Below are 57,671 nucleotides of genomic sequence, written 5' to 3'. Positions count from 1 at the left end.
AACAGGCCGAGCAGCAGGACGCCGCTGAGGCTGATGTCGCGGCCGTCCGAGCAGGCGGCGCGCGCCTCGTGCGGGTCGCACGGCACGATCGCCAGGTAGAGGTGGATCAGCAGGTACGAGACCACCGACGCGAGGATGAAGACGATCCCGCCCATCTGCGGGGTGCCCTGCTTGGAGGCGTGTGACTGCGGCCCGTCCGTACGCACCTCCTGGCCGACCTTCAGCCGGCGCAGGTAGCGGATGGCGATCGGGGTCCCGGCCAGCGTCAGCAGGAACGCCAGCGCGGCGCCGACGAGCACCGACCTCACGCGGACGCCTCCGCTCCGCCGGCCGAAGGTCCGCTGGGAGGCGCCAGTAACGCCGCCGTGACGTGTTCCATATGAGCGACCTTCGATCCCTTCACCAACACGACATCCCCCGGTTCCAGCCGCGCCGACAGCAGCGCGACCGCCTCCCCGGTGTCGGCGACCTCCACGACCTCGGTGTCACCGCTCGCAACATTCTCGGCGCCGGCGACCACCGCGGACGCATGGGGTCCGGTGGCCACGATCCGGGTCACACCGAGCTCGACCGCATAGCGTCCGATCTGCTGGTGCTCGGCCTCGGCGGTGTCGCCGAGCTCGGCCATCTCCCCCAGCACCAGCCAGCGGCGCCGGTCGCCGGCGATGGCAGCCTGGTTGCGCAGCGCGACGCGCACCGAGTCGGGATTGGCGTTGAACGTGTCGTCGATGACCGTCACGCCGTCCGGCCTGGTGCTGACCTCCATCCGACGCCGGCTCACCACCGTCGCCTCGCTGAGGCCGGCGGCCGCGGCGGCCAGCGGCATGCCGAGCTCCAGCGCGACCGCGGCGGCGGCCAGCGCGTTGCCGACATGGTGCTCGCCGTACAACGCCATCTGCACCGGCGCCATCTGCCCGCCGACGTGGATGTCGAAGCCGGGCCGGCCGATCTCGTCGAGCTGCACCTTCTCGGCGCGTACGTCCGCGTCCTCGGCCCGGCCGGTGAGCACCACCTTCGCGGTGGTTTTCTCGGCCATGGCGCGCACCCGCGGGTCGTCGGCGTTGAGGACCGCGACGCCGCCCTGGTCGGCCGGTGGCAACGCCTGGACCAGCTCGGCCTTGGCAGTGGCGATCGCGTCCCGCGAGCCGAACTCGCCGACGTGCGCGACGCCGACGTTGAGCTCGACGCCGATCCGCGGCGGCGCGATCCGGGTCAGCTCGGCGATGTGGCCGATCTTGCGCGCGCTCTTCTCCAGCACGAGATAGCGGGTCGAGGTGGTCGCGCGCAGCACCGTGTACGGATGGCCGATCTCGTTGTTGAAGGACTCCGGCGGCGCGACCGTCTCACCCAGCCGTGAGAGCAGCTGCGCCAGCAGGTCCTTGGTCGAGGTCTTGCCGGACGATCCGGTGACACCGACGACCGTGATGTCCTTCAGGCGCGCCAAAACCCCGCGCGCGAGGTCGGCGAGCGCCTTCAGCGGGTCGTCGACGACGATCGCGGGCTCGTCCACCTCACGCGCGACGATCGAGGCGACCGCTCCGGCCTCGGTGGCATGTTTGGTGTAGTCGTGACCGTCGACGTGTTCGCCAGGCAGCGCCACGAAAAGACCGCCGCCGGTGACCTTGCGCGAGTCGAACTCGACCGTACCCGTGACGACGGCGGCGGCATCGGCGTTGCGCAACCGGCCGCCGGTCAGCTCGGCCACCTCGGCCAGCGTCAACTCGATCACGCGTGCACCTTCCCGTTGGTCGCGTGCAACGCGCGGTCGAGCTCTTCACGGTCGTCGAAGGCAAACACCTGGCCGCCGATCTCCTGGTAGGGCTCGTGGCCCTTGCCGAGGATCGCCACGGTGTCGCCCGGCTCGGCGAGCTGGACGGCCCTGGTGATCGCCTCGGCGCGGTCGCCGATCTCCAACACCTGCGCGCGCTGGTCGGCGGCCACCGTGGCGGCACCGGCCAGCGCGGCGGCGCGGATCGCGGCCGGGTCCTCCGAGCGGGGGTTGTCGTCAGTGATGATCAGTACGTCCGCGCCGAGCGCACCGGCGGCACCCATGAGCGGACGCTTGGCCGTGTCGCGGTCGCCGCCGCAACCGAGCACCGCGATGAGCTTGCCGCGAGTGACCGGCCGCAGCGCGGTCAGCACGGCGGCCACGGCGTCCGGCTTGTGCGCGTAGTCGACCACCGAGAGCAGGTCGGGCCGCGTGTCCGCGCCGATCCGCTGCAGCCGTCCCGGCACACCCTGGCAGCTCGCCACGCCGTCGACCGCGGTGGCCGGGTCGATGCCGGCGGCGACCAGCATCGCGATCGCCAGCATCGCGTTGTCGACATTGAACGGGCCAGGCAACTGCACCTGGCCCTGGTACGTCTTGTCACCGTGGACCGTGAACGTCTGCGGCACGGCGGAGGTGTCGACGTCGGTCGCGTACCAGCTCGCCGGCTGCGTCGTCGACACGGTGATCGTGTCGTCGCCGACGAGCCGGCGACCGTACGCGTCGTCGATGTTGACCACCTCGCGCCTGGCGCGGCCGTCGAACAGCAGCGCCTTGGCGGCGAAGTAGTCCTCCATGTCGGCGTGGTAGTCCAGATGGTCGGCGCTGAGGTTGGCGAAGCCACCGACCGCGAAGGCGATGCCGTCGGCCCGGCCCTGCGCCAGCGCGTGGCTGGAAACCTCGGCGGCGACCGCGGTGACGCCGTTTTCCAGCATCACCGCGAACAACGCCTGCAGATCCGGCGCCTCCGGGGTGGTGTGCGCACTCGGCAGCCGTATGTCGCCATAGCGCGTCTCCACGGTGCCGATCACTCCGGTGCGGTGGCCGGCCTGGACCAGACCCGCCTCCAGGAGATACGCCGTGGTGGTCTTGCCGCTCGTACCGGTCACCCCGAGCACCTTGAGCCGCTCGGTCGGATTGCCGTAGATCGCCGCCGCGACCTTGCCGAGCACTCGCCTCGGCCTGTCCACGACCAACACCGGCACGTCCGCGGTGACCATCGCCGCGCCCGCGTCGTCGGTCAGGATCGCCGTCGCACCGGCTCCTACCGCGGCATCGGCGAACTCCGCACCATGCCGGACCGACCCCGGCAACGCCGCGTAAAGATCCGCTGGCCGTACGGACCTGCTGTCATGCGTCACGCCGGTGACCCACCCGTCACCAACCGCTCCACGCACCGCCGCACCGACCATGTCGAGAACAGCCGCCACCGGAGTCGGCGACACCGATGTCGGCCGTGGGAGTAGCTGCCCTGGCACGAGTCCGAACCCTACCCGTACGCGAGATCCGACCGTGGACAGGCACACGGTGGCACGTCGAATTCTTTCTGAGTGGGGGCGGGGAGGGGTATTTGTCCGGTTGAGTGGGAGGGGGTTGCGGGTGGAGGGCTTTGGGGTGGTGCGCTGGGGTGGTGGTGGGGTGTCCGTTTGCTGCGTTTGGGGAGGGGCGGGGTGCCGGTTGGTGCGTTTGCGGAGGGGTGGGTTGGCCGTTTGGTGCGTTGGGTGGGGTGGTTGCGTTTTCTGATTGTTGCGTTGGGTGCGGTGGTTGGGTCTTCATGTTTGTTGCGTTGAGTGGGTGGTTGGGTTTTTCGCCTGCGCGGCGGGCGCTCCTGCGCGGAGGGCGACCTCAAGGGAGGGGGCGCGGGAACGCCAATCGGTGTGCGTGGGGGTGCGGGCGGCGGTTGCGTGCGGGGTCGGGTCTTCCGGGGTCACGTGCGGGAAGCAACCCGTCGGGCTGGACGGCATCACAGCGTCCGGGTGGTGCTGATGTGGCTACTGTGGCTGGCAATGCAGGTGAGGCGGCTCTGCTGCATAATACTTGTTTAACAAGACATCAAAACGGGCATTTGTTGCAGCCCGGCAGTCGCAACAGCATTATCAGCCTCAGTAGTCACACCCGTCACAGCCTCCGGAGATCACGGCGGCGTGAAAGCCCTGTTTCCTTGCGTCCAGCGCAAGTAACTCGACATTCATGCCGCCTGCGAACCTCTCAAGCCGGACATTTAGCGCTCCACACGCCTTCCCGTCCCACATACTGGACCCTCGCGCCACCCATCGAGACGCCACCGCAGGTCCGGCGCCCAGCCACACTCCTGGTCCGGTTTGTCCGTTCTCCCCCGTCGGCGAGCTTTGCTTGAGCACATGTCGACCGGGCCTGCCGCGTACGCAAACCAACCACCCACCCATGCTCGGCAGGCCCGGTCGACATGTGCTCATCCTCCGGACGCCGACGAGGGAGAACGGACAAACCGGACCACACCACCCACCCAACCGCACCCGCGGCACCCAACCCAACCAACAGCGAAACCCCGCGCACCCCTCCCCTTGAGGTCGCCCTCCGCGCAGGAGCGCCCGCCGCGCAGGCGCCACCACCCCCAAAACGCAACAAAAAGAAAACCCCACCCCCCAAAACGCGACAAAATGAAGAGCCGGTCCTCCCCCACGCACCAAACAGAAAACGCAACCGCTCCAAACTCCCCGTCACAAAGCCAAAATCATCACCCATGAATCTTCAGCGGCGGCCGGACGCTGCCTGTGGGCGGCACTGCTTCATGACGCAAGACGAAGCTCATCAGATCGTGGAAAGCCGGCCCAGCGATAGGTCCGCCTTCAGACCGGTCCGGCACCTTGACGAAAATCGCCACGACGTAACGTGGCGCGTCGGCGGGGGCCATTCCGATGAAGGAAGTGACGTTGCCTTTTTCGTAGTGGTTGCCGACGACCTGCATGCCGGTGCCGGTCTTGCCGGCGACACGGTAGCCCTTGATCGCGGCGGCGGGGGCGGTGCCTTCGTTGGTGGCGACGCCCTCCATCAGCCAGCGCATGGCGGCGGCGTTCTGCGGCGAGAGTACGCGCTGCGTTTTGGGTGTCGGTGCCGGCTTGTACGTGCCGTCCGGTGCGACCGTGCCGCTGATCAGGCTCGGCTCGACGCGTACGCCGTTGTTGGCGATCGTCTGGTAAACCGACGCCATCTGGAGCGGTGTCACCGCCACGCCGAGACCGATCGGGATGCTGCCGTAGGAAGTGGCGCTCCAGTTTTTCGGCGGCTGCACGATGCCGCTGCTCTCCGCCGGCAGGCCCACGTCGGACGCGGAACCGAGGCCGAAAGCCTTCTGGAAGTCGTAGAGCCGCTGGGCACCGACCTTGTCGGCGACCGTGATCGTGCCGATGTTGCTCGACTGGGTCAGCACGCCCTGCAGCGTCAGCTTGACCTGGCCGTGCGCGTGCGTGTCGGTGAAGCGTACGCCGCCCTTGGTGATCGAGCCCGGCAGATCGAGCACGGTGTCCGGCTGGATCACTCCGCTCTGCAGGCCGGCGCTGAGCGTGATCGCCTTGTGCACCGAACCCGGCTCGACCACGGTCTGCGTGGCGATGTCCTTCCACGAGCTGGAGTCCGAGTCGCCGGGGTTGGCCGCGTCGTACGTCGGATAGCTGGCGTCGGCGAGCAGCTGACCGGTCTTGACGTCCATCACCAGCGCCGTGCCGAAGGAGCCGCCGGCCTCGCGCGTGCGCTGCGCGATGATCTGCTGCGCCTGATACTGCACGTCGCTGTCGATGGTGAGCTTGAGACCGGACCCCGGCCGGGCCGCGACGGTCTGGTCGAGGCCGGACGGGATCTGCGTGCCGTCCTGCGAGACCTCGAACTTGTGCAGCCCGTCCACGCCGGCCAGCACCTTGTTGTACGACGACTCCAGACCGGCGGCGCCGACGCCTTCGTTGTTGGTGAAGCCGATGACGTTGGCGGCCAGGTCGTGTCCCGGCTGGTCGCGGCGCTTCTCGTCGTCGATGCCGATGCCCGGCAGGTTCATCGCCTTCACCACGGCGGCGACCTCCGGGTCGAGCCGGTGCGCGAGATAGACGAAGTGGCTGTCGCGGCCACTCTTGAGCTTGCGCGCGGTCAGCTTGGCGTAGAGCGTCTGCTGCGGCACGCCGAGCACACCGGCGAGCTTCGCGGCCACACCGGCCGGGTCCTTGACCAGCTCCTTGTCATTGGGATCGGCGAAGACGGCGTTGGCACGGACGCTGTTGGCCAGCACGATGCCGTTGCGGTCGGTGATCGTGCCGCGCGGGGCCATCAGGGGCCGCGTGACCGTACGGTCGTCCTTTGCCTCAGCCGCCCACGCGGCGGCGTCGGTGGTCTGGATGTAGACGAGCCGCGCGACGACGGCCACGAAGAGCACCAGCACGACGACCAGGCCGACCCGGAGCCGGCGGTAGGACGTGCCGGCCGAGATCGGATGGGCCCACGCGCTGAGCATCCGTCGCACGGCCGGACTCGGCCGTACGCGTGCCCGCGACCGGCTGGACCGCGGACGGCCGGCGGCCCGGTCGGCGCGCGACCGCTGCGGCAGCACCGTTGCTCCGCTGGTCGCGCGCCGGCCAGGCGGCCGGTGACCGGTCGGCCTGCTCATCGCGCACCTCCGTCCCCCGAGTTCGTGTTCGGCTGAGCCGTGTTCTGCTGACCAGCGTCCTGCTGACCAGCGTTCTGCTGACCAGCGTTCTGCTGGCCGGTGGTCTGCTGGCCGGTGGTCTGCTGGCCACCGGTGCCCTGGTTGGTGTTCGGCGGCACCAGCGACTGGCCGTTGTCCGACGACGAGGACGAGTCGCCGTCGTCGCTCTTCGCCGGCGTCGGTACGCCGAGGATCCGGCCGTCCGGCAGCCGGATGAAGGCCGGCTGTCCGGCCGGCACCAGGCCGAGCCGCCGGGCGGCCGCGGCGAGTGTGCCGGGTGCCTGGAGCTGGTTGACCTTCTGCCTCAGCTCCTGTTCCTTGATGTCCAGAGCCTTCTGGTTCTTCTGCAACACCCGCAGCCGAAACGAGTTTTCGTTGACTGAGGTGTTGAGCAGCAACAACGCGACCAGGCCGCCGGCCACCAGCCCGAGGATGAGGACGACGAAAGGCGTACGCGGCGCCGAGCTCGCGGCCGGTGGCGGCGCGAGCAGCAGCCGTACGCCTCGGCCGGCCTGCTGCGGGATCCGCTTGCGTGCCGGCGTACGCGGCGGCGCCGGCCGCCGTCGCGGCGGTGCGGCGGTCCGGGCGGTGGTCCGGCCGGTGGTCTTGCGCGGCGGCTCGGTCCGCGGGACGGTGGCGGTGGCTCGTACGGTCATGCCGCCTCCCGGATCCGCTCGACGGCGCGCAGCCGCACGGAGGCCGAGCGCGGATTGCTGGTCAGCTCGGCCTCGGTCGGTGTCTCGGCACCGCGGGTCAGCAGCCGCAGCACCGGCTCGGTGCCCGGCAGTTCCACCGGCAGGTCCGCCGGCGAGGTGCTGCTGGCCCCGGCCGCGAAGGCGCGTTTGACCATCCGATCCTCCAGGGAGTGGTACGACATCACGACCAGCCGGCCACCGAGCCGCAGGGCGTCGATGGCCGCCGGCAGTGCCGCACGCAGCGACTCAAGCTCTCCGTTCACCTCGATGCGCAGTGCCTGGAAGGCACGCTTCGCCGGATGGCCCCCGGTCTTCCTGGTGGCCGCCGGGATGGCGTCGCGTACCAGCTCGGCCAGTCGCGCCGTCGAGGTGAGCGGCGCGCGGCCGCGAGCGGCGACGATGGCCTTGGCGACCCGGTTGGCGAACCGCTCCTCGCCGTAGTCCCGCAGGATGCGGGTCAGGTCGCCGACCGAGTAGGTGTTGACGACTTCTTCCGCGGAGATCCCGGTGGTCGGGTCCATCCGCATGTCCAGCGGCGCGTCACGCGCGTACGAGAAGCCGCGGTCGACCACGTCGAGCTGCATCGACGAGACGCCGAGGTCGAACAGGATGCCCTCCACCGCGGCGATGCCGAGCTCGTCGAGCACGTCCGGCAGCTCGTGATAGACGGCGTGTACGCCGGTGAAGCGCGCACCGAACGGCGCGAGCCGCGCGGTCGCACGGCGCAACGCTTCCGGATCGCGGTCGAGGCCGACCAGTCGCAGCTCGGGATGTGCGGTGAGCATGCGTTCGGCATGCCCGCCCAGCCCGAGAGTGGCGTCGACCAGGACCGCCTGGCGAGCGGTGCCAGTCTGGCGAAGGGCCGGCGCGAGCAGCTCGGCCACCCGCTCCGCGAGCACCGGTGTGTGCTCTGGCTCGATGGTGTTGTCCACGCGCGTCGACCCTCCCCCCGAGTTTCGCTTGGCGCGCCGTGTTTGCGTGACACAGCTGGATCAGTGACGTTCCGTCAGGTCCCCATCCGCTCGCACGCCTGGCACCGGGGAAGGTGCGCCAGGTGATGGAGCGGCTGGAGGCCTGGCGGAACGGCCTCGATCGCCTCGATCAACGGGGTGCTCAGAACACCCCTGGCAGGACCTCCTCCTCCACGTCCGCGAATCCCGGCTCGGACTCGGTGAGATAGTCGTCCCAGGCCTGCTGGTCCCAGATCTCCACCCGGGTCGACGCGCCGATCACCACGCAGTCCTTCGACAGGCCCGCGTACTCACGAAGGCTGGCCGGAATCGTGACCCGGCCCTGCTTGTCGGGCACCTCGTCGTACGCGCTGGCGAAGAACACCCGGGTGTAGGCCCGAGCGGTCTTGTTGGTGACCGGAGCCGCCTGCAGCTGCTCGGCGAGCCGGGTGAACTCGGCCATCGGAAACACGAACAGGCAGCGCTCCTGCCCCTTCGTGATCACGAGCCCCTCCGCCAGTTCGTCCCGGAACTTCGCCGGCAGGAACAGCCGACCCTTGTCGTCCAGCCGCGGGGAATGAGTGCCGAGAAACATGCCGGCCTCCCTCCCCGAGCGGAGCTCCGTGGTTCCGGATCCTCCACTGCGCTCCACTGTACCCCACAAATCCCCACGCACAACGCGTCGGCGTGCCGACGATACTCCACCGATGGTCATATGCGCAGCTCAGAGCACACAGAGCCAAGTGGAGGAGGTTTCTCGGGCGCGCGCGACCAAGCGAACTGCCGACACATTTTGTGTCCGTTTTGCCCGATTAGATGGCTGGGGTGGCCAGGCCGGGGGTCGAGGTGGAGTGAAGTGGAGGAGCGTCGCGACCGTTATAGTGCTAGTGTCATTAGCACCATGTTGTTGACACTGGACCTGCATGATCCGCGGCCGCTGCACGAGCAGGTCGGCTCGGCGATCCGGCGGGCGATCGCCGACGGCGAGCTGGCGGTCGGCGAGCGGCTGCCTCCGGCGCGTGAGCTGGCGGCAGCGCTGGGGATCAACGCCAACACCGTCCTGCGCGCGCTGCGCGACCTGCGCGACGAAGGCGTCCTGGAGTTTCGCCGCGGTCGCGGCGTGTCCGTGCTGCGTCCGCCAGAGGGCCGCAGCGTGCTGGTGGAGAAAGCGCGCGAGCTGCTGGCCGAAGCCGACCGCTACGGGGTCGACCGGCCGGAGGTCATCGCCTTGATAGAGGAGCTGTCATGACCGTACGCGGCAGGTTTCTGCTGTATGCGACGAGTTGGGCCGTGGTCGTCGCCATCGCACAGGCGGCGATTCCATTGTCCGTACGCGACCGGCTGCCGGAGCCGATGGCGACCCACTGGAGCCTGCTCGGCGAGCCAAACCGCGCGATGCCGCTGGCCGGCGAGCTCGCGTTGATGGCCGGCGCCTGGGTCGTGATCGCCGGCCTGCTGGCGCTCGGTGCCGTACGCGGCCGGATCGAACGGCGGCGACGACGCGCGACCGTCTCTGCCGTCTACGGCGCCGCCGGTGTGCTCAGCGTCGGCCTCGCGTACGTGACGACCACGGCAAACCTGGACGTGACCGACTGGCGGCACGCGCAGCCACTGGCCTGGCCGGCGATGGCGGCCGTGCTGGTGATCGCCGTCGCGGCCGGTTTCGCCGGCTATCGGCTCGGTCGACTCGGCCCCGACACGCCGGCCGACCTGGCGACCGCACATCCGAAGGCCATGCGGCTCGACGCGAACGTACGCGCCGCCTGGGTCTCGTCGGCGACCAACCCGCTGCTCGGCGTGCCCGGCTCGGTGGCTCTGGGCCTGGCAGTGGTTTTCGCGGTGGCCGCCGCGATCGGCGCGGCCGGCCTGACCTGGCACGCCCCGCTGGTCGCCGCGGTCATCGGCCTCGCGCTCACCGCCTGCTCGTCCTTGCGCGTACGGGTCAACGACAGCGGGCTGGCCGTCGGTTTCGGTCCGTTTGGCTGGCCGGTGCGCCACATCGGCCTGGACCGGATCGACCGCGCATGGAGTGAGCCGCGACAGCCGGTGGAGGTCGGCGGCTGGGGCTGGCGGGGGTTGCCGGGCGGCAGCACGATCATGATCCGCGGCGGCGACTGCCTGGTCGTCCGCTATCGGTCCGGCGGTGAGCTGGGCATCAGCGTGGACGACGCCGAGCGCGGCGCCGCGCTGCTCACCGCCCTGGCGAACCGGACGCACGCGTCATGATCCGGCGTACGAACGACCTCGTCGTCTATCTCGTCGTCGCGTTTGGCCTGTCCTGGCTGATCGCCGCACCGGCGTGGTTCACCGGTGGACTGCGGTCACCGGTGTTCGTGGTGGTCGCGGCCTGCATGATGGCCACGCCGTCGATCGCCGTACTTGTCGTGTGGCGGCTGAAAAACCGCGAGGTGCGTTTCCGCGACTGGGCTCGGCGGACGGGTCTGACGCTCGGCCCGCGAAAGGGCCGTACGCTCTGGCTGGTGCTGGCCGCCTGGGTCGGCACGCCGGTCGTGGTGGGGGTGGCGATCGCGATCAGCGCCGCGCTCGGCCTGGTGTCGTTGGATCTCGCGCATCTGAGCCTGTACGCCAAAGAACTCGCCAGGACCGGCCGGCAGCTGCCGCCGGTGCAGACGGTCTTCAGCATCCAGCTCGCCTTCGCCGTCGTGCTGGCACCGCTGCTCAACGCGATCCCGGCACTCGGCGAGGAATGGGGCTGGCGTGGCTGGCTGCTCCCCCGGCTGACCACCTACGGCACCTTCCGCGGTTTGCTGCTCAGCGGGGTGATCTGGGGCTTGTGGCATTTCCCGGTGACGCTGCTCGGCTACAACTACCCCGATTTCGGCGGCTGGGCCGCGCCGTACTTCATCATCGCCTGCGTCTGCCTCGGATTCGTGATCGGTTGGCTGCGGCTGCGATCCGGCAGCGTGTGGCCGTCGGTCATCGCGCACGGCTCGTTCAACGCCACCGCGGGCCTGATCATCCTGGCCGGCGACGCGGCGCATCCGCCGCGCCCGGAAGTCGCCGGTGTGACCGGACCGGTCGGCTGGATTTTGTTGGCACTGCTGGCGGTCGTGCTGTTCTGGCGGTGGCCGGCGACGAATTCCGATTGCCCGGCCGCACCGGTTGGCGCAGACTCGGCGCGTGCTGATCAGACGCGAGACGCCGGCTGACGCGGAGGCCGTGCGGGCCGTCCACACAGCGGCCTTCCAGAACGATCCGCCGGTCGAGGCGCGGCTCGTCGACGAGCTGCGCCTGGACACCGGCTGGATCCCGGCGCTTTCGTTGGTGGCGATCGAAAACGACGAGGTCGTCGGTCATGTCGTCTGCACTCGCGGCCGGGTGAGTCCGCATCGCGCGCTCGGCCTCGGACCGCTCGGCGTACGGCCGGACCGGCAGCAGGCCGGCGTCGGATCGGCGTTGATGCACGCGGTGATCGGCGCGGCCGACGCGCTCGACGAGCCGGTCATCGTGTTGCTCGGCCATCCGGACTACTATCCGCGGTTCGGCTTCCGTCCGGCGGCGGAGCTTGGCATCACCCCACCGGATCCGGACTGGCTGCCGGCGTTCCAGGCCCGCACGCTCAGCGCGTACGACCCGTCGATACGCGGCGAGTTTCGTTACGCAGAGCCATTTCGGCGGTTGTGAATGGAGTTCACCTGGCGCTGGCGCCGGCTGACCGAGGCGGACTTTCCGCTTTTGGCGGCCTGGCTGGAGCAACCGCACGTCGCGCGCTGGTGGCATCACGAGACCTCGGCCGAGGCGGTCGCTCGCGACTTCGGTCCTGCCGCGCGCGGCGCGGAGCCGTCCGAGGACCTGCTGGTGTTCCTCGACGGCGAGCCGCTCGGCTTGGTGCAGCGCTCGCGCTATGCCGACTATCCGGCGTATCTGGCCGAACTCGGCGCCATCACCGAGGTGCCGGCCGGTGCGGTCTCGATCGACTATCTGATCGGCGACCTGAGCCGCACCGGCGTCGGCATCGGACCGCGGATGATCCGCGCGATCGTCGACGACACCTGGTCGAGTCATCCGGACACGAGCTGCGTGCTCGTACCGGTGTCGGCGGCCAACCGCGCATCCTGGCGAGCGCTGGAGAAGGCCGGCCTGCGCCGGGTCGCGGAAGGCGAGCTGGAGCCGGACAACCCGATCGACAACCGCGACCACGTGGTCTATCGGATCGACCGGCCACAGGACCTGGGGGTCTAGGGGCTGTATCGAAGTCCCACGCGGCGATAGCCGAGCCGCTGTCACATCTTTCTCGGACCGCCTGGATCTCGACTCTCATCCACGTGGGACTTCGAAACAGACCCTAGACGACCAGGGTGACGATCCGGCCCGGCACGACGATCGACTTACGCAACTGACGACCGTCCACATAGGACGAAACGGCCGGGTCGGCCAGCGCCGCGGCCAAAACCGCGTCGGAGTCGGCGTCTGCCGCCACCTTCACCCGGCCGCGCACCTTTCCGTTGACCTGCACCGGATAGGTGACCTCGTCGGCGACCAGCCATTTCTCGTCCGCGACGGGAAAGTCGACGAAGGTCAGCGTCTGGGCGTGACCCAGCCGCGACCACAGCTCCTCGGCGATGTGCGGCGCCAGCGGCGCGGTCATCAGCACCAGCGGCTCGACGGCCGCGCGCGGCGCCGCGCCTTCCCTGGCCGCCACCGCGGTCAGCCGGTTGGTCAGCTCGATCAGCTTGGCGGTCGCGGTGTTGGCCTTCAGGCCGGCGTAATCCTTGCGTACGCCGTCGATCGTGCGGTGCAGCAACCGCTGCGTCTCGTCGTCGACCGCGGCGTCGCTGATCTTCAGCCCACCGGTCTGCTCGTCCACCAGCAGCCGCCAGACCCGCTGCAGGAACCGATACGCGCCGACCACCGCGCGGGTCTCCCACGGACGCGAGGTCTCCAGCGGACCGGTGCTCATCTCGTACACGCGGAACGTGTCGGCACCGTAGGCCTGGCAGATCTCGTCCGGCGTGACGACGTTCTTCAGGCTCTTGCCGATCTTTCCGTACTCGCGCGCCACTTCCTCGCCGGCGTAGAAGAACTTTCCGTCCCGTTCCTCGACCTCGGCGGCCGGCACGTACTGGCCGCGGCTGTCCTTGAACGCGTACGCCTGGATGTAGCCCTGGTTGACCAGCCGGTGGAACGGCTCGGCGCTGGAGACGTGGCCCAGGTCGAACAGCACCTTGTGCCAGAACCGCGAGTACAGCAGGTGCAGCACGGCGTGCTCGACACCGCCGACATACAGGTCGGCACCGCCGACGTCACCGTCGTGGCGCGGCCCCATCCAATACTTTTCGACCTCCGGATCGACCATCGCGTCGTCGTTGGTCGGGTCCAGATAGCGCAGCTCATACCAGCAGGAGCCGGCCCACTGCGGCATCACGTTGGTCTCGCGCCGGTATTTGCGCGGACCGTCGCCCAGATCCAGCTCGACCTCGACCCAGTCGGTCGCCTTGCCCAGCGGTGGTTCCGGCATCGAGTTGGCGTCGTCGTCGGCGTATGTGCGCGGCGAGTAGTCGTCGACCTCCGGCAGCTCGACCGGCAGCATCGAGGCCGGCAGCGCGATCGGCAGACCGGTCTCGTCGTACACGATCGGGAACGGCTCGCCCCAGTAACGCTGGCGGCTGAACAGCCAGTCGCGCAGCTTGTACTGGACCGTGCCCTCGCCGGCGCCGCGCTGCTCCAGCCACTCGATGATCGCCGCCTTGGCCTCGGTGACCCCCAGGCCGTTCAGCGAGATGCTGTCGTTGGCCGAGTTGATCGCCGCGCCCTCGCCGACGTACGCCTCGCCGTCGAAGCCGGCCGGCGGCTGGACCGTGCGGATGATCGGCAGGTCGAAGACCTTGGTGAAGTCCCAGTCGCGCTGGTCCTGGCCCGGCACCGCCATGATCGCGCCGGTGCCGTAGCCCATCAGGACATAGTCGGAGGTGAAGATCGGGATCCGCGTGTCGTTGACCGGGTTGACCGCGTACGCGCCGGTGAAGACACCGGTCTTGACCTTGGCCTCGGTGCGGTCCAGCTCGGTCTTGCGCGAGGCCTCCGACTGGTAGGAGGTGACCGCGTCGCGTGGCGTCGCGTGGCCGCCGGTCCACGACTCCTTCGTGCCGTCCGGCCAGGCCGCCGGCACCAGCGTCTCCAGGATCGGATGCTCCGGCGAGACCACCATGTAGGTGGCGCCGAACAGCGTGTCGGGCCGCGTCGTGAAAACGGTCAGCGGACCCGCGTCATCCCGATCGGCAACAGCGAAATGGACCGAGGCGCCGGTCGAGCGGCCGATCCAGTTACGCTGCATGATCTTGACCGGCTCCGGCCAGTCCATCCGGTCCAGGTCGTCGATCAGCCGGTCCGCGTACGCGGTGATGCGCATCATCCACTGCGTCAGGTTGCGCTTGAAGACCGGGAAGTTGCCGCGCTCGCTGCGGCCGTCGGCGGTGACCTCCTCGTTGGCCAGCACCGTACCCAGGCCAGGACACCAGTTGACCGGCGCGTCCGACCGGTAGGCCAGCCGATAGCCGTCGACGATCTCGCGCCGCTCGACCTCGGTCAGCGCCGACCAGGCCCGGCCGTCCGGCACCAACCGCTCACCGGCCTCGAACTCGGCGACCAGCTCGGCGATCGGACGTGCCTTGTTTTGCTTCTTGTCGAACCAGGAGTTGAAAATCTGGACGAAAATCCACTGCGTCCAGCGATAGAACTCGACGTCGGTGGTCGCCACCGACCGGCGGTCGTCGTGACCCAGCCCCAGCCGGCGCAGCTGCCGGCGGAACGCCATCACGTTGTCCTCGGTGGTCTTGCGCGGATGCGTGCCGGTCTGCACCGCGTACTGCTCCGCCGGCAGGCCGAAGGCGTCGAAGCCCATCGTGTACAACACGTTGTGGCCGTTCATCCGCTGGAAGCGGGTCAGCACGTCGGTCGCGATGTAACCCAGCGGATGGCCCACATGCAGGCCGGCGCCGGACGGGTACGGAAACATGTCCAGCACGTACATCTTCGGCCGGCCGACCAGGTCGACCCCGCCGGGTCCCACCGTCGGCTCGGCCATCGGCCCGGTCGGGTTAGGCGCGTGGAAGGTGCCTTCTGACTGCCAGCGATCCTGCCAACGGCTCTCGATCTCACTGGCCAGCGCGGCGGTGTACCTGAACGGCGGCACGTCCTGCTCAGCCGTCTCGGCTGGCTCGACAGCGGGTTCGGTGCTCATCTCTACGCTCGTTCCTCTTGCTCGTTAGGGGGAACACTCCAGACACGAAAAAACCCCTCACGCATGAGGGGTCGCCGCACCGGGTCTGCCGGCGCGGCTAGGTAAGGAGCAGTCCGTATGCCGCCATATAGCCACTGTACTCCCCTGTTCCAGTGAGTTTTCGGTGAGGTCAAGGGGCGGGAGTGGTGTGGTGTAGAGGGGAGGTTGTTGAGGCTGTGAGTTTGCGGTGGGCAGGGGTTGCGGGGTGCCGCGAGTCGCGGCGGGGAGGTGCGTCTCCTGTTTGTTGCGGTGGGAGGTGGTTGCGTTTTCTGATTGTTGCGTTGGGTGGGTGGCGGGTTCGCCTGTTTGGTGCGTTGGGTGGGTGGTTGGGTTTTTCGCCTGCGCGGCGGGCGCACCTACGCGGCGAGCGACCTCAAGGGAGGGGCGCATGGACGCCAATCGGTGTGCATAGGGGGCAGCAACCCGTCGGCATGCACGCCAAACGATCGTGCTGTAGCGGCTGACTGCGTAATACTTGTTTAACAAGACATCAAAACGGACATCTGTTACAGCCAAGCGATCACAGCAGCATTACCAGCCTCAGTAGTCACACCCGCCACAGCTTCTGGTGATCGCTGCGGTGTGAAGGCCTTGTTTCTTGCGTCCAACGCTAGTAACTCGACATTCATGCCATCCGCGATCCTCGCAATCCAGGCATTTAGCGTTACACATACTCTCGAATCCCACATAGTGGACCTTGCTGCCACAGACCGGGACGCCATGGCACCTCCGGCGCCCTAGCCACACTCCTGGTCCGGTTTATCCGTTCTCCCCCGTCGGCGAGCTTTGCTTGAGCACATGTGCTCATCCTCCGGACGCCGGCGGGGGAGAACGGACAAACCGGACCACACCACAAACACAACCGCACCCGCGGCACCCAACCCAACCAACAGCGAAACCCCGCGCGCCCCTCCCCTTGAGGTCGCCCTCCGCGCAGGAGCGCCCGCCGCGAAGGCGCCACCACCCCCAAACGCAACAAAAATGAGAACCCAACCCTCCAAACGCAACAATCATGAAAACCCAACCACCCCAAACGCGACAACCAGGAAAACCCAGCAACTTCCCAACGCACCAAACATGAAACCCAACCCCATATCACCGCGTAAGCACGATGGACCACCAGCAGAGTGGGACAATCAGGCGATGGTGGCGAACTGGCTCGGCTACGGCCTCGGTATCGCGTTGGCGGTGCCGGTGGTGGTGATCGCGCTGCGCCAACGCCGCTGGTGGAGCTGGCTGAAGTTGGCCGGGCTCGCGCTGCTCGTGGTTGCGGCGACGCGGCTGGTTGGGGCGCCTGCTTGGGTGGTGGCGGTCGGGGTATACCTCGGACCACCGGTGCTGGTGGCCGGGTTGCTGAGCTGGCGGCTCAACGTCGACGCCGGTTGGTTCGAGCGGAAGCGTACGGCCGCTGACCAGGGCTGATCACGAACAGCAAACAGAATACGGAACTGCGCTGCCACCTCACACGTACACCTGCAAGGATTGACGCGCACCGCTCACAGGTAAGACACAGCACGTTTTCACATAAAGGAGTCCGGCCCAACCGGCCGGAAGGGGGCCGACACGGCGCGGCCAGCGGGAGGAGTTAGACGGTGACTCACGGCATGCTCGACGAGTTCGAGCCCCGGCTGGGCCAGACAGCCGCACAGAACGGTCACCCGGTCGGCCACGCGGCGGTCGGACACGCCAATCTCGGCCACTCGGCCGGCGCGGTCGTGGCGACGCACAACGACCTCGCCGAGGCGGCGCAGCGGATCGTACGCAACATCGAGAAGGTCATCTCCGGCAAGACCTCGACGGTCCGGCTGGCGCTGGCCGTGCTGCTCGCCGAAGGCCACCTGCTCATCGAGGACGTGCCCGGCGTCGGCAAGACGATGCTGGCCAAGGCGATGGCGCGGTCGATCGACTGCTCGGTACGCCGCATCCAGTTCACCCCCGACCTGCTGCCGACCGACGTGACCGGCGTGAACGTCTACAACCAGGAGACGCACGACTTCGAGTTCCGGCCCGGCGCGGTGTTCGCCAACCTGGTCGTCGGCGACGAGATCAACCGTGCCTCGCCCAAGACGCAGTCGGCGCTGCTGGAGTGCATGGAGGAGCACCAGGTCACCGTCGACTCCACGACCTACCAGCTGCAGAGCCCCTTCATGGTGGTCGCGACACAGAACCCGATCGAGATGGAAGGCACCTATCCCCTTCCGGAGGCGCAGCGCGACCGGTTCACCGCGCGGATCGCGATGGGCTATCCGGCGCCGGACGCCGAGATGGCGATGCTCGACCAGCACGGCACGACCGACCCGCTGGCCACCCTCGGCGCGGTGTCCGACGCGGCGCAGATCCGGGCGATGATCGACGTCGTACGCCGCACGCACGTGTCCGACCCGGTGAAGCAGTACGCGGTCGAGCTGGTCGCCTCCACCCGTCAGCATCCCGACCTGCGGCTCGGCGCGAGCCCGCGCGCGACGCTGCACCTGCTGCGCACGGCCCGCGCGGCCGCCGCGCTGGTCGGCCGCGAGTACGTGCTGCCCGACGACGTACAGACACTAGCCACACCGGTCCTGGCGCACCGGTTGCTGCCCAGCTCGGAGGCCCAGTCGCACCGCCGGACGGCCGAGCAGATCGTGCACGACCTCCTCCGCCGCGTCCCGGTGCCCACGGCCCGAGCGCACTGATGTTCGGCGCGCTGCGTGGACTCACGTTGCGTGGCCGCAGCTTCCTGGCCGCCGGGCTGGCGAGCCTGGGGTGCGCGCTGGTGCTCGGTGAGAACGACCTGCTGCGGGTGGCGATCCTGCTGATCGCGCTGCCGCTGCTGTCGACGGTCGCGGTGGCGCGTACGCGCTATCTGATGTCCTGCCGCCGCACCCTGGCGCCGGACCGGGTGCCGGCCGGCAAACCGGTCAAGGTCACGCTGACGGTGGAGAACACCTCGCGGCTGCCGACCGGCGTGCTGCTGCTCGAGGAGCAGCTGCCGTACGCGCTCGGCAGTCGGCCGCGGTTCGTGCTCGATCGGCTCTGGTCGCGGCAGTCGGCCCGGGTGAGCTACCAGGCGCGCGCCGACGTGCGCGGCCACTACCAGCTCGGCCCGCTGCAGGTGCGGGTCACGGACCCGTTCGGCCTGTGCGCGCTGAACAAGTCGTTCACTGGCACCGAGCGGCTGTCGGTCATCCCGGCCGCCAAGCCGCTGCCGGCCGTACAGCTGAACGGCCAACGGCAGGGCACCGGCGACAACCGGGGTCGTACGGCCGCCGTGCACGGCGAGGACGACGCGGCGACCCGCGAATACCGGATCGGCGACGACCTGCGCAAGGTGCACTGGCGCTCGACCGCGCGAGTCGGCTCGCTGATGGTCCGCCGCGAGGAGCAGCCGTGGCACAGCCGCGCCAGCCTGCTGCTGGACACGCGCGCCAACGGCCACCGCGGCGACGGCCCCGGCTCCAGCTTCGAGTGGTCGATCTCGGCGATCGCGAGCATGGCCGTGCATCTCTACCGGCGCGGCTACACACTGCGTACGGTCACCGACGTCGGCGCGGACGTGGAGACGACCCGGCACACCACCGACGGTCCGCTGATGGACCTGCTCGCCGGCGTACGGCTGTCGCACCAGCGCCACTTCACCGACGGCATCACGCACCTGCGCAAGCACGGCGGCGACGGCTTCCTGATCGCCGTGCTCGGCCTGCTCGACGACGAGGCGGCCGGTGAGCTGGCCGCGCTGCCGGCCGGCGGCCGGCCGTGCGTCGCGCTGCTGATGGACGCCACCACCTGGACCAGGCAGGCCGGCGAGGCCGAGGCCATGGCGACCCGCAAGACGTACGAACAGTCCGCGCACACGCTGCGCGGCGCCGGCTGGCGCGTCGTGGAGACGCGGCACGGCGAGCCACTGGACAAGCTCTGGCGACAGGCGACCGGACGCTACAACCAGGTCGGCGGGCTGCTGGACGTGCCGTCGGCCACCGGGATCGGAGGACCCCGCTGATGCCCGGCATGTCCGCGCTGTCCTGGCAGCTGCGCCGTACGGTCGTGGTCGCCGTCGCGGTGATGCTCTCAGCGCTCGCGCTCGGTCCGATCTTCGCCTCGCTGTGGGGTTGGTTGCTGCCGGTGCTCGGCGCGGTCGCGGTCGTCGCCGCCTTCGCCGCGCTGTCCCGGTCGATCCGCATACCGGTGTGGCTGCAGCCGGTGTTCGTGCTCGTCGGCCTGCTGCTGTACGCGCTGATCGCGCTGGTCCGCGACGGCAACTGGTTCGGCGTCATCCCGACCCTCGAGTCGCTGAAGATGCTCGCGTACCACGCCAGCAACGGCGTCAGCGACATCGTCGCGCAGACCACGCCGGCGCAGACCACGGCTGGCCTGGTGCTGCTGACGGCGATCGGCGTCGGGGTCGTCGCGATGGTGGCCGATGTCGCCGCCGTGACGATGCGCAAGCCGGCGCTGGCCGGCCTGCCGATGCTGGCGCTCTACGCCATCCCGGTCTCGGTCACCGGCTCCGGCCTGCCGTGGCCGCTGTTCGTGATCGGCGCGGCCGGCTATCTGTGGCTCATCTCGACCGACCACCGCGACCGGATCCGCGGCTGGGGACGGATGATGCGGCCGGCCCGCCAGTCGAGCCTGGACGGCCGCTCCGACGAGGTGTCCAGTACGCCGATCGGCGCCGCCGGCCGGCGTATCGGCCTGATCGGCATCGCGGTCGCGGTGCTGATCCCGCTCGTCCTGCCGACGCTGCCCGGCGCCAACCTGCCGGCGCTGCTCGGCGGAGCCGGCTGGAACGGCCCCGGCACCACCAACGCCACGCTGATCAACCCGATCGCGGACCTGAAAGGCCGGCTCAACCAGACCAACAACAACGAGCTGCTGAAGGTCACCACGACCGAGAACCAGCCGCACCAGTCGCTGCGGCTGACCACGCTCGACGTGTTCAGCGACCGCACCGGCTGGCAGTCCAGCAAGCGTACGGTCAACGCCTCGAGCAGGGTCAACAGCGACATGCCGGTGCGCGACCTCGGTCCGGACCTCCCCAAGCACACGGTGACCAGCACGGTCCAGATCGTGGACCTGACCGACTCGCCGTATCTGCCGATCTATCCCAACCCCAGGTCGATCGACGTCGACGGTGACTGGCGCTATGACGCCGAGGCCGGCTCGGTGGTCAACCCGTCCGGTGGTCACACCGGCGACGACCGCGACTACAAGCTGACCAACATCGTCCCGGACGTGCTCTCCTCGGACTCGATCGCCGACGTCAAGGCGGCGCTGCGCAACGCTCCGGAGCTGCCGAGCACCAGTCCGGTCATGCGTGCCTACACCGGACACGTGAAGCCGATCCCGATGGTCCAGCAGATCGTGAACCAGACGATCAAGGGCAAGAAGACCTGGTACGACAAGGCGTACGCGCTGCAGAAGTACTTCGGCCCGGAGAACGGCTTCAAGTACAGCACGCAGACCAAGGACGGCAACTCCGGCGACGACCTGGTCAACTTCCTCAACAACAAGGAAGGCTTCTGCGTCCAGTACGCGGCCGCGATGGCCTACATGGCGCGGCTGGCCGGCCTGCCGTCCCGGGTCGCCATCGGCTTCACCATCGGCACCTCGCTTGGCCAGCACACGTACTCGATCCGCGCGCACGACGCCCACGCCTGGGTGGAGGTCTACTTCAGCGGCGTCGGCTGGGTGACCTTCGACCCGACCCCGCCGGACGCCAACACCAACCGGCTGGCGCTGCCGTGGACGCAGCCGGACCCGGACAATTCGCCGACCGGCGGCACCACGCCCGACGCGCAGCCCACCCCGAGCGCGTCGGCGGCCGGTCCGGCCAACAGCCAGGGCCACGCGCTGGAGGACCCGTACGACCAGGACGGCGCCGGCGGTTCGCTGGACACTGGACCACCGGCGTACGTCTGGTGGCTGCTCGGCGTCGCGGTCGCGATCCTGCTGGTCATGCTGCTGCCGGCGGTCGTACGCGCGCGTACGCGCCGGCGGCGGATGGCACGAGCTCGCGGCGGCACGCCCGTGGAGGCGGCGCACGCCGGCTGGGACGAGATCCTGGACACCGCGACCGACCTGCAATATCCGTTGGACGTCACGGAAACTCCACGTGGTACGGCGGAGCGGCTGAGCTCGGAGGCGGGCTTCGACGACGCCGGTGTGGCGGCGATCGACCTGCTGGCCAGCGCTGAGGAACGCGCTCGCTATGCTGCCGCGGCCGATGCGCCGGCCGGGGTCGACACGGCCGCCGCCACGGTCGGCCGCCAACTCCGGCGCGCGGTTTCCAAGCGCCGCCGCTGGCGCGCCACGCTCCTCCCCTCGTCCGCGATCGCGCGGATGTCGGAGCGCAGCTCGCGCTGGAGCGAGGCGATGGCGGAGCGAGTGTGGCGGATCAGGCGCGCGTTCGGTCACGTCCTGCCGGGACGCGGCTAACCGGGCCGGCGGCGGCCGTGTCCGGTCGCCTGCTCGAAGGCGTGGCCGACCTTGAGGAGCTCGAGGTCGCCGCGCCAGCCGCCGACCAGCTGTACGCCGACCGGCAGTCCGTCCGCGGTGAAGCCGCCGGGGACGGACAGCGCCGGCAGGCCGGTCGCGGAGATGTCGGTGCAGGACCGCATCCAGTCCAGGTAATGCGGAGTTTGCACGCCGTCGATCTCGGTCGGATATTCCAGGTCGACATCAAACGGCGGCAGCTGGCTGACCGGCAGCAGGAGCACGTCGTAACGCGCGAAAAACTCACGTACGCGGCGATAGAGCACGGTGCGCTGCTCCTCCGCGGCCATGATGTCCAGAGCCGACAATCGCCGGCCGTCGGCGACGTTTTCACGTACGGTCCGCTTGACCAGCTCCGGATGCGCGTCGACGTTCGGTCCGAGGTCGTAGGCGAAGGCGGCGGCTCGCAGCGCACGGAAACTCTCGTTGGCGCCGGACAGGTCGACGCAGTCCTCCATCACGGTCGCGCCGAGGCGTTCGAAGACCGCGGCCGCGTCGGTGACCACGGCGCGTACGGCCGGATCGACCGGCAGGTTTTGGCCGAGGTCAGTGGAAAACGCGACTCTCAGGCCGGTGACGTCACGGTCCAGCGGACCGGCGAAGACCGAGCCCGGCTCTGGCAGCGACAGCGGCGAGCGTACGTCCGGACCGGCCATCACCGACAGCGTGAAAGCGGCGTCGGCGACCGTACGCGCGATCGGGCCGTCGACCGGCAGCCACTTCCAGCCCAGCGCCGACGGATACGCCGGCACGCGGCCGGCAGACGGCCGGAAGCCGACGACATTGCAGAAAGCTGCCGGAAACCGCAGCGAGCCACCGAAGTCGCTGCCGTCGGCGATCGGCTGCATGCCGGTGGCCACCGCGGCCGCCGCTCCACCGCTGCTGCCACCGGCCGACCGGTCCAGCGCGTACGGGTTGCGCGTCGCGCCGAAGACCTGGTTGAAGGTGTGCGCGCCGGCGCCGAACTCCGGCACGTTGGTCTTACCGATGCTCACGACGCCGGCCGCGCGCAGCCGCGCCACCACCAGGTCGTCGATCTCCGGCACGAAGTCGGCGAAGATCGGCGATCCGAAGGTCGACCGGATGCCGGCGGTCGAGTTGGTGTCCTTGTGCGCCACCGGCACGCCGTGCAGCGGTCCGAGGAACTCACCGCTCGCGGCCAGCTTGTCGGCCTCCGCGGCCTTCGCCATCGCTTGGTCGGCGACGAGCGTGACGATCGCGTTGACCGTCGGGTTGACCCGCTCGATCCGCGCCAGGTGCGCGTCCAGCACCTCACGAGCGGACAGCTCGCGCGCACGCAGTGCAGCGGTCAGCGACCGTACGGTCAGACAACAGATCTCGTCCGGGTCGGACACCTGGCCTGCTACTCGCCGCTCCAGCGGTTCGAGCGGCGGCGGAAGCGGTCCTCCAGCCGGTCCACGATCGAGGAGCGGCGGCGGGTGGTGGCGCCGCCCTCACCGGACTCGCCGCTCGGGACGGCCTCCAGTTGGCGGTGCCGGTAGGCGCTGAGGCCGAACACCAGGCCACCGAACATGGCGAAGAAACCGACCGCGGCGATCACCGGCACGCCGAGGACGTCGGGCTTGCCGAAGACGACGCCGACGCACACCAGCGCCAGTCCGACGACGGCGACGATGCTCGCCAGTACGACGCGGCGGCGGACGTGATGGCGCGGATCGGCGGCGCGTACGGTCGAGGCGAACTTGGGGTCTTCAGCAACCAGCGCACGCTCGATCTGCTCGAGCAGATGCTGTTCATGCTCGGAGAGCGGCACGGCACTCCTCCTGCGACTCGGCCACAGCCGCCGTGGCGGGACGACGTGCACGTCCCGCCGGTGACGGTCGTTCTGACTACTGACGGCGTAGTAACAACAGTCTACGAGCACGGGGCTCGTCCGGAAAGACAGACACTACGCTCGACCCGGTCTTCTCGGTGAGCAAACGATCACAGAACGGCCACAGCCGGGCCGCATCGGCTCACCGCCGGTTCGCCTGGAAAGATCCGCGCTATGTCACGCGCGCTCGACGAGGAGACCGCTCTGACCGACCAGACCGAGGCCACCGGCGACACCACCGGACCGTCGCCGGCGACACGCATCTGGAGTGGCCGGATCCACAACATCCTGGTCGCTTTGGTGGTGTTGGCGGGCATCTGCGGCGCCGTCCGGGTCTGGCTGAGCGACCGCGGACTGTGGAACGACGAGCTCTACATCGCCATCAACGTGCGTGACCTGTCGATCCGCGGCCTGTTCGGGCCGCTGCAGTACTACCAGATCGCGCCGCCTGGCTGGCTGGTCGGCGAGAAGGCCTTTCTCAGGGTCCTCGGTGACAGCGAGCAGGCGCTGCGGCTGCCGGCCTTGATCGGTACGGTCGCCGCGATCGTGCTCGCCGTGGTGGCCGCTCGCCGCGCGGCCGGTCCGTGGGCCACGCTGGTGACCGCGGCGCTGGTCGTCTTCTCGCCGCTCACGATGACCTACGCCGGTGAGCTCAAGCAGTATTCGATCGAGGCGGCCGTCGCGCTGGCGCTGATCCTGGCCGCTGACACGTACGCCTCCGACGATCGGGCCGGCATCCCCCGGTGGCGGCGCGCGGTCGGCTGGATGGTCGTCGGTGTGGTCGGCGGGCTGCTCAGCTACACGGCGTTGTTGGTGGTCACCGGCCTGGTCGTCAGCGTCGTCGGCTTTCTGCTGATCCGCCGCCGGCGGCCGGAGCTGTGGGTCTTCCTGCTGGCCAGCGTGCCGGTGCTGGCGGTGTGCATCACGCTGGTCGTACGCCGGCTGCTGCTGCCGCAGCTGTCCAACCAGTTCAGCTTCTTCCAGACCGGCGTGCCGCCGGCACATTCCGGCGTACCGCAGATCATCGGCTGGTTGCCGCGGATGTGGGGCGGCTTCATCGGCCAGGCCACGCTCGGTTGGACGCTCGCTCCACTGGTGTTGCTGCTGGTCGTCGGTGGTCTGGTTGCGCTGGTGCTGCGTGGCCGGCTGCTGTGGGCCGCGATGCTGGCGCTGGTGCCGCTGGCCGCGATCGGCGCCGCCGCCGTGCACGGCTTTCCGGTCGAAGGCCGGGTGGCGCTCTATCTGCTGGCGCCGATCGCGATCCTGATCGCGGCTTGCGTGGACGGCACGATACGCGGCGCCGCGTACGTTTTCCGCGCACTCAAAGGTGGCGAGCTGCCGGACCGCTGGTGGTCGCGTACGCGGCCGGTCGCCGCCACGATCGCTGTGGTGCTGGCGGTCGCCGCTGTGGTTTCTGTCGGTGGCACGGCGGTGGCCGCCGCACCGGCCGCCGTGAGCGGCGTCGGCGAGGTCGTCCAACCGTTCTATCGCGACAGGGGTCGTGACGTGGTGCGCGACGTTGCCGGCCGCCTGAAGCCGGGCGACGTGGTGCTCTTCTACCAGTTCAGCAAGCCGCTGGCCGCCTGGTATGGCCGGCAGCTGAAGATGCCGATCGTCGGGCTCGCCCAGATGGGGCCGCAGGACGCCAGCTGCAAGCCGGACACGGTGGCGAAGTCGCTGACCGGTGCCTCACGCGTCTGGTACGTGCACGGCGCGCGGCTCTCGACACATCCAAACGACTACCACGAGCGCGTACTCGCGGTGCTCACCAAGTCGGGCACCGTCGTCACCTCGAAGAGCTTCGGACCGCCGCGCGCCACGCTCATCCTGCCTGGCTGGACGCTTCTCGATCTGAAGGCCGGCCCAGCCAAGCAGCCGGTGACCGTACCACCCAACCCGAAGTTCGCCTGCCTGAGCGTCATTCCGCTGAAGTAGCCGGCTTCCTTACCAGCGTCGCCGGCCGGATGACGCCGCTGCCGAACCGCTTGGCGGCGGCGTCGACGGCCTGCTCGGCGTCGCGCCAGCCGTGGTCCGGCTCGCCGAGCATCAGCTGCTCGGTCATCCCGTCGGCGGAGCCGATCTGCTCCACCCGCACGCCGATCAGCCGGATCCGCGGCCGGTCCAGCCGCAGCGCGTCGTACAACCCGCGCGCGGTCGCGTAGATCTCGTGGCTGCTGTCGGTGCTCTGCGGCAACGTACGCGACCGCGTGATGGTCTTGAAGTCGGCGAAGCGCACCTTGATGCTGACCGTACGACCGGTGTAGCCGGCGGTCCGCAGCCTCTCCCCCACCTTGGTGGCCAGGTGCAGGATCTCCTTGTGCATCCGGCGGTGGTCGGTCACGTCCACGTCGAAGGTCTCCTCGGAGCCGATCGACTTGTCGTGCTCCTCGACCTGGACGCGGCGCGGGTCGCGGCCGTTGGCCAGCTCGAAAAGATGCGCGCCGACCGCCGCTCCGACGGCCTTCTGCAGGCCACGCAACGGCATCGCGGCCACGTCGCCGACGGTCTTGCAGCCGAGCCGGACCAGCACCTCCTCCGTACGCTGGCCGACGCCCCACAGCGCGCCGACCGGCAGCGGATGCAGGAAACGCAGCGTCTCGTCCTTGGGCACCACCAGCAGGCCGTCCGGTTTGCACAGCGAGGAGGCCAGCTTGGCGATGAACTTGCTGGAGGCGACGCCGACCGAGCAGGTGATGTCGTGCTCGGCCTGCACGCGCGCGCGGATCTGTTGCGCGATGGCGGCCGGCGAGCCGAGCAGCTTGACAGCGCCGGCCACGTCCAGGAAGGCCTCGTCGACGCTCAGCTGCTCCACCTGCGGCGTGAAGTCGGCGAAGATCGCCATCACGTCCCGCGACACCTCGCCGTAGAGGCCGTGGCTGGTCGGCAGGAACACCGCCTCCGGACAGAGCCGGCGCGCGACCGCGGTCGGCATCGCGCTGCGTACGCCGAACTTGCGTGCCTCGTAGCTGGCCGACGACACCACGCCGCGGCCACCGACACCGCCGACGACCACCGGCTTGCCGCGCAGCTCCGGCCGCGTACGCAGCTCGACGGAGACGAAGAACGCGTCCATGTCGACGTGCAGGATGGTGCATCCGGAGTCGTCGGCCGGCTCCCCTGGCCGGTTGGCCAGCCGCGGCAGGTGCTGGCTGCGGCCCACTACGTCGTCCCCGGTGACACCAGCAGCGGTACCAGCTGCTCGGCCGGCTCCATGCCGCCGTGCAGGCCGACCAGGTTGGACTCCATCGGCTCGCGTTCGGAGGCGATCAGCGCCAGGTCCGGGCCGGCCGACACCACCACGTCGCCGATCCGGTCGCGTACGCCGTCGTCGACGCGCGGACCGAACCAGCCGTCGGCGATCGCCTGCTCGCGCGTCACCGCGGTCGCGCGGTCGCCGAGAAACCCGGACCACGTCTCGCGTACGTCGTCGGCGGCGCCGGGACGCGTGTAGAGGTGCCGAGCGCGGCCCTCGCCGCCGAGCAGCACCACCCCGTCGCGCAGCTCCGGCGTCGTGTCGCAGTCGACGCGCTGCTCCGTCGGCACGTCGATCATGCCGTGGTCGGCGATGACGACCAGCGCGGCGTCAGGCGGCAGCATGTCGCGCAGCGCCCCGACCATCAGGTCGACGTGGGCGAGCTCGGCGCGCCACGCGTCCGACCGCGATCCGCGCACGTGACCGACCGTGTCGAGATCGGCGAAATACGCGTACGTCAGGGCCCACTCCGCCGAGGCGGTGACCGCGGCCGCGCCGGCGGCGAGGTCGCCGAGGCCGTACGCTGGGCGGAACCGCGCACCGCGGGTCGAGGCCCTGGTCAGGCCGCCGCCGTCGTGGAACTTCGGCCCCACGTGGTGCACCGCCAGACCAGCGCCGGCGGCCCTGGCCAGCACCGGCTCGTGCGGCTGCCAGACCAGCGGGTCGACCTCGTTGTCCCAGCGCAGCGAGTTCATGATCCGACCCTTGCCCGGGATCGCCACCTTGTAGCCGACCACGCCGTGCAGGCCCGGCGGCACGCCGGTGCCGACAGTGGTCACGCTGGTCGCGGTGGTGGCCGGAAAGGCCGTGGTGATCGACCGCTTGACCATCGCGTTCATGGTCGGCGCGACGTCCGGATGCGCCGTCAGCAGCTGCCAGCCGAGGCCGTCCACCAGCAGCACGCAGGCGCGGCGCAACGGACCGGTGGTGGCGGCCACGCCGAGCGTGTCGGTGAAGCCGGGGATGCCGAGCGCAGCCGCGACCGACGGCAGCACCACGGCGAGCGACCCGCGACCGTACGCAGGAAGATGCACGTTACCTCCTGGCCAGCAGGTGGAGCTGCGTCGCGAAATCGCGATAGGGCAGCCGGTCGGAGAGCGTCAGCTCCAGGCTGAGCAGATCGTCGGAGGGATGCTCGGCGTCGGTTGACTGGCCGGTGCCGTCCAGCAGGTCGGCCAGCACGCGTACGCCGTGCACCTGCTCGACGGTCAGGCCGGAGCCGGTGAGCAGCGCGACGACACCGGCCGGGTCGTATCGCCGCAAAGCCGTGTCGCCGCCGGGAAACCGGCCGTCCGGATCCGCCAGCGCCGCGGCCGCCAGGTCGAGGTGACCGGCGATCGCCTTGGCCAGCACGGCCGCCGCCCGGTTGGCCACCACCACGCTGGCCAGGCCGCCTTTTCGCAGCACTGCGCGGATCGCGGCGACCGAGCCGGCCGGGTCGTCGACGTGTTCCAGCACGCTGTGGCACAGCACGATGTCGGCCACCTCGTCGCCGACCACCGCGGCCAGCGTGGCGGCGTCGCCCTGCACCGCGGTGATCCGGTCGGCCACCTCGGCGTCGGCAGCGCGCCGGCTCAGCGTGGCCAGCGCGTTGGGGCTCGGGTCGACCACGCTCACCAGGTGGCCCTGGCAGGCCAACGGCACCGCGAACCCGCCGCTGCCGCCGCCGGCGTCGACGATCCGCAGCGGTCCGTCGGCGGCTCGGCGGTCGAGCTCCGCCTGCAGGCCGCGCCAGATCGCGGCGGTGCGTACCGAGGTCACGCAGATGACCCTACTGGTGAGGTCCGACATCCGTTTATTGCGTTGTCCGCGTGGCGTACGCATAGGTGATACTGCCTCGCGTGATCGATCTGCCGGACGACTACGTTGACGGCGTACGCGTGCTGCTGCGCGACCAGGCGGACGGCTGGCTCGCCGAGTTGCCCGGCCAGATCAAGCGGTTCGTGGACGAATGGCAGCTGACACCGGCGACCGGCGTGATGCACGGCATGTGCGCGATCGTGCTGCCGGTGACGACCACCGACGGCGCCGAGGCGGTGCTGAAGGTCGGCATCACCGGGCCGGACAACCTGCCAGAGGCCGAGGCGCTGCGGCTATGGGACGGACGCGGCGCCGTACGGCTGCTGCGGACCGATCCGCTGGTCGACGGCAAACGCGGTGTCGACCACAACGGTGACTGGTTTGGCACCAACGCGCTTTTGTTGGAGCGGCTGGACAACTCGCGGATGCTGGAGGATGTCGAGCACGAGACCGGCGCGGCGATCATCGGCCGGTTGCTGCGGCGGCTGGCCGTACGCGTCGAGGACTCGGTCGTGCTGGTGCGGCAGAACGACACCGCGGCTCGCTGGACGACCGAGCTGCCCGAGCGCTGGGACCGGCTCGGCCGGCCCTTCGACCGCCGGCTGCTCGATCTGGCCGTCGACACCTGCCAGCAGCTCACCGTGACCGAGCCGGTCGTCGTACACGGTGACCTGCACCAGATGAACGTACTGGCCAGCTCTCGTGAGCCGTGGCTCGCGATCGACCCGAAAGGCGTCGCCGGCGAGCCGGAGTTCGACGTCGAGCCGGCGCTGCGCAACTGCTGGGACGCTCTGGTGGAGACCGGTGACCTGCGGCGCGCTCTGCTGCGGCGGCTGGCCATCATCGTCGAGGCCGGTGAGCTCGACGGCGAACGCGCGCGACTGTGGTCGCAGGCACGCGCCGTCGACAACGTCCTGTGGGCGTACAACGACCAGGACCCGGAGTTTTTCAGCAACGCCTTGGAGATCGCCACCACCCTGTCCTGACAGCCACTCGCGTGGCGAGGCGACCTCACCGGCTCGGGGCGGGCCTCGGTTCTGGTTGTGTTGTCGGGGTTGGGTTTCATGATTGTTGCGTTTGGGGGTGGTTGGGTTTCGCCTGCGCGGCGGGCGCTCCTGTACGGAGGGCGACCTCAAGGGGAGGGGCGCGCGGGGTGTCGCTGTTGGTCCGGTTGAGTGCGGCGTGTGCGGTTTCGTACGTGGTGTGGTCCGGTGCTGCGGTGGCGTCTCGGTGGGTGGCGTGAGGGTCCAGTATGTGGGACGCGAAGGCGTGTGGAGCGCTAAATGTCTGCCTTGAGGGGTTCGCGGATGGCATGAATGTCGAGTTACTTGCGCTGGACGCAAGAAACAAGGCTTTCACACCACAGTGATCACCAGAGGCTGTGACGGGTGTGACTATTGAGGCTGATAATGCTGCTGTGATCGCTGGCGGCGCAGAAAATGTCCGTTTTGATGTCTTGTTAACCAAGTATTACGCAGCTGAGAACCACCCTGGAGGCGTGCTGCCGACCAGGCAGCACCAATTGGACGAGCGAGCCGGAGGGGATTCGAACCCCCGGTGGACTGCTGCAAGACCACGCAGCCCACCGCACCAGCGCCGGCTCTCGTACGAGGTTCAACGGATGAGAAGCCGGATTTTATCCGTACGGCAACGTTAACGGAAGTTCCGAGAGGTGGTCGCGATCCGCAGCTGCAAACGTTCCAGTCGGTAGGCGACCACGTTGACCACCGCGTCCACCCTCTCCAACTTGCCGAAGACCAGCAGCGCGGGGCTCACGTGTGCAACCCGCCGGTAGGCGGCCCACAGGCCCGGTGAGCACACCACGTTGACCATGCCGGTCTCGTCCTCCAGGTTCATGAAGGTGATGCCGCCGGCAGTGGCCGGTCGTTGCCGGTGGGTCACCACGCCGGCGACTCGTACGCGCCGACCGTTGTCCACTGTGGACAGTCGGTCGACCGCCAGTACGCCGAGGGAGTCAAGGTATTCCCTGGCGAACTCGGTCGGATAGCTGCCGGCGGACATGCCGGTGGCCCACACCTCGGCCATCGCCTCCTCCACGTCGGCCATGCCCGGCAGCATCGGCGGCCTGGCGCCGACCGCGATCGGCAGCCGGTCGGCGCGTTCCTGCGCGGCGGCGCCGGCGACCCACAGCGCTTCTCGTTTGGTCAGGCCGAAACAGCCGAAGGCGCCGGCGGTGGCCAGTGCCTCGGCCTGTCGTACGGTCAGGCCGACCCGGCGGGCCACGTCCGGCATGTCCGCGTACGGTCCGTTCTTCAGCCGCTCGTCCTCGATCCGCTGTGCCAGCTCCTTGCCGACCGTGCGCACCGACTCGATGCCGAGCCGGACGGCCTGCACCGGGCCGACGCCGTCGGCGTATCTGGTCGGGTCGACCGGCTCGAGTTTCGCCTTGGCCAGTGAGGCGTTGATGTCCACGCCGCGGATCGTCACGCTGTGCCGGCGGGCGTCGGCGATCAGCGACTGCGGCGAGTAGAAGCCCATCGGCTGCGCGTTGAGCAGCGCGGCGCAGAACGCCGCCGGAAAATAGAGTTTGAAATAGGCGCTGGCATAGACCAGCTTGGCGAAGCTGAACGCGTGGCTCTCCGGAAAGCCGAAGTGCGAGAATGCCTCCAGTTTCTGGTAGATATCGTCGGCGGCGGTGCCGGTGATGCCGTTGTCGGCCATCCCCGCGTAGAGTTTTCCTTTGAGCTCTTGCATTCGCTCCTCGGAGCGCTTGGATCCCATCGCGCGGCGCAGCCGGTCGGCGTCGGCGCCGTCGAAGTTGCCGATGGTGATCGCCATCTGCATCAGCTGTTCCTGGAAGAGCGGCACGCCGAGCGTACGCTCCAACGCGGCCTGAAGTTTCTTGTGCGGGTAGGTGATTGTCTCCTTGCCGCTGCGGCGGCGCAGATACGGATGCACCGAGCCACCCTGGATCGGCCCCGGCCGGATCAGCGCGACCTCGACCACCAGGTCATAGAAGTTGCGTGGCCGCAGCCGGGGCAGCGTGGCCAGCTGCGCGCGGCTCTCCACCTGGAAAACCCCGACCGCGTCTGCCGAGCACAGCATGTCGTAGACCCGCGGGTCGGTCTCGTCCAGCGTGTGCATCGGGTGGTCCTCGCCGTGATGGGTCCGTACCAGCCGCATCACCTCGCTCAGCGCGGTCAGCATCCCGAGTCCGAGCAGGTCAAACTTCACCAGCCGCGCATCGGCGCAGTCGTCCTTGTCCCACTGCACGACGGTGCGGTTTTCCATGCTGGCCCACTCCACCGGCACCACCTCGCTCACCGGCCGGTCGCACAGCACCATGCCGCCGGAATGGATGCCCAGATGGCGGGGAAACTTCAGCAGCTCGTTGGCCATGGCGATGACCGGCGCGGGGATGTCACTGTCGGCCGGCAGCGGTCCCCAGTGGTCGATCTGCTTGCTCCACGCGTCCTGTTGTCCTGGCGAATAACCAAAAGCCTTGGCGATGTCGCGTACGGCGTTTTTCGGCCGGTAGGAGATGACGTTGGCCACCTGCGCCGCGCGCTGCCGGCCGTATTTGCGATAGACGTGCTGGATGACCTCCTCGCGGCGGTCGGACTGGATGTCCAGGTCGATGTCCGGATAGCCGTCCCGCTCCGGCGCCAGGAAGCGCTCGAACAGCAGGCGGTGGTGTACGGCGTCGACCGCGGTGATCCCCAGCGCGAAGCAGACCGCGGAGTTGGCCGCCGAACCGCGGCCCTGCACCAGGATCCCTTCCTTGGCGCAGAAATCCACGATCTCCTTGACGATCAGGAAATAGCCGGGGAAGTTGAGGCTTTCGATGACCTCCAGCTCGTAGTCGATCTTTTCCTTCGCCCGGTCGAAATGCGGCTTGCCGCCGAACCGCTCGCGCCACCCGGCGTAGGCCAGCTCGCGCAGATAGCTGGCCTCGGTGTGACCGGCCGGCACCTCCCGCGGCGGCAGCTCCGGCTCCACCAGGGAAAGATCGAAGGCACACGCCATGCCAAACTCGGCGGCTCTGGCCACCGCGCCGGGATAGCGCGCGAACAACCTGTCCATCTCGGCGCCGGAGCGCAGGTGCGCGGTCGCCGCGGCCGGCAGCCAGCCGTCCATCTCGTCCAGGCTCCGGCGGGCCCGTACGGCCGCGAGCGCGGTCGCCAGCCGGCGCTGCTGCGGGATCGCGTAATGCACGTTTCCCGTTGCCACGGTGGGAAGTTTCGCCGCCGCGGCCAGCTCGGCGAGCAGGTCGTTGGTCTCGCTGTCGGTCGGATTGCCGTGGTCGATCAGCTCGACCGCGACGTTGCCACGGCCGAACAGTTTGACCAGCTTGGTCAGCTCGGCCAACCCGGCGTCCCAGGCACCGGCCGCCGTGCTCTGCGCCGCGATGGCCTGCCGTACGGTCCCCTTCCGGCAGCCGGTCAGCACCAGCCAGTGGTCGCGCGACATCGCCGCGAGCGCGTCCAACCGGTAGTCCGGCCGCCCTTTCTCGCCGCTGGCCAGCAATGCCGAGCTGATCCCCCGGGACAGCCGGCGATAGCCTTCCGGGCTGCGCGCGATCACCAGCAGGTGGCTGCCTTCCGGATCGGCGACGCCGTTCTGCCGCTCGGTCAGGCCGAGGCTGAGCTCCGAGCCGAAGATGGTCGGCACGTTGACTTCCTTGGCGGCCTGGGAAAAACGTACGACGCCGTACATGCCGTCGTGGTCGGTGATGGCCACCGCGGACAGCCGCAGCGCCGCCGCGGCGGCCACGATCTGCTCCGGCTGGCTGGCGCCGTCGAGGAAACTGAAGTTGGAGTGGCAGTGCAGCTCGGCGTACGGGACGGGGTCGCCGGTCTGTTCCGGCACCGGCGGCCGCTCTGGCCTTTCCGGCTCGCGGTGCCGGCTCCAGCCCGGCGCGTCGCCGCCGTCGCCGTGCTGCCCGGCCTGCTCCGGCGACTTCCAGGACAGCGCGCGGTTGAGCTGCTGCCACGGCACGTCCGGGTTGTTCCACCCCATTGTGTGAACGTCCTTCAGTCGTAGATGCCTTCGACGGTCCAGGTGCTGTTTTCCAGCGACAGCAGGAAAGCGGTGGCGGCCAGCCGGTCGCGACGAGCGGTGTCGTCGGCGAGGACGATCTGGAAACGCGCGCGGCGGTTGGCGGTCACCTGGTCCCACCAGCGCTCGTCGACCGGCCACGGACCGGCCCAGGCGAGCACGCCACGCGGTGGCCGGTCGCCAATCGTGACCCAGTGCGGCGGCGCGCTGAGCTCGTGGCGGCCGGACAGCGTCACCGGTTTGCCGGCCGCGTCGCGTACGGCCGCCGGCATCGGCTCGGCCGGCAGCACCGTCGGGGACGGACTCGGCAGCCGGCCTGGCCATGGCGGCTCGGCCGGCAGCGCCGGCTCGCGGTCGTCGCGCCACGGCACCAGCCGTACGCGGTCGGCCGGCCCGCGGCCGCCGCCGAGCACCGGTGTGAGCACCGCCTCCGGTCCGAGCATGCCTTGTACGTGCGTCAACGCGCGGTGCGCGCGCTCGTCACGCTCACCGACGTCACCCCACAACCCCGCCTGCAGGCCGGAGTGGTCGACCACCTCGTCCGGCACCAGCCGGAGCATGCTGATGCCGGCGGTCGGCGTGTCCACCGCGCCGCCGCGCGCGACCGCGGTCAGCCAGCCGTCGAGCTGCCAGCGGACTCGGTCGGCCACGTCGCCGACGGTCAACACGCCGTCGTGGCGCCAGGTGCGGGACAGCTGCTCGCCGTGCTCGGTGTGCGCCTCGATGACCAGCCGCGTACACGCCACGCCGTGCGCCGCCAGCACGCGGTGGAACCGGCCGGCCAGCTGCCGCGCCACGAACGCCGCGACATCCACCCGCTCGATCGGGTCCTCCGGCTCCAGCGTGACGGTCAGGTCGGCCGGCGGCCGGCGCGCGGCCGGTGGATACGGGTCGACGCCGCGGGCCAGCCGGTGCATCCGCTCGCCTTCGACGCCAAACCGAGACGCCACGTCGCTTGCCGGCAGCGCGGCGAAGCCGCCGAGCGTACGCAGGCCGAGCCGGCGGAACAGCTGCACGTACTCCTCCAGCGACTCGGCCACCGCCCGATGGCTGCGCGCGGCCGCCTGCCGGCCGGCCGGGCCGGCGTCCCAGCCGACCGCCAGCTCGCCGATGTCCAGCGGAGCAAGGAAACCCGCCGACTCGCCGGGCTCGACCACCAGGCCGCGCCGAGCCGCCAAGGTCGCGGCGAACAGGCCGTCGGCGATGCCGGCCTGCGCCTCCACGCCGGTCTCCGCGGCCACCTGCTCGACCAGCCGCTGCGCGGCCACCTGGTCGCCGCCGTAGTAACCGGACGGACCGCGGGCGGCCACCGAGACCAGGCCGGGACGCACCACCTCGACGCCTGGCGCCAGCTCCTCGGCGGCCCGTACGATCGGCTCGAACTCACGCGCGTCGCGCTCCGGGTCGGCGGCCAGCACGGCCAGCTCTGGACAGCGTGCCTGCGCCTCGCGGCGGCGCAGGCCGCGGCGTACGCCGTCGACGCGCGCCGGCGCGGAGCAGGCGACGACCCGGTTGCCGACCAACACCGCGGCCGGCTGGTGGGTCGGCACGCCGTCGGCCGCCATCGCGGCGATGACCGGCCAGTCCGGACACCACAGCACCAACGTGCGCACGGCCATGGCTCAGCCCACCCGGACCGCGGTCGGATGCAGGTTGCGGCTGAGCGGGGCCGGGCGCGGCACTTCGTGACGCGACGGCTCTTGCCAGCCCTTGCGGTCGGTGTCGTCGCCGATCGCCGGTGCCACTCCCCCGGACTTGGCCGGCAACAGCATGCGGGTCTGCTTTGGCCGTGCCGCGGCGGAACGGCCGTTTGCTCGTACGGTCACCTCGCGCTCGGTCAGCCGGCCGTGGCCGTCGCCGAGGCCGCGCCACTGACCGGAGTCGCAGGTCAGCGTCACCTGCGCGGCCGGCCAGTCGGTAGTGGACAGCAGCACCGACCGGCGGGATCTGGCGCGCGCGGACAGCCGGCGAGCGTACGACGGAGTGATCCGGCAGACCGGACCGACCAGCACGATGTCGCAGCCGTCCATCAGCGCGGCGATCACCGCCGGAGCGTCGGCGCCGGGCTCCGGCACCACGGCGAGCCGCTCGACCGCGACCCCCAGCTCCGCGGCGGCCAGCACGCCGAGCTCCGGCAGCCCGACGGCCGCGCACCAGGCGCCGGCCTGAGTGGCCTCGGCGACCAGCGCGAGGACCAGCGCCGTGCCGGTCGCCGACACCGTCCAGCCGCGGCGCAGGCCACCGCCTGGCAGCAGCCGACCGAGCGGCCCCGGCGCCGGCAGCGCGTCGTCGTCGTCAACCGTCTCGGTATGCAGCCGGCCGGCTGCCGAGACGCCGAGCGTCACCCCGTCCGGCAGCTCGATCGCGGGAATGCGTACCGACGCGGTCATCAGCCGGCCAGGAACATCTGGTGGCTGGAGCCGAGCAGTGTGCTGACCACGGCCAGGAACCGCTCGGCGTCGCGCAACAGGTCGTCGGCCTCCCGTACGGTCACCACCCGCGGGATGCCGGCCTCGGCGGCGGCCCGCTTGGCCGCGCCGGCGGCGAAGAACGCGGCCCACTCGCCGAGCTCCGGCGCCACCACCGACAGCAGCGTCCACACCGTCGCCGGCCGGCCCCGGTGCTTACGCGGGTCAGGCCGCGCCTTCGCCGCCAACACCGCGGCCGCCGCACGCAGCGCCGCCAAATGTGCGGTTGCATAACGCAACCCCGGCGCGGTCGTCTCCGCCGCCTCCACCAGGCCGCGCCTGGCCAACGCCAGCAGGGCCTCCGGAGACCGCTGCGGAAGCAGGCTGCTGGCGATCAGCGCCGGCTCGCGGTGCGGCCGCATGCCGTTGGACCGGTTGGTGCTCACCGTTCCTCCTCCGGATCGATCGACCAGCTGCCGTCCCACCAGTTGAACTGCAGCCGGAACACGCGCGCCGCGGACAGCTGGATCGGGATCGCGCGGGCCCGCCAGCTCTCGATGTGGCCGAGGTCGCCGGTGGACTGCTCGTGCTCCAGCACCTCACTGACCACGTACAGTTGGCCCCGGTATTCGAACTGCTCCGGGGTGTCCTGGGACTCAGTCGGCTCATGGCGCATGGCAGTAACGGTGTGAGACACCGTCCTCCCCTCCTCACATCGGCACGGCAAACGCACGGACCCGCCCAAGCGGACGCGTCCGTCCCGGTCAGCTGCGGAGGAAGGCACAGCGGTCACGACCTCCGGACCACCGCCGCTTCCCCACGGCCGTGCTCCGGCGATCCACTCTTCGAACACTCGTTCGAACACCTGATTACAGTAAACCCCGGGTACGACAGAACGTCAACGCCGGCCCCGCCTGTTGTCTGACCAGCGAGTTTGTCGGTGATGGGCGGGGCGTACGGGTCGGTTGCGGTGGGTGGTGAAGGTGTGGTGGTTGAGGAGATGAAACAGGTCCGTCCGCTTGGCGCGTTTGGGGAGGTGGCGGGTTCGTCCGTTTGGTGCGTTGAGGGTGGCCCATTTGGTGCGTCAGGGAGGTGGCGGTTCCCGCTTGGTGCGTTGAGGGTGGCCAGTTTGGTGCGTCAGGGAGGTGGTGGTTCGCCCGTTTGTTGCGTTGAGGAGGTGGTTGCATCTTCCCGTTTGTTGCGGTGAGGAGGTGGTTGCGTCTCTGCTTGTTGCGGTGGGGAGGTGGTTGCGTTTTCTGGTTGTTGCGTTGGGTGGGTGGTTGGGTTTTTCGCCTGCGCGGCGGGCGCTCCTGCGCGGAGGGCGACCTCAAGGGAGGGGGCGCGGGAACGCCAATCGGTGTGCATTGGGGGTGCGGGTGGCGGTTGCGTGCGGGGCTGGGTTTTCTGGGCTTGCTCGGTCACGTGTGGGAAGCAACCCGTCGGCGTGGACGCCAAACGATCGTGCTGGGGCGACTGACTGCGTAATACTTGTTTAACAAGACATCAAAACGGACATCTGTTGCAGCCGAGCGATCACAGCAGCATTATCAGCCTCAGCAGTCACACCCGTCACAGCCTCCGGCAGTCGCGCAGCCGTGAAAGCCTTGTTACTTGCGTCCAACGCTAGTAACTCGACATTCACACCATCCACGAACCTCTCAAGCCGGACATTTAGCGCTCCACACGTCTGCGCATCCCACATAGTGGACCTTCTCGCCACCCACCGGGACGCCACCGCACCTCCGGCGACCCAGCCACACTCCCCGTCCACACCACGTACGAAACCGCACCCGCCGCACCCAACCGGACCAACAGCGAAACCCCTCCCCTTGAGGTCGCCCTCCGCGCAGGAGCGCCCGCCGCGCAGGCGCCACCACCCCCAAACGCGACAACCAGGAAAACGCACCACCCCAAACGCAGCACCAGAACCCACATCCCCGCCAAACCGCTACCCCCACCAACTAATCCTGAGCCAATCTCCGCAACACCTTCAAAAACAGCACCTTCTGATTGTCGGAAAGCCCCCGAAGCGCCGGATGCCCCTCCGCGTACGCGGCATTCAGCTTCTCTTTCAGCTCCTCCCCTGCCGGCGTCAACTGCACTCCCTTGACCCGCCGGTCGTCACCACCCTGGCGGACGATCAATCCGCGGCTCTCCAAGCGTGAGATGACGACGGACACGTTGGAGGGGTTGGCGTGCATGCGGTCGGCGACGACGCGCATGGGGACTTGTTTGCCTGGCACCAGAGCGCTCAGCGCCTTGGACTCCGGACCGGACAGGCCGAGGCTGGCGGTCACGCGCGAATAATGGTCCCAGACGCGCGCGGTCAGCGCGGTGGCCAGGGCCACGATCTCGGAGTCGGCTTCCACGACCAGAGTTTACGACAAAACCCGCACTGGACTTCCCCGGCACTCCGTCGTAATAATAGTGGTACGGCATAACTATTATGGTCACGAAGGAGCATGATGAAGATTGGCCTGTCCGTCGCGGATTTCACCTGGCCGTCCGGCCCGGCCAAGCTTGGCGACGAGTTGGCGGCGGTCGCGAAGGCGGCTGACCGAGGCGGGTTCGACACGTTGTGGGTGATGGACCACTTCTTCCAGATCCGCTACAACGGCCCGGCCGAGAACGACATGCTGGAGGGATACACCACCCTCGGCTATCTGGCCGGCGTCACCGACCGCGTCAAGCTTGGCACCCTGGTCACCGGCGTGCACTATCGCCATCCTGGCCTGCTGGTGAAAATCGTGACGACACTGGACGTGCTGTCCGGCGGCCGGGCGGTGCTTGGCATTGGCGCCGGCTGGAACGAGGAGGAGAGCCGCGGCCTGGGCGTGCCGTTTCCCACCACCAAGGAACGGTTCGAGCAACTGGAGGAAACCCTGCAGATCGCACTGCAGATGTGGCGCGGAGACGAGAAACCGTACGCCGGAGGGCACTTCCAGCTCGAGCGGCCGATGAATTCGCCGCAAGTGCTGCAAAAACCGCATCCGCCAATCCTGATCGGCGGCTCTGGTGAGAAAAAGACACTGCGGTTGGTCGCGCAGTACGGCGACGCCTGCAACATCTTCCCCGGACCGGACCTCGCGCGAAAGCTCGACGTGCTGCGCGGTCACTGCGACGCGGTCGGCCGTGACTACGACGAGATCCAGAAGACGACGGCCTTCCAAGTGCCGGACGACCCGGACGACGCCGCTCTCGACAAACTCACCGAAACATTTGCGGAATTCGCAAAGCTGGGCATCGACGCCGTCCACCTGGCGACCACGCCGGCACACCGCACCGACATCGTCGAGCGGATCGGCGAGCGCGTCATTCCCGTTGTGGCCGATCTGTAAAACCTTCGTTGACAGCGGCCAAAACCTCACCTACGGTGGCGGAAATCGTTTTCCGGCAGGTATGGGGTGCAGATGCGGAGAATTCTCGCGGCGGCCGCCGCCGGCGTACTCACCGTCACGCTGGCGGCACCGGCGCAGGCCGCCACCGATCCGTCTTTGGCCACTCTCGTCGCGAAACTCACCGGTCCCGGCTCGATCAACCAGACCGACACGCGCTATGAGTTCAAGGCGACCGACCTCGGCATCGTCTGGGACAACAACCGCGGCCAGGTGCTGACCGCCTTCGGCGACAGCTACGGCCCCGGCTGGACCGGTCCCGGCGCGGGTGTCGGCGATCCGGCCACGCTCGACTGGCGCTGCAACGCACTGGCCCGCAGCAACGACCACGACCTCGCCGACGGCATGACGTTCACCGACATGGTCACCGACCGTCCGGGACACGCCAAGCAACTTCTCCCCTGCCGCAAGGACGGCAACGACGCCGGCGGCGAGGTCACCACCATCCCGACCGCCGGCGTCAGCGTCGGAAACCGCGCGTACATCTCCTACATGTCGGTACGCCACTGGGGCCAGGCCGGCAGCTGGGACACCAATTACGCCGGCGTCGCCTACTCCGACGACAACGGCCAGACCTGGACTCAGCCGACCACCGCGCGTTGGCCGAACAACGCCAACTTCACCGACCCCTTCCAGATGAACGCGTACGTCCACAAGGACGGCTACGTCTACATGTTCGGCACGCCGAGCGGCCGGCTCGGCGACGTCCATCTGGCGCGGGTGCCGGAAAACAGCGTGCTGACACCGGCCGCCTACCAGTACTGGACCGGCACCGCCTGGAAAACCGGCTCGGACACACAGGCCGCACCGATCGTCACCGGACCGGCCGGCGAGCTTTCGGTGCAGTACAACACGTTTACCCACAGCTGGCTGATGATGTACCTGATCGACTCGCGCGGCCTGATCATCCTGCGCGAGGCTCCGGAACCGACCGGTCCATGGAGCGGCGCGCGTACGATCGTGAAATCGTCGGACTATCCGGCGCTCTACGGCGGCTTCATGCATCCGTGGTCGTCCGGCCCCGACCTGTATTTCACGATGTCGCAATGGAATCCGTACAACGTCTTCCTGATGCACACCAAGCTCAGCACGGACAAGTCGCCGGCCAACCTGCTCACCGATCCGGGTTTCGAAGGCCAGACCAGCAACACGACGGCCATTCCGTGGAAGGGCGGCGGCGTCGACCGCGGCGCCGGACTGTCGCATTCCGGCGCCAACAACGGCTTCGTCCGCAGCAGCTCCGGCTGGAACAACCTGGAGCAGACGGTCTCGGTGAAGCCGAACACGACGTACAAACTGACCGGCTGGATACGCACGTCCGCCAACAACACCGACGGCTATTTCGGCGCGCGTACGACCGGCGGCACGGTCGTCAGCGAGAAGAAGTTTGGCAACCTGCCGGGATATACGCAGCTGTCGGTGACGGTCAACTCCGGCAGCCAGACACAGCTGCAGGTCTACGGCGGCCTGTGGGCCAACGGCGACACCTGGCTGCAACTGGACGACGTGGCTCTCACCCCGGTGACCGGCTCGCACTGCTGACCGTAAACGGACGATCTAGAGTGCCGTGACATGCCGCTCTACTCGTTCGAAGGCGCCGAGCCGAGGGTGCACGCCGACGCCTGGATCGCACCGACCGCCACCCTGGTCGGCGACGTGACCGTGGAAGCCAACGCCTCGGTCTGGTACGGCGCGGTGCTGCGCGCCGACTTCGGTCCGATCGTGATCAGAGCCGGCGCCAACGTACAGGACAACTCGGTGCTGCACGGCGGCTTCGAGGCGACCGAGGTCGGCCCCGGTGCGACCGTCGGCCACATGTGCGTGCTGCACGGCTGCGTGGTCGGCGCCGAGGCGTTGATCGGTAACAACGCGACCGTGCAGGACGGCGCCAGGATCGGCGACCGGGCGCTGATCGCGGCCGGCACACTGGTGCCGCCCAACACCATGGTCGCGCCGGAGACGATGTTCGTCGGCGCAGCTGGCCAGCAACGCGGTCCGCTCACACCAGGCGCCGAGGGATGGGTCCGTACGAATCCGGACATATATCAGGCATTGGCGAAACGCCACCGCACCAGCATTCGACCTATTTAGCGATAAAACCAGCGCGCGAGAACACGTACCGTGTCGGGTATAGGTTACCGGCATGCGCTCCAGGTTCGTCTTGTCCGAGGTCGCCGCCGACCTGCGCCGCAACATCGCGATGACGATGGCGATGATCCTCACCGCGGCGATCTCGCTGGCCCTGCTCGGCGCCAGCTTCCTGATCTTTCGCCAGGTCGGCGAGATGCAGGACTACTACGCCAGCCGGGTCGGCGTGTCGATCTTCCTGAAGGACGGCATCACCGACGACCAGCGCAACCAGCTGCAGGCGAGCCTGAAAGGCAACCCGTTGGTGGTCAGCGTCGCCTACCAGAGCAAGGAGGCGGCGTACGCCGAGTTCCGGGAGAACTTCAGGGACTCCCCCGACCTGCTGGCTCAGGTCACGCCCACGCAGCTGCCGGCGTCGTTCCGGGTGAAGCTGAAGGACCCGACGTTGTTCGTGACCGCGCTCGGCTCGTACGCGAGCCGGCCAGGCGTCGACCAGATCGTCGACCAGCGGCGGCTGATCCAGAACATTTTCGACACTTTCGGTACGTTGCGCCTCGGCGCGACCGCGATCGCGATCGTCGAGGCGATCGCCGCGGTGCTGCTGATCACCAACATGATCCAGGTCGCCGCGTACAGCCGCCGCCGCGAGGTGGCCGTCATGCGGCTGGTCGGCGCATCGCATTTCTTCGTGCAGTTGCCGTTTGTGCTGTTCGCGACGGTCGCCGGCACGATCGGCGCGGTGCTCGGCTGGCTGGTGCTGCTCGGCTCGAAGTTTTTCCTGGTGGACAACCTGTTCGGCGTCAACGGCATCAACGGGGTCATCCCGACCTGGGACCTGATCGGGTTGATCCAGGCGCTCGGTCTGATGATCGTCGCCGGCGGACTGGTGTCGGCGTTGGTCGGCTGGCTGACCATCCGGCTGCAGACCAGATACTGAGACTGAGGCGACCCTAACCGAGCGGGCCGCACCACAGTTATCTCCGTAACCGAGCAAGCTGTGGCATGCTGGTGGGTATGCCGTCGCCAGGAGCCTTCCTGACCGCACGCCTGCACATCGACCTGCAGCGCGTGCTCAGCGCGGTCTGTCCGGCGTAACCAGCTTCTTCGCACGCTGAGTTTCCGACGCATTTTCGCGCGGGTGACCCGCGCCTGTCGTACGCCGTCGACCTCCAAGAGGGACTTCCATGGCCCGCACCACCCGCGGCCAGGGCCAGTGGGCTCTGGGTTACCGCGAGCCGCTGAACCCGAACGAGCGCAGCAAGCGGGACAACAACCCGCTCAACGTGCGCGAGCGGATCGAGAAGATCTACGCGCGCAACGGCTTCGACTCCATCGACCCGGCCGACCTGCGGGGACGTTTCCGCTGGTATGGCCTCTACACGCAGCGCGCGCCGGACATCCCCGGCGGCAAGACCGCGCTGCTGGAGCCGGAGGAGCTCGACGACCGCTACTTCATGCTGCGCGTACGCATCGACGGCGGTGCGCTCACCAGCGAGCAACTGCGGGTCATCGCCGGCATCTCGACCGAGTTTGGCCGGGACACCGCGGACATCACCGACCGGCAGAACATCCAGCTGCACTGGATCCAGATCGAGAACGTACCGGAGATCTGGCGCCGGTTGGAAGCCGTCGGCCTGAGCACGACCGAGGCCTGCGGTGACACGCCGCGCGTCATCCTCGGCTGTCCGCTCGCCGGTGTCCTGGAGGAAGAGGTGCTGGATGCCTCGCCGGCAGTGCGCGAGGTGTCCGCTCGCTACATCGGTGACCCGGAGTTTTCCAACCTGCCGAGGAAATACAAGTCGTCGATCTCCGGATGTGCCGAGCAGTGCACCAATCACGAGATCAACGACGTGGCTTTCGTCGGCGTCGTCAACGAAGACGGCGAGCCGGGCTATGACCTGTGGGTCGGCGGCGGCCTGTCGACCAACCCGCATTTCGCGCAGCGGCTGGGGACCTTCGTACGGCCGGAGCAGGTTTCCGAGGTGTGGGTCGGCGTCACCAGCGTGTTCCGCGACTACGGCTATCGGCGGTCCCGCAACCACGCGCGGCTGAAGTTTCTGGTCTCGGACTGGGGCGCGGAGAAGTTCCGCGAGGTGCTGGAGAAGGAATATCTCGGCTATGCCCTGCCGGATGGTGCGGAGCCCGACCTGCCGGCCACCCAGCGCGACCACGTCGGCCTCAGCAAACAACGCGACGGCAGGTTTGCGGTCGGCTTCGCGCCGAGCGTCGGCCGGGTTTCCGGGACACTGCTGGAAAAGGTCGCGACTCTGGCGGAGACGTACGGCGACGGCCGGATCCGCGCGACCGCGCAACAGAAGCTGGTCATCCTGGACGTCACCGACACCGACGGCCTGACCACCGAGCTGGATTCGCTTGGCCTGCAGGTGAAACCGAGCGTGTTCCGGCGCGGCACGATGGCCTGCACCGGCATCGAGTTCTGCAAGCTGGCGATAGTCGAGACCAAGCTGCGCGGCGAATGGCTCTATCAGGAGCTGGAACGCCGGCTGCCGGACTTCGACACGCCGCTGAGCATCAACGTCAACGGCTGCCCCAACTCGTGCGCGCGATTCCAGACCGCCGACATCGGCTTCAAGGGGTCGATGGTGCGTAACGACAAGAAGGAATCCGTCGAGGGTTTCCAGGTGCATCTCGGCGGCCAGCTCGGCGCCGATCCGCGGTTTGGCCGTAAGTTCCGTGGCCTGAAGGTGACCGCAGAGGAGCTGCCCGACTACTGCGAGCGGATCCTGCGCGGCTATCTCGACCGCCGGGAGCCGGACGAGACGTTCGCGGCGTACATCGCGCGCGCCGACGAGGCCTGGCTGGTCTAGGTGAGCGAGCGCGCGACGCCGTTCTATTGCCCCTACTGCGGGGACGAGGACATCCGGCCCGCAGGTGAGCAACCGTACGTCTATCGCTGTGATTCCTGCCTGCGTACGTGGCAGCTGCGGTTCGTCGGTACGAACCGGCCCGCCACCGAGGAGATCTCATGACTGTCGCTCTGCCACGGCCGCGTACGGCCGAGTTGGGCACCGATGACCTGCGCGAGCTGGCGCTCGACGCGGGTCGTGACCTGGAAGGCGCGCTCCCCCACGACGTGTTGCGGTGGGCCTGGGCCACTTTCGGCAGCAAGTTTTGTGTGACGTCGTCGATGGGTGACGCCGTACTGGCGACGCTGGCATCGGACGTGCTTCCGGCCGCGATCGACGTGGTGTTCCTGGACACCGGCTATCACTTCGTCCAAACCCTGCAGACCCGCGACCGGGTGGCGCGGACACTGAACGTGAACGTCGTGACGGTGAAGCCGGCTTTGTCGGTGGCTGACCAAAACGAGAAGTACGGCCAGAGCCTTTACGCGCGCGATCCCGATGCGTGCTGCGCGATGCGGAAGGTCGCGCCGCTGAACAGCGCGCTGGACCCGTACCTGGCGTGGGGTGCGGGTCTGCGCCGCGACGAGTCGCCGTCTCGCGCGCTCTCGCCGGTGGTCGGCTGGGACACCAAGCGGGCCAAGGTGAAGGTCAACCCGCTGGCCTGCTGGACCGCCGACGACGTGGCCGCGTACGTCGCCGAGCGCGACGTGATCGTGAATCCGCTGGTGGCGCAGGGGTTTCCGTCCATTGGCTGCGCACCTTGTACGCAACGCGTGGAGCGCGGCCAGGACGTACGCTCCGGCCGGTGGGCCGGCCGCGAGAAGACCGAGTGCGGCCTGCATCTCTAGGGGCCTGTCTCCATATTCCGCGGGGCGATAGCCGAGTCCAAACGCCTCTCATCCCCCGGAACATGGAGACGGGCCCCTAGCGTCCCGAGTCAGACTCGGGACACTAGCCGGCCGCCGACTTCGGGTTGGGCAGCGGTACGAACTGCAGGCCGCGCGACTTGAGCACCGGCAGCACCTTGCTCAGCGCCGCGTACGTCTGCGACCGATCGCCGCCGCCGTCGTGGCAGAGCAGGATGTCGCCGGGTTTGGCCTTGAGCAGCCGCAGCCGGATCAGGTCCGTACCAGGCCGCGTCCAGTCCTTCGGGTCGACCTCCCAGTCGATGCACAGCAGGCCCATCTCGGCGGCCTGCTTGAAGATCGCCGCCGACCAGTCACCGCCCGGCGAGCGGAACAGGTGCGGCACGTAGCCGGAGGCGTTCTCGATGTACGACTGCGCCGTGGCCAGCTCGTTGTGGATGGTCTTGAGCGGCTTCTTCGACAGCGGCTGCGGATGTGTGTACGTGTGGTTGGCGATGTGGTGGCCCTCGCTGGCGATCGCCTTGGAGAGGTCGGCGTGGCCCTTCGCGTTCTGGCCGATCTGACAGAAGGTCGCCTTCACGTCGTATTGCTCCAGCAGCCGGAGGATCTTCGGCGTCCAGACCGCGTGCGGGCCGTCGTCGATGGTGAGCGCGACGGCGTTGGACGGGAACGGATCGGTCCCCGGCACGATCTGCTGGTATTCCTTCAGTGTGTGGATGGCCTTTTTCTGCACCGGCAGCGTCGTCGGCCCGGTGTCCGACGGCGTCGGCGACGGGGTCGGTGACGGCGTCGGACTCGGCGCCTGGGTTGGCGGTTTCGCGGAGCTCGCCGTCGTGGTCGGCTGGCTCGGAGAGCACGCGGCGGCGCCGAGCGCGACCGCGCCGGCAGCGCTCAGCCGCAGTATTTCTCGCCTGGCGAGCCGCTGTCTGTCGTCTCCGTACAATCCGTTATCGCGAGCCACGGTGACCAACCCTACCGGTGGCTCTCAGCTGGTTCACAGCGCGCTCGAGAGGCGAATTTCATAACGGTGACAGGCAACCAAATGACCGGGATACGTTGATGTGCATGCCCTTAACGTCGCTTTACTCCGCTCCGGACGCAGTGGTACGAGTCGGCGCCGATTCCATGACACACAGTGATCTGGGCGCCGCCGCCGACGCGCTGGCCGAGCGGATCGTCGGCGCGCCGGCGGTCGCGGTCGACGCCACCGCGAGCGTGCACACGATCGTCGCCGTCGTCGCCGGCCTGCGTGCCGGCGTGCCGGTCGTGCCGGTGCCGCCGGACTCCGGCAAGGCGGAGCGCGCGCACATCCTCAACGACTCCGGCGCCGCGCTCGTGCTGGCGGCTCCGGAGCGTACGACCGACGACCTGCCGCTCGTGCCGGTCGATCTGTCCGCGCGGTCGGGCGGCTCACTGCCGGCCGTGGACGAGGAGCGGACCGGCCTGATCCTTTACACGAGCGGCACGACCGGCGTGCCGAAGGGCGTACAGCTGTCGCATCGCGCGCTGGCGGCCGGTCTCGACGCGCTGGCCGACGCGTGGGACTGGACGCCGGCGGACACGTTGGCGCACGGACTGCCCCTGTTCCACGTGCACGGCCTGGTGCTCGGTGTGCTGGGTCCGCTGCGGGTCGGCGGCAACCTCGTGCACACCGTACGGCCGAAGCCGGAGGCCTACGCGGCGGCCGGCGGCACGATGTATTTCGGCGTGCCGACCGTCTGGTCGCGGATCTGCGCCGACGAGTCGTCGGCGCGCGCTCTGTCTGGCGCGCGGTTGCTGGTCTCCGGCAGCGCTCCGCTTCCGGTGCCGGTCTTCGAACGGCTGGCGGCGCTGGCCGGCCAGGCGCCGGTCGAGCGGTACGGCATGACCGAAACGCTGATCACGGTGAGCGCTCGCGCGTCCGGCGAACGGCGGCCGGGATATGTCGGCTTTCCGGTGCACGGCATGGAAACGCGGCTCGTCGACGACGCCGGCAGGCCGTTCGACGGCGCGACGGTCGGTCACCTGCAGGTGCGCGGTCCGCAGCTTTTCGGTGGTTATCTCGGCCGGCCGGACGCGACCGCCGAGTCTTTCGCGGAAGACGGCTGGTTTCGCACCGGTGACGTCGCGACCATCGAGCCGGACGGCTGGCACAAGATCGTCGGACGTGCGTCCACCGACCTGATCAAGACCGGCGGCTATCGCGTTGGCGCCGGAGAGGTGGAAAACGCGTTGCTCGCGCATCCGGCGGTGGCGGAGGCGGCGGTCGTCGGTGTGCCGCACGACGATCTCGGCGAGGAAATCGTCGCGTACGTCGTCGTACGTGAGTCCGTCGACGAACGTACGCTGATCGATTTCGTCGCCTCGCATTTGTCCATACACAAAAGGCCGCGCCGAGTGCGTGTGCTCGACGCGCTTCCCCGCAACGCCATGGGAAAAGTGCAGAAAAAGCTGCTGTAGGTCAGCCGAGCAGGTCGGCGCAGAAAAACCGGACCGCGCGGTTGACCAGCGTCGGCTTCTCCCAGCTCAGGAAATGGCCGGCGCCGCTCACCCAGAACGGACCGACCAGGTCCGGATAGGCGATCGCGCATCGCTGCTCGATGTGGCTGCCGAGAGTCACCGCGTCGGCGCCGACCAGCATCATCGTCGGCTGCCGTACGGGCTGGTCCTCGATCGCCGGCGCGGACACGGCGCGCTGGCCCATGACCACCTCGTAGTCGGCGAACGCCACTCGCAGCCGGTCGGCGTCCGCGTACGCGGCGGTGAGCAGATCCCGGTCGGCGTCGCTGAACGCGCCGGCCGGCGACCAGAGCCGGTGGCCGAAGAACTCGCCGACATAACGGCGCCGGCGTTGCGGCGTGTTGAGCTGGTCGAGCAACTCGTCCGCATGCAGGCCCTGGTTGACCTGGTAGTCGAAGACCGGCGAGACCGGCGGCGACGCCGGAATGCCGGCAGCCGCGTACGCATCGGCGAGGTCAGGTGTGGTGCCGTCCAGCAGCACGACGCGGTCCACGCGCTCGGCGAACCGGTTGGCGAAGTCCATGGTGATGGCCGCGCCGAGATCGTGGGCGACCACGACCGCGCGGCTCCAGCCGAGCGCGTCGAGCAACTCGGCCAGGTCGGTGCTGAACGCGGCCAGGTCATAGAAGCCGTCCGGAGCGAAGTCCGAGCCGCCATAGCCGCGCAGGTCAGGTGCGGCGACGTCGAAACCGGCGGCGGCCAACGGTCCGATGTTGTGCGACCAGATCAGGCTGGTGCACGGAAAACCATGCACCAGCAGCAGCGGTACGCCCCCGTGCCCAGCCCGCCGGACGGCCAGCCGGTGGCCCCTGCGCAAGGCGATCATCTCCATCGGCCCGCTCATCCGTGCTCAACACCTTCCGTCGCGACGCGAACCGGCCGTCCACTCAGGCTCACCGCGGCGATCAGTGCGGAGCACACACCGAACAACGGAGCGAGCCACAAGGGCAGCACGCCGACCGCCAACGAACCGAGTCCGAATCCACACGCCTGTACGGTGAACGACAAGGAAAACCCGGCGGCGCGCCGGCTCCTCGGCAGCAGTCGCTGCAGGTTGACCGAGACCATGGCCACCAACGGCCCCGTACATCCGCCGATCACCGCCACCGCGACCAGCAGGCCCGGCCAGCCGAGGTCGGCGGCCAGCAGGAGCCCGCCGGCGATCAGCCCCAGGAGGAACGTACGAGCGTCACCGGTTTTGCCGCGCCAGGCGTAAAGCGCGCTGCCGCCGATTCCGGCCGCGCTGAGGACGACGATCACCACCGGCGCGGCCGCCTCCCCGGCGCCAAGGCGCTCGACCAGCGGCAACGGCGCGACCTCGATCGTGGAGAGCAGCAGACCGACGGTGAACACGCAGCACAGCCAGGCCGCGTACGAGGTGTGGCACGGTGCCGAGACCTCCACTTGTACGCGCGTGGTCGTACGGCGCGGGACCAGGACGGCGGCCAGCGCGGACACGGCGGCCATCGCGGCCAGCGGCACGAGCGGTCCGGCCGCGGCGAGCAGCGTCACCAGCACCGGCCCGCCGACCAGGACGCTCTCCAGGATCATCGCGTCGACCGACACGGCCCGCGGCAGCAGCGCGTCATCCACCGTGTCCGCCAGAAGCACGCGAAACCCGCCTGCCAACGCGCCGGACGCGGCACCGGGCAGCACGACGAGCACCAGCAGCACGCCGCTCGGCGCGTGCACGGCCGCGGTGGTGGCCAGCACGACGAACCCGCCGGCGCTCAGCGACAACAACATGGCTAGACCGCGCGACACACCGGCCCGGTCCAGCACCCGTGCCACCGGCACCGCTCCGGCCGTCTCGGCGACGACGTACACCGCCATCAGCACGCCGCCGAGTCGATATGACCCCGTAGTGGCGGTGGTGAGAAGAGTGAACGCGAGCGGCGCCATGCTCGCCGGCAGCCTGGCCAGCTGGACACCCGCCGACCAGCGCCAATACGCGCGATTCCGGATCAACGACATGTGGAGCAGGTTGCTGCGACGACGCCGTACGGCATACTGATTCGAACATATCCGAATGTCAGGAGCGTGCGGTGATCGAACTGGCCCTGACCGCGGCCGGCAGCCAGCGGATCCGGTTCGCCATCTCGCCACTGGAGGAGGCGGTCGGCGCCGTCCAGACGCTGCTCGGCCTGCGCGGTCATCCGGTGCACCTGCCGTGGCTGTCCGGCGCTCCCTCGCTCGGCGAGCTCGACGTTCCGGAGCTGACCGCGGTGCTGAGTGCACGGCACTACACCACTGAGTTCCTGAGTCCGCCTCCAGAAAGTCCGGAGACGACCGTGGAGGCCCAGCTGAGCGCCGTACGCGCGACGCCGTCTGAGCAGGTCGCGCTGGAGCTGGCGATGGTCGACGCCGATCTCGGCGGCCTGCCGCACGACCCGGCCGTCGCGCGCGACCTGCTGGCCGACCAGCTCGAAGCCGTCTGGCACGCGCTGCTCGCGCGCGACTGGCCGGCTCTGCGCGGCCTGCTCGCCGCCGACATCGCGCACCGGACCCGCCTGCTCGGCGAGAGCGGCGCGGCGCGCGTCCTCGACAGCCTGCATCCGAACGTACGACTGGCGGGGACGTCGGTCCTGGTGGACGTACGGTCACGCGCGCGGCTGGAGATCGACGCGCGTGGACTGCTGCTCGTACCGGCCGCCTTCGCCTGGCCGAGCGTCGGGGTGGTGACCGTGCCACCGTGGCAGACCACGCTGCTCTATCCGGCTCGTGGCATCGCCTCGTTGTGGGCTCCCCCGTTGGCCGCGTCCGAGGCGCTGGCCGGCGTGGTCGGCCGGACTCGTGCGCGGCTGCTCACGATGCTGGACCGGCCGGCGGCGACGACCGATCTCGCCGGCCAACTGCAGCTCGCACCGGCGACGGTGTCGGCGAATCTGACCGCGCTGCATGCCGCCGGTCTGTTGGCCTGCAGCCGCAACCGCCATCGCGTCCTCTACTTCCGTACGACGCTCGGCGACGCGCTGCTCACCGGCAAGCTGTGAATCCCGGTAGAGTCGGGCGATGGCAGACACATCGGGGTGGCTGCGACCCGTTTTCGCGCCGGCGGTGCCGGAAAACGCCCGTCGCGACCTGTCCGGCGAGCCGGATCCGAGCCCGCTGCCGGTGGTGTTGGCCGCGTTGGTCGGCGTCGTGTTTGGCCTGGCCGGCATCGCCGTCATCGTCAGTGGCGGACATCCTCGCGACGCCGATCCTGTTGTTTTCCAGGCGGTTGCCGGCGGTGGATCGCTGCTCGTCGCGGTTTTAGCGCTCATAGCGTGCGTACGCACGGCGGCAGGGCAACGGGCGACCCGCCGGGCGTACGCGCAATGGAGCGAGCAGGTCGTCGCCGAGCGCGAACTCGCCACCATCGCGGCCGACGTTCCGGAAATAGGCGCGATTCTGCGGCAGGCTTTTCAGGCCATCGACGACATCCGCGAAAGCGGGCCATATCGGGATGGTTGGCTAAATTCCGTACTCGATGCGGCGGCGTTGGACGGCGCGGAGTGGTCTATTGCGGTGGAAGCGCGACGCGCGCATCGCGCTGGCGCGATGACCGCGTCCTTAACCGGTCAAGCGAACCGGCTTTCCGAACTGCGTTCGGCCGTCCGACGACTGGCCGATGACATCGATGAGCAACAGACGAAAGACCTGCTCGCGCGTACGTTGACCGACCGTCCAGACGACCGGCCGGCGGCGCTCGCGGCGGTTGACGAGCTTTCGCATTTTCTGCGCCGTAACGGCTAAAAGCGAAGAACGCTCTGCCAAAAACGGGTCAACCTGGGCTACGGTGTTCCCCAACTCGGCCGGGATGCGACGGGGCATCTCGGTGAATGCGTCCAAGGCACCAGCCAACAGCTGGTCTACGGCGGCAAAGGAGCCACCATGCGGAGGACTCTGCGAGATCTGCTCGTGATAGAGCGGATTCTTCGGGACCGGGACGGGGTCTGGCGACAGATCCACGAGCAGCGCGACCTGAAGACGCTCATCGTCCAGATGTTGACCAGCTCGGTGATCGCGCTGGCCTGCTATGGCGCCGTGTTGGGCGCTTCCAACGGCGCCGCACAGGCCGTTTCCTCGGCGGTCAAGCTGCCGCTGCTTTTCCTGGTCACCATTGGCATCTGCCTGCCAACGCTCTATCTGTTCAACCTGGTTTTCGGTGCGCGGCTGTCGATCCTGCAGGCCCTGTCGCTGGTGATGCTCACCGTCAACGTGACGTCGGTGCTGTCCCTGACGTTCGCGCCGATTAGCCTGTTTTTCCTCGTGACAGCGCCAAACTACGAGTTTTTCAAGCTGCTCAACGTGAGCATCCTGGTGCTCACCGCGCTGGTCGGGCTGCGGTTCCTGATCTCCGGCATGCGCGGCCTCAACAGGCTGGCCAATCCGGTCCTCGCGGCGCCGTGGCAACCGGCGGCGGCGCCGGTCTCCCCCGCCACCGAGCCGCTCGCGGTCGAGGCACCGGAGCCGGTCATGGTCGGCGCCGGCGCGGACGAGGTCGCCTGGCGCAAACCGGTCGGTGAGATCTGGCCGGACAACGGCCGCGTCGAGCCGCACCGGCCGCCGGACGGCGGTCGCAATCCGGCGTATCCGGCCATACGGCAGGAAAAGCAGTCAAGCACCGCACTGCTTTACGTGTGGATCCTGCTGTTCGGCTTCGTCGGCACCCAGCTCGGCTGGACGCTGCGGCCCTTCTTCGGCAGTCCGGACGAGAAGTTCGAGCTGTTCAGGGCCATCGACGGCAACTTCTACGTGGACATCGTGAAGACCGTCCTGCACCTGTTCTGACCGTACAATCCGGACTTTTGCTCGCGGCAACTGAAAGTTGGGATCGAAGTAAAGAAAGTTATGGACGGCGCGTGCGATAGCCGCTAGTGTCCGTGGCCTGGGTCACACCTCTCAGGCCGCGGACATGGCGGAAGGGCAGCGCGCGGATGACAGAGTTTTCGCCTGGTCCGGACAATCCCGTGCAGTCGCGGCTACTGCGGCTGCTGCGCGACGAAGGACCGACCTCGCGCGCGGAGTTGGCCGACCGGCTGCGGGTGCCGCGCGCTCGGCTGGTCGCCGAGGTGAGTCGGCTGTCCGAGCTACGGCTGGTACGCGACGGCGGTCCGGCCGCCTCGCGCGGCGGTCGGAGGTCCACTTTGGTGGAGCTCGACCCTGACCTACGGTTTGCCGCGGTCGACCTCGGCGCCACCTCGGTGACCGTCGAGGTCACCGACGGCGTGCTGAATCCGTTGTGCGCGGCCGAGGAACCGATCGACGTGCGGCGGGGCCCGGTCGCCGTACTCACCAGGATCAGCGAAATACTCGGAAAACTCGCCGCCGACGGCCACTGCGGTCAGCTGGCCGGCCTCGGCATCGGCGTGCCGGGCCCGGTGAGTTTCCGTGACGGCACGCCGGTTTCGCCGCCGATCATGCCGGGCTGGGATCGCTATCCGGTACGCGACCGGCTGGCCGGCCGGCACGGCTGTCCGGTGGTGATCGACAACGACGTCAACATCATGGCGATCGGCGAGCGGCACGGCGGTGTCGGCCGGTCGGTCGACAACATGCTGTTCGTCAAGGTCGGCACCGGCGTCGGCTGTGGCATCGTCGTGCACGGCGAGGTCTATCGCGGCAGCGACGGATGTGCCGGCGACATCGGCCACATCCAGGTCGACGGCCAGGGACCTGTGTGTTCGTGCGGAAACACCGGCTGCTTCGAGGCACTTTTCGGCGGCGCGGCACTGGCCAGGGACGCGCTCGCGGCTGCTCGCAACGGCACTTCTCCGGCACTGGCCGAACGTTTGGCGAATGGCGCGCACATCACCGCGGTCGAGGTAGGAGAAGGCGCCGAGGAAGGCGACCCGACCTGCATCGGCCTGATCCGCGCCGGCGGCCGGCTGCTCGGGTCCGTACTGGCCAGCCAGGTCAGCTTCATGAACCCGTCGATGATCGTGATCGGCGGCGGCCTGGCCGGCCTCGGCCACCTGCTGCTCGCCGAGGTGCGCAGCGTCGTCTATCGCCGTTCTTTGCCGCTGGCGACCGGAAACCTGCCCGTCGTGCTGTCCGAGCTCGGACCACGCGCCGGTGTCGTCGGTGCCGCTCTGCTGGCCAGCGAGTTGGCATACGGCCATGCCTGAGCCCCTGCTGCGCCTGACCGGCATCGTCAAGACGTTTCCAGGCGTACGCGCACTGGACGGCGTCGATCTGGAGATCGCGGCCGGCGAGGTGCATTGCCTGCTCGGCCAGAACGGCGCCGGGAAGTCGACGCTGATCAAGGTGCTGGCCGGTGCGCATCAGCCCGACGACGGCACCGTCGAATGGCAGGGCCGCAAAGTCGCCTTCGCACATCCGATCGCCGCGCTGCGCGCCGGATTGGCCACCATCTATCAGGAACTCGACCTGGTCGACGATCTTTCGGTGGCGGAGAACATCTTTCTCGGCCACGAGGTCAGCGCGCTCGGCTTCAGCCGCCGGTCGGCGATGCACGCGAAGGCGGCCGAGTTGTTGACAAGGCTCGGTCATCCGGAGATCTCGCCGGGCCGCGAGGTCGGCCGGCTGACCGCGGCCGGCAAGCAGCTGGTCAGCATCGCTCGCGCGCTTTCCCACCGGGCCCGGCTGATCATCATGGACGAACCGTCCGCGGTGCTCGCGTACGACGAGGTCGACAACCTGTTCCGGATCGTCCGCGAGCTCACCGCCGACGGCGTCGCGGTGATCTACATTTCCCACCGGCTGGCCGAAATCCGGGAGATCGGCGACCGGGTGACGATCCTGAAGGACGGCCGTACGGTCGCGTCCGCGTTGCCGGCCGGGCGAACGCCGACCTCGACGCTCGTCCAGTCGATGACCGGCCGGTCGATCGAGTACGCGTTTCCACCGCGGCCGGACAGTGAGCCATCCGGCGAGCTGCTGCGCGTCGAAAACCTCTCGCTGGCTGGAAAATTTGCCGATGTCTCCTTCTCCGTGCGCGCCGGCGAGATCGTCGGCGTCGCCGGTCTGGTCGGCGCCGGCCGGTCGGAGCTGCTGGAAACCATCTACGGTGCGCGAAAACCGACCGCCGGCCGGGTGCTCGTCGACGGCCGCCCGCTGCGTAAAGGCAGCGTCTTCGCGGCCGTACGCGCCGGCCTCGGCCTGGCACCGGAGGAACGCAAGAGCCAGGGCCTGCTGCTCGGTGAGCCGGTCTCTCGCAACATCTCGCTGGCCAGCCTCGGCCGCTTCTCCCGTTTTGGCTTCATCGCGCGAAACGCCGAGCGCGCGGCCACCAGGTCGCTGATCGAGCAGCTGGACGTACGACCGCCGGATCCGCGCCGCGAGATGCGCACGTTTTCCGGTGGCAACCAGCAGAAGGCGCTGGTCGGCCGGTGGTTGCTCGGCGGCAGCCGGCTGTTGCTGCTGGACGAACCGACCCGTGGCGTCGACATCGGTGCGCGCGCTGAGCTTTACGCGCTCGTACGCCGGCTGGCGAGCACCGGAGTCGGAGTTTTGTTGGTGTCCAGCGAGCTTCCGGAAGTGCTCGGACTCGCCGACCGCGTGCTGGTGATGCGCGACGGCGTCGTCCTACGCGAGGCTCCGGCGACCGAGCTGGACGAGCCGGCAGTGTTGGAAATGTTCATCGACGGCGAAAGGAGTCGCACGTGACGGACCAGGCGCCACCAGCCGACGAGCGGCGGCGGGTGGAGGCCCAGTCGGTCGCCGCAGCCCGGCCGAGCCACGCGGTCGCGATGCTCGGCGAGGCCGGCTGGACGCGCAACCTCGGCCTGGTGGTGGCGTTGGCGATCCTCTCGCTGGTCGGCGTGCTGACCGTCGACACCTTCGCCACCACGTCGAATCTGTTGACCGTACTGAAAAACGCGTCGGTGATCGGCGTGGTGACGGTCGGCATGACGTTCGTGATCATGGGTGGCGGCATCGACCTGTCGGTCGGCTCGCTGATCGCGCTCGCCTCGGTGTGGAGCACGACGGTCGCGACGCAGTCCTTCGGCGCCGGCGGTGTCTGGTTCTGCGCCCTGACGGTGGGCACGGTCGCCGGTCTGATCAACGGCTTTCTGATCGCGTACGGCCGGCTGGTCGCCTTCATCGTGACGCTCGCGATGCTGGTCGGTGCGCGTGGCCTGGCGCAGTATATTTCCAACCAGCAAACGCAAGTCGTGAAGGTCGACGCGATCAACGACCTGGCGGCCAGCTCGGTGCTCGGCATTCCGGTGCTGGTGCTGATCATGCTGGCGGTCTTCGCGGCCGGCTGGGTTTTGTTGAACCTGACGACCTTCGGCCGGCGTACCGTCGCGGTCGGCGGCAACGCCGAGGCGGCCCGGCTGGCCGGCATCGACGTACGGCTGCACACGCTGCTGCTCTATGGACTTTCCGGTCTGTGCTGCGGAATCGCGGCGGTGATGCTGACCGCGCAGGCCAACTCCGGCGCCAGCACCAACGGCGAGTTCTACGAGCTGGACGCGATCGCCGCGGTCATCATCGGCGGCACGCTGCTCACCGGCGGCCGCGGCACGCTGGTCGGCACCTTCCTCGGCGTCATGGTTTTCACCGTCATCACCAATCTTTTCATCCTGAACAACCTGCCGACCCCCATCCAGAACATCACCAAAGGCGCGATCATCATCGCCGCCGTGTTGCTGCAGCGCCGCGGCAAGTCCGCGGCGACGACGTAGAAGGAGCACGAAATGGCAGCACAGCTTGGCCGCCGCGGCATCCTGCTCGGCGGTGCCGTGATCGGCGCCAGCGCACTGGCCGCGTGCACGTCCAACGAGGTGGCCGGCGGCCAGCAGACCTCCGGCACCAAGGTCGCGGCCGGGGACAACGGCAAGCCCGGCGCGCACATCACGATCGGATTCTCGTGTCCGCAGGCCGACCACGGCTGGATCGCCGCGATCACGAAAAACGCCGCGGCACAGGCGAAACTCTACTCCGACGTGACGTTCTCACCGGTCGAGCCGACCAACGACGTGGCCAAGCAGATCGCCGCGATCGAGACGCTGATCAACAAGAAAGTCAGCGTGCTCGTCGTACTTCCCAATGACGGCAAGCAACTCACCGCGATCGGCCGCAAGGCGATGGACGCCGGCATCCCGGTGGTCAACCTGGACCGGATTTTCGACACACCGCTGGCATATCGCACGTGGATCGGCGGCGACAACTACGGCATGGGCGTGTCGGCCGGCACGTACATCGGCGAGAAGCTGAAAGGCAAGAAGGACGCCGTGATCGCCGAGGTCGCCGGCATCGACAGCCTGCCGCTCACGCAGGAACGCAGCCAGGGCTTCAAAGACGCGTTGTCCCGCTATGGTCTCAAGGTGACCAACCGGGTCGCGGCGCAGTTCACCTCGTCCAGCGGCCAGCAGGTCACGTCGAACCTGCTTCAGGCCGCACCGAAAATCGACGCGTTGTGGAACCACGACGACGACCAGGGTGTCGGCGTACTCGCTGCCATCAAACAGGCCAACCGCAACGAGTTCCTGATGGTCGGCGGCGCCGGCTCGACCGACGCGATGCAGGTGATCAAGGCAGACAACACACCGTTGAAGGCGACCGTCACCTACAGCCCCAGCATGGCGTCGTCGGCGATCTCGCTGGCGCGGCTGATCGGCCAGAAGAAGGGCATGAGCGACCTGGTGGAAAACGAGGTGCCGGCGCGGATCACGCTCGCCTCGGCCACCATCACCAAGGAGAACGTCGACCAGTATCTGGCGCTCGGTTTCAAGTCCTGACGTAGTGTCGGCATCATGCCTTTGCGAGCGACATTGTTGGGGACCGGCATCATGGGGGCCGGCATGGCCGCCAACCTGGCCAAAGCCGGCCTGGTGACGACGGTCTGGAACCGCAGCCGCGACAAGGCCGAGGCGATCGGCGGCGTCACCGTCGCCGACA

The 57,671-nt window shown here is 68.9% G+C and carries 50 protein-coding genes and 1 tRNA gene (2 of these 51 cut by a window edge); 28 read left to right on the top strand and 23 right to left on the bottom strand.

The features are described from left to right. The 7 genes from mraY to mraZ form a co-directional block, all read right to left on the bottom strand. Positions 1-308 carry the start of a phospho-N-acetylmuramoyl-pentapeptide-transferase gene (mraY, locus tag GNX95_RS02625; RefSeq protein ID WP_163505544.1) on the bottom strand. 784 nt of this gene lie to the left of the window's left edge, so only the first 308 of its 1,092 coding nucleotides appear in the window; the start codon lies at positions 306-308; its stop codon lies beyond the left edge, outside the window. After that, entirely contained in the window at positions 305-1,729 is a 1,425-nt protein-coding gene (locus GNX95_RS02620; RefSeq protein WP_163505543.1) for a UDP-N-acetylmuramoyl-tripeptide--D-alanyl-D-alanine ligase, read from the bottom strand. Before GNX95_RS02620 ends, mraY begins: the two co-directional genes overlap by 4 nt. Beyond that, a complete protein-coding gene (locus GNX95_RS02615) occupies positions 1,726-3,246 on the bottom strand; it encodes a UDP-N-acetylmuramoyl-L-alanyl-D-glutamate--2,6-diaminopimelate ligase (protein ID WP_163505542.1) in 1,521 nt (506 codons plus the stop codon). The genes GNX95_RS02620 and GNX95_RS02615 overlap by 4 nt, the downstream gene beginning before the upstream one ends. Before the next feature lie 1,238 nt (positions 3,247-4,484). Further along, positions 4,485-6,398, bottom strand: a complete 1,914-nt coding sequence (locus GNX95_RS02610; protein ID WP_163505541.1) for a peptidoglycan D,D-transpeptidase FtsI family protein — start codon at positions 6,396-6,398, stop codon at positions 4,485-4,487. Continuing rightward, complete coding sequence (ftsL, locus tag GNX95_RS02605; RefSeq protein WP_163505540.1) at positions 6,395-7,093, bottom strand: cell division protein FtsL; 699 nt, start codon at positions 7,091-7,093, stop codon at positions 6,395-6,397. Before ftsL ends, GNX95_RS02610 begins: the two co-directional genes overlap by 4 nt. Next, positions 7,090-8,064 carry a 16S rRNA (cytosine(1402)-N(4))-methyltransferase RsmH gene (rsmH, locus tag GNX95_RS02600; RefSeq protein ID WP_222853354.1) on the bottom strand — a complete coding sequence of 325 codons (975 nt, stop codon included), beginning with the start codon at positions 8,062-8,064 and terminating at the stop codon, positions 7,090-7,092. The genes ftsL and rsmH overlap by 4 nt, the downstream gene beginning before the upstream one ends. Before the next feature lie 181 nt (positions 8,065-8,245). Continuing rightward, complete coding sequence (gene mraZ / locus GNX95_RS02595; RefSeq protein ID WP_163505539.1) at positions 8,246-8,677, bottom strand: division/cell wall cluster transcriptional repressor MraZ; 432 nt, start codon at positions 8,675-8,677, stop codon at positions 8,246-8,248. Positions 8,678-8,983: 306 nt separating this feature from the next. Here mraZ and GNX95_RS02590 point away from each other — a divergent pair, with 306 nt between their 5' ends. Genes GNX95_RS02590 through GNX95_RS02570 form a run of 5 tightly spaced genes read left to right on the top strand, consistent with a single transcriptional unit; the run spans position 8,984 to position 12,285 of the window. Further along, positions 8,984-9,331 (top strand): GntR family transcriptional regulator, encoded by a 348-nt coding sequence (locus GNX95_RS02590; RefSeq protein WP_187369582.1) that lies wholly within the window; start codon positions 8,984-8,986, stop codon positions 9,329-9,331. After that, positions 9,328-10,308 carry a DUF1648 domain-containing protein gene (locus tag GNX95_RS02585; protein WP_163505538.1) on the top strand — a complete coding sequence of 327 codons (981 nt, stop codon included), beginning with the start codon at positions 9,328-9,330 and terminating at the stop codon, positions 10,306-10,308. The genes GNX95_RS02590 and GNX95_RS02585 overlap by 4 nt, the downstream gene beginning before the upstream one ends. Continuing rightward, positions 10,305-11,252, top strand: coding sequence for a CPBP family intramembrane glutamic endopeptidase (locus GNX95_RS02580; protein WP_163505537.1), 948 nt, complete (start codon positions 10,305-10,307; stop codon positions 11,250-11,252). Before GNX95_RS02585 ends, GNX95_RS02580 begins: the two co-directional genes overlap by 4 nt. Beyond that, the gene (locus GNX95_RS02575; protein WP_163505536.1) at positions 11,224-11,727 is read left to right on the top strand and encodes a GNAT family N-acetyltransferase; all 504 of its coding nucleotides are present in this window, start codon (positions 11,224-11,226) and stop codon (positions 11,725-11,727) included. Before GNX95_RS02580 ends, GNX95_RS02575 begins: the two co-directional genes overlap by 29 nt. Beyond that, a complete protein-coding gene (locus GNX95_RS02570; protein WP_163505535.1) occupies positions 11,728-12,285 on the top strand; it encodes a GNAT family N-acetyltransferase in 558 nt (185 codons plus the stop codon). A gap of 103 nt (positions 12,286-12,388) precedes the next feature. On the opposite strand, the gene leuS is transcribed toward GNX95_RS02570, so the two are convergent. Beyond that, positions 12,389-15,283, bottom strand: coding sequence for a leucine--tRNA ligase (gene leuS / locus GNX95_RS02565; protein WP_163505534.1), 2,895 nt, complete (start codon positions 15,281-15,283; stop codon positions 12,389-12,391). 1,182 nt (positions 15,284-16,465) lie between these two features. Here leuS and GNX95_RS02560 point away from each other — a divergent pair. The 4 genes from GNX95_RS02560 (at position 16,466) to GNX95_RS02545 (ending at position 21,733) form a co-directional block, all read left to right on the top strand. Continuing rightward, positions 16,466-16,744, top strand: a complete 279-nt coding sequence (locus tag GNX95_RS02560; protein WP_163505533.1) for a hypothetical protein — start codon at positions 16,466-16,468, stop codon at positions 16,742-16,744. A 170-nt stretch (positions 16,745-16,914) separates the two neighbouring features. Next, positions 16,915-17,994 (top strand): AAA family ATPase, encoded by a 1,080-nt coding sequence (locus GNX95_RS02555; protein ID WP_222853353.1) that lies wholly within the window; start codon positions 16,915-16,917, stop codon positions 17,992-17,994. Further along, positions 17,994-19,298 (top strand): DUF58 domain-containing protein, encoded by a 1,305-nt coding sequence (locus GNX95_RS02550; protein ID WP_163505532.1) that lies wholly within the window; start codon positions 17,994-17,996, stop codon positions 19,296-19,298. Before GNX95_RS02555 ends, GNX95_RS02550 begins: the two co-directional genes overlap by 1 nt. Further along, positions 19,298-21,733, top strand: coding sequence for a transglutaminase TgpA family protein (locus GNX95_RS02545; RefSeq protein WP_163505531.1), 2,436 nt, complete (start codon positions 19,298-19,300; stop codon positions 21,731-21,733). Before GNX95_RS02550 ends, GNX95_RS02545 begins: the two co-directional genes overlap by 1 nt. On the opposite strand, the gene GNX95_RS02540 is transcribed toward GNX95_RS02545, so the two are convergent. Beyond that, a complete protein-coding gene (locus tag GNX95_RS02540; RefSeq protein WP_163505530.1) occupies positions 21,730-23,145 on the bottom strand; it encodes an amidase in 1,416 nt (471 codons plus the stop codon). The genes GNX95_RS02545 and GNX95_RS02540 overlap by 4 nt on opposite strands. 8 nt (positions 23,146-23,153) lie before the next feature. Further along, positions 23,154-23,564 carry a DUF3040 domain-containing protein gene (locus tag GNX95_RS02535; RefSeq protein WP_163505529.1) on the bottom strand — a complete coding sequence of 137 codons (411 nt, stop codon included), beginning with the start codon at positions 23,562-23,564 and terminating at the stop codon, positions 23,154-23,156. Between the two features lie 234 nt (positions 23,565-23,798). Here GNX95_RS02535 and GNX95_RS02530 point away from each other — a divergent pair, with 234 nt between their 5' ends. After that, positions 23,799-25,559, top strand: coding sequence for a glycosyltransferase family 39 protein (locus GNX95_RS02530; RefSeq protein ID WP_163505528.1), 1,761 nt, complete (start codon positions 23,799-23,801; stop codon positions 25,557-25,559). Here the strand turns inward: GNX95_RS02530 and GNX95_RS02525 are convergent. The 3 genes from GNX95_RS02525 to GNX95_RS02515 are packed head-to-tail and all read right to left on the bottom strand — an operon-like array spanning position 25,543 to position 28,638. Next, a complete protein-coding gene (locus GNX95_RS02525) occupies positions 25,543-26,784 on the bottom strand; it encodes a DNA polymerase IV (RefSeq protein ID WP_163505526.1) in 1,242 nt (413 codons plus the stop codon). The two genes, GNX95_RS02530 and GNX95_RS02525, sit on opposite strands and share 17 nt — an antisense overlap. Beyond that, positions 26,784-27,911 carry an alkaline phosphatase family protein gene (locus GNX95_RS02520; protein WP_246281491.1) on the bottom strand — a complete coding sequence of 376 codons (1,128 nt, stop codon included), beginning with the start codon at positions 27,909-27,911 and terminating at the stop codon, positions 26,784-26,786. Before GNX95_RS02520 ends, GNX95_RS02525 begins: the two co-directional genes overlap by 1 nt. A 1-nt stretch (position 27,912) precedes the next feature. After that, complete coding sequence (locus GNX95_RS02515) at positions 27,913-28,638, bottom strand: class I SAM-dependent methyltransferase (protein WP_222853352.1); 726 nt, start codon at positions 28,636-28,638, stop codon at positions 27,913-27,915. An 80-nt stretch (positions 28,639-28,718) separates the two neighbouring features. On the opposite strand from GNX95_RS02515, the gene GNX95_RS02510 reads away from it, so the two are divergent. Continuing rightward, a complete protein-coding gene (locus GNX95_RS02510) occupies positions 28,719-29,663 on the top strand; it encodes an aminoglycoside phosphotransferase family protein (RefSeq protein ID WP_163505522.1) in 945 nt (314 codons plus the stop codon). Positions 29,664-30,208: 545 nt separating this feature from the next. Here the strand turns inward: GNX95_RS02510 and GNX95_RS02505 are convergent. From GNX95_RS02505 to GNX95_RS02475, 7 genes are all read right to left on the bottom strand, one after another. After that, positions 30,209-30,280: transfer RNA gene (locus GNX95_RS02505), tRNA-Cys, on the bottom strand. Between the two features lie 50 nt (positions 30,281-30,330). Further along, on the bottom strand, positions 30,331-33,657 hold the full coding sequence (locus GNX95_RS02500; protein ID WP_163505520.1) for an error-prone DNA polymerase: 3,327 nt from the start codon (positions 33,655-33,657) through the stop codon (positions 30,331-30,333). Between the two features lie 14 nt (positions 33,658-33,671). After that, the gene (locus GNX95_RS02495; protein WP_163505519.1) at positions 33,672-35,315 is read right to left on the bottom strand and encodes a DNA polymerase Y family protein; all 1,644 of its coding nucleotides are present in this window, start codon (positions 35,313-35,315) and stop codon (positions 33,672-33,674) included. A 3-nt stretch (positions 35,316-35,318) separates the two neighbouring features. Further along, entirely contained in the window at positions 35,319-36,086 is a 768-nt protein-coding gene (locus GNX95_RS02490) for a hypothetical protein (protein WP_163505517.1), read from the bottom strand. Further along, positions 36,086-36,550 carry an SAV_6107 family HEPN domain-containing protein gene (locus GNX95_RS02485; protein WP_222853351.1) on the bottom strand — a complete coding sequence of 155 codons (465 nt, stop codon included), beginning with the start codon at positions 36,548-36,550 and terminating at the stop codon, positions 36,086-36,088. Before GNX95_RS02485 ends, GNX95_RS02490 begins: the two co-directional genes overlap by 1 nt. Further along, positions 36,547-36,780, bottom strand: a complete 234-nt coding sequence (locus GNX95_RS02480) for a DUF6504 family protein (protein WP_163505515.1) — start codon at positions 36,778-36,780, stop codon at positions 36,547-36,549. The genes GNX95_RS02485 and GNX95_RS02480 overlap by 4 nt, the downstream gene beginning before the upstream one ends. A 1,285-nt stretch (positions 36,781-38,065) precedes the next feature. After that, positions 38,066-38,473, bottom strand: a complete 408-nt coding sequence (locus GNX95_RS02475) for a MarR family winged helix-turn-helix transcriptional regulator (protein ID WP_163505513.1) — start codon at positions 38,471-38,473, stop codon at positions 38,066-38,068. A 96-nt stretch (positions 38,474-38,569) separates the two neighbouring features. Here GNX95_RS02475 and GNX95_RS02470 point away from each other — a divergent pair, with 96 nt between their 5' ends. The 8 genes from GNX95_RS02470 (at position 38,570) to GNX95_RS02440 (ending at position 45,302) form a co-directional block, all read left to right on the top strand. Continuing rightward, on the top strand, positions 38,570-39,442 hold the full coding sequence (locus GNX95_RS02470) for an LLM class F420-dependent oxidoreductase (protein ID WP_163505511.1): 873 nt from the start codon (positions 38,570-38,572) through the stop codon (positions 39,440-39,442). Positions 39,443-39,514: 72 nt separating this feature from the next. Beyond that, entirely contained in the window at positions 39,515-41,041 is a 1,527-nt protein-coding gene (locus tag GNX95_RS02465; RefSeq protein ID WP_163505509.1) for a DUF4185 domain-containing protein, read from the top strand. 30 nt (positions 41,042-41,071) lie between these two features. Beyond that, positions 41,072-41,590, top strand: coding sequence for a gamma carbonic anhydrase family protein (locus tag GNX95_RS02460; RefSeq protein ID WP_163505507.1), 519 nt, complete (start codon positions 41,072-41,074; stop codon positions 41,588-41,590). A gap of 52 nt (positions 41,591-41,642) precedes the next feature. Continuing rightward, positions 41,643-42,524 carry a permease-like cell division protein FtsX gene (gene ftsX, locus GNX95_RS02455; protein ID WP_163505505.1) on the top strand — a complete coding sequence of 294 codons (882 nt, stop codon included), beginning with the start codon at positions 41,643-41,645 and terminating at the stop codon, positions 42,522-42,524. A gap of 65 nt (positions 42,525-42,589) precedes the next feature. After that, positions 42,590-42,682, top strand: coding sequence for a putative leader peptide (locus GNX95_RS43995; protein ID WP_343034757.1), 93 nt, complete (start codon positions 42,590-42,592; stop codon positions 42,680-42,682). Positions 42,683-42,771: 89 nt separating this feature from the next. After that, on the top strand, positions 42,772-44,415 hold the full coding sequence (locus tag GNX95_RS02450) for a nitrite/sulfite reductase (RefSeq protein WP_163505504.1): 1,644 nt from the start codon (positions 42,772-42,774) through the stop codon (positions 44,413-44,415). Next, positions 44,416-44,577 carry an Insertion element protein gene (locus tag GNX95_RS02445; protein ID WP_163505503.1) on the top strand — a complete coding sequence of 54 codons (162 nt, stop codon included), beginning with the start codon at positions 44,416-44,418 and terminating at the stop codon, positions 44,575-44,577. Then, positions 44,574-45,302 (top strand): phosphoadenylyl-sulfate reductase, encoded by a 729-nt coding sequence (locus tag GNX95_RS02440; protein WP_163505502.1) that lies wholly within the window; start codon positions 44,574-44,576, stop codon positions 45,300-45,302. The genes GNX95_RS02445 and GNX95_RS02440 overlap by 4 nt, the downstream gene beginning before the upstream one ends. Positions 45,303-45,405: 103 nt before the next feature. Here GNX95_RS02440 and GNX95_RS02435 read toward each other — a convergent pair whose 3' ends face one another. Further along, complete coding sequence (locus tag GNX95_RS02435) at positions 45,406-46,281, bottom strand: polysaccharide deacetylase family protein (protein ID WP_163505501.1); 876 nt, start codon at positions 46,279-46,281, stop codon at positions 45,406-45,408. Between the two features lie 98 nt (positions 46,282-46,379). On the opposite strand from GNX95_RS02435, the gene GNX95_RS02430 reads away from it, so the two are divergent. Beyond that, the gene (locus GNX95_RS02430; protein WP_163505500.1) at positions 46,380-47,759 is read left to right on the top strand and encodes an acyl-CoA synthetase; all 1,380 of its coding nucleotides are present in this window, start codon (positions 46,380-46,382) and stop codon (positions 47,757-47,759) included. 1 nt (position 47,760) lies between these two features. Here GNX95_RS02430 and GNX95_RS02425 read toward each other — a convergent pair whose 3' ends face one another. Both GNX95_RS02425 and GNX95_RS02420 read right to left on the bottom strand, forming a co-directional pair. Beyond that, complete coding sequence (locus tag GNX95_RS02425) at positions 47,761-48,663, bottom strand: alpha/beta hydrolase (protein ID WP_163505499.1); 903 nt, start codon at positions 48,661-48,663, stop codon at positions 47,761-47,763. Beyond that, positions 48,660-49,793: an MFS transporter gene (locus tag GNX95_RS02420; protein WP_163505497.1), complete on the bottom strand. Its 1,134-nt coding sequence runs from the start codon at positions 49,791-49,793 to the stop codon at positions 48,660-48,662. Before GNX95_RS02420 ends, GNX95_RS02425 begins: the two co-directional genes overlap by 4 nt. A gap of 71 nt (positions 49,794-49,864) precedes the next feature. Here GNX95_RS02420 and GNX95_RS02415 point away from each other — a divergent pair, with 71 nt between their 5' ends. From GNX95_RS02415 to GNX95_RS02380, 8 genes are all read left to right on the top strand, one after another. Beyond that, positions 49,865-50,812, top strand: coding sequence for a DUF5937 family protein (locus tag GNX95_RS02415; protein ID WP_163505495.1), 948 nt, complete (start codon positions 49,865-49,867; stop codon positions 50,810-50,812). Between the two features lie 19 nt (positions 50,813-50,831). Beyond that, the gene (locus GNX95_RS02410; RefSeq protein WP_163505493.1) at positions 50,832-51,554 is read left to right on the top strand and encodes a hypothetical protein; all 723 of its coding nucleotides are present in this window, start codon (positions 50,832-50,834) and stop codon (positions 51,552-51,554) included. A 138-nt stretch (positions 51,555-51,692) separates the two neighbouring features. Further along, complete coding sequence (locus GNX95_RS02405; RefSeq protein ID WP_163505491.1) at positions 51,693-52,592, top strand: hypothetical protein; 900 nt, start codon at positions 51,693-51,695, stop codon at positions 52,590-52,592. Positions 52,593-52,738: 146 nt separating this feature from the next. Then, entirely contained in the window at positions 52,739-53,929 is a 1,191-nt protein-coding gene (locus GNX95_RS02400) for an ROK family transcriptional regulator (RefSeq protein WP_163505489.1), read from the top strand. Beyond that, positions 53,922-55,430 (top strand): sugar ABC transporter ATP-binding protein, encoded by a 1,509-nt coding sequence (locus tag GNX95_RS02395; protein ID WP_163505486.1) that lies wholly within the window; start codon positions 53,922-53,924, stop codon positions 55,428-55,430. Before GNX95_RS02400 ends, GNX95_RS02395 begins: the two co-directional genes overlap by 8 nt. After that, positions 55,427-56,455: an ABC transporter permease gene (locus tag GNX95_RS02390; protein ID WP_246281489.1), complete on the top strand. Its 1,029-nt coding sequence runs from the start codon at positions 55,427-55,429 to the stop codon at positions 56,453-56,455. The genes GNX95_RS02395 and GNX95_RS02390 overlap by 4 nt, the downstream gene beginning before the upstream one ends. A 12-nt stretch (positions 56,456-56,467) precedes the next feature. Next, positions 56,468-57,511, top strand: a complete 1,044-nt coding sequence (locus GNX95_RS02385; protein ID WP_163505484.1) for a substrate-binding domain-containing protein — start codon at positions 56,468-56,470, stop codon at positions 57,509-57,511. A gap of 15 nt (positions 57,512-57,526) precedes the next feature. Continuing rightward, positions 57,527-57,671: the 5' portion of an NAD(P)-dependent oxidoreductase gene (locus GNX95_RS02380; protein ID WP_163505482.1), read on the top strand. It continues 716 nt past the right edge of the window; only the first 145 of its 861 coding nucleotides appear in the window; its start codon is at positions 57,527-57,529; the stop codon falls past the right edge of the window.

This window comes from Fodinicola acaciae, from assembly GCF_010993745.1.
Taxonomy (GTDB): domain Bacteria; phylum Actinomycetota; class Actinomycetes; order Mycobacteriales; family HKI-0501; genus Fodinicola; species Fodinicola acaciae.
This window is presented reverse-complemented; position numbering and strand designations above follow the sequence as displayed.

Excerpts from the sequence above, each read along its gene's own strand:
- GNX95_RS02460 (WP_163505507.1), top strand. The coding sequence starts at position 41,072 with ATGCCGCTCTACTCGTTCGAAGGCGCCGAGCCGAGGGTGCACGCCGAC.
- GNX95_RS02425 (WP_163505499.1), bottom strand. The coding sequence starts at position 48,663 with ATGAGCGGGCCGATGGAGATGATCGCCTTGCGCAGGGGCCACCGGCTG.
- ftsX (WP_163505505.1), top strand. The coding sequence starts at position 41,643 with ATGCGCTCCAGGTTCGTCTTGTCCGAGGTCGCCGCCGACCTGCGCCGC.
- GNX95_RS02550 (WP_163505532.1), top strand. The coding sequence starts at position 17,994 with ATGTTCGGCGCGCTGCGTGGACTCACGTTGCGTGGCCGCAGCTTCCTG.
- GNX95_RS02480 (WP_163505515.1), bottom strand. The coding sequence starts at position 36,780 with ATGCGCCATGAGCCGACTGAGTCCCAGGACACCCCGGAGCAGTTCGAA.
- GNX95_RS02430 (WP_163505500.1), top strand. The coding sequence starts at position 46,380 with ATGTGCATGCCCTTAACGTCGCTTTACTCCGCTCCGGACGCAGTGGTA.
- GNX95_RS02450 (WP_163505504.1), top strand. The coding sequence starts at position 42,772 with ATGGCCCGCACCACCCGCGGCCAGGGCCAGTGGGCTCTGGGTTACCGC.
- GNX95_RS02395 (WP_163505486.1), top strand. The coding sequence starts at position 53,922 with ATGCCTGAGCCCCTGCTGCGCCTGACCGGCATCGTCAAGACGTTTCCA.
- GNX95_RS02465 (WP_163505509.1), top strand. The coding sequence starts at position 39,515 with ATGCGGAGAATTCTCGCGGCGGCCGCCGCCGGCGTACTCACCGTCACG.
- GNX95_RS02405 (WP_163505491.1), top strand. The coding sequence starts at position 51,693 with ATGCGGAGGACTCTGCGAGATCTGCTCGTGATAGAGCGGATTCTTCGG.
- GNX95_RS02610 (WP_163505541.1), bottom strand. The coding sequence starts at position 6,398 with ATGAGCAGGCCGACCGGTCACCGGCCGCCTGGCCGGCGCGCGACCAGC.
- GNX95_RS02470 (WP_163505511.1), top strand. The coding sequence starts at position 38,570 with ATGAAGATTGGCCTGTCCGTCGCGGATTTCACCTGGCCGTCCGGCCCG.
- GNX95_RS02545 (WP_163505531.1), top strand. The coding sequence starts at position 19,298 with ATGCCCGGCATGTCCGCGCTGTCCTGGCAGCTGCGCCGTACGGTCGTG.
- mraZ (WP_163505539.1), bottom strand. The coding sequence starts at position 8,677 with ATGTTTCTCGGCACTCATTCCCCGCGGCTGGACGACAAGGGTCGGCTG.
- GNX95_RS02580 (WP_163505537.1), top strand. The coding sequence starts at position 10,305 with ATGATCCGGCGTACGAACGACCTCGTCGTCTATCTCGTCGTCGCGTTT.
- GNX95_RS02385 (WP_163505484.1), top strand. The coding sequence starts at position 56,468 with ATGGCAGCACAGCTTGGCCGCCGCGGCATCCTGCTCGGCGGTGCCGTG.
- GNX95_RS02420 (WP_163505497.1), bottom strand. The coding sequence starts at position 49,793 with ATGTCGTTGATCCGGAATCGCGCGTATTGGCGCTGGTCGGCGGGTGTC.
- GNX95_RS02590 (WP_187369582.1), top strand. The coding sequence starts at position 8,984 with ATGTTGTTGACACTGGACCTGCATGATCCGCGGCCGCTGCACGAGCAG.
- GNX95_RS02530 (WP_163505528.1), top strand. The coding sequence starts at position 23,799 with ATGTCACGCGCGCTCGACGAGGAGACCGCTCTGACCGACCAGACCGAG.
- GNX95_RS02500 (WP_163505520.1), bottom strand. The coding sequence starts at position 33,657 with ATGGGGTGGAACAACCCGGACGTGCCGTGGCAGCAGCTCAACCGCGCG.
- GNX95_RS02585 (WP_163505538.1), top strand. The coding sequence starts at position 9,328 with ATGACCGTACGCGGCAGGTTTCTGCTGTATGCGACGAGTTGGGCCGTG.
- GNX95_RS02495 (WP_163505519.1), bottom strand. The coding sequence starts at position 35,315 with ATGGCCGTGCGCACGTTGGTGCTGTGGTGTCCGGACTGGCCGGTCATC.
- ftsL (WP_163505540.1), bottom strand. The coding sequence starts at position 7,093 with ATGACCGTACGAGCCACCGCCACCGTCCCGCGGACCGAGCCGCCGCGC.
- GNX95_RS02440 (WP_163505502.1), top strand. The coding sequence starts at position 44,574 with ATGACTGTCGCTCTGCCACGGCCGCGTACGGCCGAGTTGGGCACCGAT.
- GNX95_RS02400 (WP_163505489.1), top strand. The coding sequence starts at position 52,739 with ATGACAGAGTTTTCGCCTGGTCCGGACAATCCCGTGCAGTCGCGGCTA.
- GNX95_RS02410 (WP_163505493.1), top strand. The coding sequence starts at position 50,832 with ATGGCAGACACATCGGGGTGGCTGCGACCCGTTTTCGCGCCGGCGGTG.
- GNX95_RS02490 (WP_163505517.1), bottom strand. The coding sequence starts at position 36,086 with ATGACCGCGTCGGTACGCATTCCCGCGATCGAGCTGCCGGACGGGGTG.
- GNX95_RS02570 (WP_163505535.1), top strand. The coding sequence starts at position 11,728 with ATGGAGTTCACCTGGCGCTGGCGCCGGCTGACCGAGGCGGACTTTCCG.
- leuS (WP_163505534.1), bottom strand. The coding sequence starts at position 15,283 with ATGAGCACCGAACCCGCTGTCGAGCCAGCCGAGACGGCTGAGCAGGAC.
- GNX95_RS02560 (WP_163505533.1), top strand. The coding sequence starts at position 16,466 with ATGGTGGCGAACTGGCTCGGCTACGGCCTCGGTATCGCGTTGGCGGTG.
- GNX95_RS43995 (WP_343034757.1), top strand. The coding sequence starts at position 42,590 with ATGCTGGTGGGTATGCCGTCGCCAGGAGCCTTCCTGACCGCACGCCTG.